Source organism: Vibrio sp. Isolate25 (assembly GCF_022398025.1).
In the GTDB taxonomy this organism is placed as follows: domain Bacteria; phylum Pseudomonadota; class Gammaproteobacteria; order Enterobacterales; family Vibrionaceae; genus Vibrio; species Vibrio coralliilyticus_A.
In genome coordinates this window covers 1-57,671 of sequence record NZ_JAKEUT010000015.1, presented here as the reverse complement: position 1 = coordinate 57,671, position 57,671 = coordinate 1, and the positions used below count along the sequence as shown (strand labels likewise).

Annotated in this window: 48 protein-coding genes, 9 tRNA genes, 1 pseudogene and 1 riboswitch (1 of these 59 running past the window's edge); of the genes and pseudogenes, 37 read left to right on the top strand and 21 right to left on the bottom strand. The window is 46.0% G+C overall.

The features are described 5' to 3' along the window. The 3 genes in view from L1D15_RS19000 to L1D15_RS18990 are tightly spaced (at most 31 nt apart) and all read left to right on the top strand, a layout consistent with a single transcriptional unit that may run on beyond the window. Positions 1 to 2,622 carry the 3' portion of a translocation/assembly module TamB domain-containing protein gene (locus L1D15_RS19000; RefSeq protein ID WP_239876700.1) on the top strand. It extends 1,140 nt beyond the left edge of the window, so 2,622 of the gene's 3,762 nt are visible here — the last part of the coding sequence; its start codon lies beyond the left edge, outside the window; its stop codon occupies positions 2,620 to 2,622. Positions 2,623 to 2,642: 20 nt separating this feature from the next. Then, positions 2,643 to 2,990: a gamma-glutamylcyclotransferase gene (locus tag L1D15_RS18995; RefSeq protein WP_239835093.1), complete on the top strand. Its 348-nt coding sequence runs from the start codon at positions 2,643 to 2,645 to the stop codon at positions 2,988 to 2,990. A gap of 31 nt (positions 2,991 to 3,021) precedes the next feature. Continuing rightward, positions 3,022 to 3,372: a DUF2799 domain-containing protein gene (locus tag L1D15_RS18990; protein WP_239876699.1), complete on the top strand. Its 351-nt coding sequence runs from the start codon at positions 3,022 to 3,024 to the stop codon at positions 3,370 to 3,372. A gap of 30 nt (positions 3,373 to 3,402) precedes the next feature. Here L1D15_RS18990 and ppa read toward each other — a convergent pair whose 3' ends face one another. Together ppa and fbp are read right to left on the bottom strand one after the other, a co-directional pair. Then, positions 3,403 to 3,930: an inorganic diphosphatase gene (gene ppa, locus L1D15_RS18985; RefSeq protein WP_038509400.1), complete on the bottom strand. Its 528-nt coding sequence runs from the start codon at positions 3,928 to 3,930 to the stop codon at positions 3,403 to 3,405. A gap of 156 nt (positions 3,931 to 4,086) precedes the next feature. Beyond that, positions 4,087 to 5,100, bottom strand: a complete 1,014-nt coding sequence (gene fbp, locus L1D15_RS18980) for a class 1 fructose-bisphosphatase (protein ID WP_239876698.1) — start codon at positions 5,098 to 5,100, stop codon at positions 4,087 to 4,089. 315 nt (positions 5,101 to 5,415) lie between these two features. Between fbp and mpl the strand changes: the two genes are divergently transcribed. From mpl to thiQ, 5 genes are all read left to right on the top strand, one after another. Next, a complete protein-coding gene (gene mpl / locus L1D15_RS18975) occupies positions 5,416 to 6,768 on the top strand; it encodes a UDP-N-acetylmuramate:L-alanyl-gamma-D-glutamyl-meso-diaminopimelate ligase (protein ID WP_239876697.1) in 1,353 nt (450 codons plus the stop codon). Positions 6,769 to 6,782: 14 nt separating this feature from the next. After that, the gene (locus tag L1D15_RS18970) at positions 6,783 to 7,409 is read left to right on the top strand and encodes a flavin prenyltransferase UbiX (RefSeq protein ID WP_239871373.1); all 627 of its coding nucleotides are present in this window, start codon (positions 6,783 to 6,785) and stop codon (positions 7,407 to 7,409) included. 36 nt (positions 7,410 to 7,445) lie between these two features. Next, a riboswitch (TPP riboswitch) is annotated at positions 7,446 to 7,559 on the top strand. Between the two features lie 53 nt (positions 7,560 to 7,612). Next, entirely contained in the window at positions 7,613 to 8,605 is a 993-nt protein-coding gene (thiB, locus tag L1D15_RS18965) for a thiamine ABC transporter substrate binding subunit (protein WP_239876696.1), read from the top strand. 9 nt (positions 8,606 to 8,614) lie between these two features. Beyond that, positions 8,615 to 10,219 (top strand): thiamine/thiamine pyrophosphate ABC transporter permease ThiP, encoded by a 1,605-nt coding sequence (gene thiP / locus L1D15_RS18960; RefSeq protein WP_239876695.1) that lies wholly within the window; start codon positions 8,615 to 8,617, stop codon positions 10,217 to 10,219. Beyond that, a complete protein-coding gene (gene thiQ, locus L1D15_RS18955) occupies positions 10,203 to 10,925 on the top strand; it encodes a thiamine ABC transporter ATP-binding protein (RefSeq protein WP_239876694.1) in 723 nt (240 codons plus the stop codon). The genes thiP and thiQ overlap by 17 nt, the downstream gene beginning before the upstream one ends. An 8-nt stretch (positions 10,926 to 10,933) precedes the next feature. Here thiQ and L1D15_RS18950 read toward each other — a convergent pair whose 3' ends face one another. The 4 genes from L1D15_RS18950 to L1D15_RS18935 all read right to left on the bottom strand — a co-directional run bounded on the left by L1D15_RS18950 (position 10,934) and on the right by L1D15_RS18935 (position 17,368). Beyond that, positions 10,934 to 12,706, bottom strand: coding sequence for a PglL family O-oligosaccharyltransferase (locus tag L1D15_RS18950; RefSeq protein WP_239876693.1), 1,773 nt, complete (start codon positions 12,704 to 12,706; stop codon positions 10,934 to 10,936). A 63-nt stretch (positions 12,707 to 12,769) separates the two neighbouring features. After that, a complete protein-coding gene (gene uvrA, locus L1D15_RS18945) occupies positions 12,770 to 15,592 on the bottom strand; it encodes an excinuclease ABC subunit UvrA (protein ID WP_239871357.1) in 2,823 nt (940 codons plus the stop codon). Positions 15,593 to 15,728: 136 nt separating this feature from the next. Then, positions 15,729 to 16,601 carry a UTP--glucose-1-phosphate uridylyltransferase GalU gene (galU, locus tag L1D15_RS18940; protein ID WP_239835103.1) on the bottom strand — a complete coding sequence of 291 codons (873 nt, stop codon included), beginning with the start codon at positions 16,599 to 16,601 and terminating at the stop codon, positions 15,729 to 15,731. A gap of 119 nt (positions 16,602 to 16,720) precedes the next feature. Continuing rightward, entirely contained in the window at positions 16,721 to 17,368 is a 648-nt protein-coding gene (locus tag L1D15_RS18935; protein ID WP_239871354.1) for a LuxR C-terminal-related transcriptional regulator, read from the bottom strand. 281 nt (positions 17,369 to 17,649) lie between these two features. Between L1D15_RS18935 and L1D15_RS18930 the strand changes: the two genes are divergently transcribed. The 26 genes from L1D15_RS18930 to tldD all read left to right on the top strand — a co-directional run bounded on the left by L1D15_RS18930 (position 17,650) and on the right by tldD (position 48,551). Next, positions 17,650 to 18,195 (top strand): single-stranded DNA-binding protein, encoded by a 546-nt coding sequence (locus L1D15_RS18930; RefSeq protein WP_239835105.1) that lies wholly within the window; start codon positions 17,650 to 17,652, stop codon positions 18,193 to 18,195. Between the two features lie 150 nt (positions 18,196 to 18,345). Then, positions 18,346 to 20,361 carry an RNase E specificity factor CsrD gene (csrD, locus tag L1D15_RS18925; protein ID WP_239876692.1) on the top strand — a complete coding sequence of 672 codons (2,016 nt, stop codon included), beginning with the start codon at positions 18,346 to 18,348 and terminating at the stop codon, positions 20,359 to 20,361. After that, positions 20,358 to 21,797: an MSHA biogenesis protein MshI gene (locus L1D15_RS18920; protein WP_239876691.1), complete on the top strand. Its 1,440-nt coding sequence runs from the start codon at positions 20,358 to 20,360 to the stop codon at positions 21,795 to 21,797. The genes csrD and L1D15_RS18920 overlap by 4 nt, the downstream gene beginning before the upstream one ends. Then, positions 21,797 to 22,447, top strand: a complete 651-nt coding sequence (gene gspM, locus L1D15_RS18915; RefSeq protein WP_239871344.1) for a type II secretion system protein GspM — start codon at positions 21,797 to 21,799, stop codon at positions 22,445 to 22,447. The genes L1D15_RS18920 and gspM overlap by 1 nt, the downstream gene beginning before the upstream one ends. Before the next feature lie 19 nt (positions 22,448 to 22,466). Continuing rightward, on the top strand, positions 22,467 to 22,763 hold the full coding sequence (locus L1D15_RS18910) for an MSHA biogenesis protein MshK (protein WP_239876690.1): 297 nt from the start codon (positions 22,467 to 22,469) through the stop codon (positions 22,761 to 22,763). A 15-nt stretch (positions 22,764 to 22,778) separates the two neighbouring features. Further along, positions 22,779 to 24,410, top strand: coding sequence for a pilus (MSHA type) biogenesis protein MshL (gene mshL / locus L1D15_RS18905; protein ID WP_239871341.1), 1,632 nt, complete (start codon positions 22,779 to 22,781; stop codon positions 24,408 to 24,410). 6 nt (positions 24,411 to 24,416) lie between these two features. Continuing rightward, entirely contained in the window at positions 24,417 to 25,262 is an 846-nt protein-coding gene (locus L1D15_RS18900) for an AAA family ATPase (protein WP_239876689.1), read from the top strand. Continuing rightward, on the top strand, positions 25,259 to 26,296 hold the full coding sequence (locus tag L1D15_RS18895; RefSeq protein ID WP_239876688.1) for a tetratricopeptide repeat protein: 1,038 nt from the start codon (positions 25,259 to 25,261) through the stop codon (positions 26,294 to 26,296). The genes L1D15_RS18900 and L1D15_RS18895 overlap by 4 nt, the downstream gene beginning before the upstream one ends. Continuing rightward, positions 26,286 to 28,010 carry a type II/IV secretion system protein gene (locus tag L1D15_RS18890; protein WP_239876687.1) on the top strand — a complete coding sequence of 575 codons (1,725 nt, stop codon included), beginning with the start codon at positions 26,286 to 26,288 and terminating at the stop codon, positions 28,008 to 28,010. The genes L1D15_RS18895 and L1D15_RS18890 overlap by 11 nt, the downstream gene beginning before the upstream one ends. Before the next feature lie 8 nt (positions 28,011 to 28,018). Further along, positions 28,019 to 29,239, top strand: coding sequence for a type II secretion system F family protein (locus L1D15_RS18885; protein WP_239836346.1), 1,221 nt, complete (start codon positions 28,019 to 28,021; stop codon positions 29,237 to 29,239). 1 nt (position 29,240) lies between these two features. Continuing rightward, entirely contained in the window at positions 29,241 to 29,702 is a 462-nt protein-coding gene (locus L1D15_RS18880) for an MSHA biogenesis protein MshF (RefSeq protein WP_239835114.1), read from the top strand. Positions 29,703 to 29,779: 77 nt separating this feature from the next. Continuing rightward, on the top strand, positions 29,780 to 30,355 hold the full coding sequence (locus L1D15_RS18875; protein WP_239871326.1) for a prepilin-type N-terminal cleavage/methylation domain-containing protein: 576 nt from the start codon (positions 29,780 to 29,782) through the stop codon (positions 30,353 to 30,355). 34 nt (positions 30,356 to 30,389) lie between these two features. Continuing rightward, on the top strand, positions 30,390 to 30,836 hold the full coding sequence (locus L1D15_RS22075; protein WP_275658439.1) for a type II secretion system protein: 447 nt from the start codon (positions 30,390 to 30,392) through the stop codon (positions 30,834 to 30,836). 159 nt (positions 30,837 to 30,995) lie between these two features. Beyond that, the gene (locus L1D15_RS18865) at positions 30,996 to 31,493 is read left to right on the top strand and encodes a type II secretion system protein (protein ID WP_239876686.1); all 498 of its coding nucleotides are present in this window, start codon (positions 30,996 to 30,998) and stop codon (positions 31,491 to 31,493) included. Next, positions 31,471 to 32,037, top strand: coding sequence for a prepilin-type N-terminal cleavage/methylation domain-containing protein (locus tag L1D15_RS18860; protein ID WP_239876685.1), 567 nt, complete (start codon positions 31,471 to 31,473; stop codon positions 32,035 to 32,037). Before L1D15_RS18865 ends, L1D15_RS18860 begins: the two co-directional genes overlap by 23 nt. After that, complete coding sequence (locus L1D15_RS18855) at positions 32,037 to 32,810, top strand: type II secretion system protein (protein WP_239876684.1); 774 nt, start codon at positions 32,037 to 32,039, stop codon at positions 32,808 to 32,810. Before L1D15_RS18860 ends, L1D15_RS18855 begins: the two co-directional genes overlap by 1 nt. After that, complete coding sequence (locus tag L1D15_RS18850) at positions 32,782 to 33,210, top strand: MSHA biogenesis protein MshP (protein WP_239876683.1); 429 nt, start codon at positions 32,782 to 32,784, stop codon at positions 33,208 to 33,210. The genes L1D15_RS18855 and L1D15_RS18850 overlap by 29 nt, the downstream gene beginning before the upstream one ends. Next, complete coding sequence (locus L1D15_RS18845) at positions 33,200 to 37,705, top strand: DUF6701 domain-containing protein (RefSeq protein WP_239876682.1); 4,506 nt, start codon at positions 33,200 to 33,202, stop codon at positions 37,703 to 37,705. The genes L1D15_RS18850 and L1D15_RS18845 overlap by 11 nt, the downstream gene beginning before the upstream one ends. 154 nt (positions 37,706 to 37,859) lie before the next feature. Next, a complete protein-coding gene (locus L1D15_RS18840; protein WP_004747218.1) occupies positions 37,860 to 38,903 on the top strand; it encodes a rod shape-determining protein in 1,044 nt (347 codons plus the stop codon). Positions 38,904 to 38,960: 57 nt separating this feature from the next. Continuing rightward, positions 38,961 to 39,848: a rod shape-determining protein MreC gene (mreC, locus tag L1D15_RS18835; RefSeq protein WP_239835122.1), complete on the top strand. Its 888-nt coding sequence runs from the start codon at positions 38,961 to 38,963 to the stop codon at positions 39,846 to 39,848. After that, on the top strand, positions 39,838 to 40,326 hold the full coding sequence (gene mreD, locus L1D15_RS18830; protein ID WP_239871306.1) for a rod shape-determining protein MreD: 489 nt from the start codon (positions 39,838 to 39,840) through the stop codon (positions 40,324 to 40,326). Before mreC ends, mreD begins: the two co-directional genes overlap by 11 nt. A gap of 3 nt (positions 40,327 to 40,329) precedes the next feature. Further along, positions 40,330 to 40,890 (top strand): Maf family protein, encoded by a 561-nt coding sequence (locus L1D15_RS18825; RefSeq protein ID WP_275658438.1) that lies wholly within the window; start codon positions 40,330 to 40,332, stop codon positions 40,888 to 40,890. 22 nt (positions 40,891 to 40,912) lie between these two features. Next, entirely contained in the window at positions 40,913 to 42,382 is a 1,470-nt protein-coding gene (gene rng / locus L1D15_RS18820) for a ribonuclease G (protein WP_239835124.1), read from the top strand. Between the two features lie 7 nt (positions 42,383 to 42,389). Next, a complete protein-coding gene (locus tag L1D15_RS18815; protein ID WP_345779269.1) occupies positions 42,390 to 46,268 on the top strand; it encodes a YhdP family protein in 3,879 nt (1,292 codons plus the stop codon). 9 nt (positions 46,269 to 46,277) lie between these two features. Beyond that, complete coding sequence (locus L1D15_RS18810; protein ID WP_239876681.1) at positions 46,278 to 47,096, top strand: carbon-nitrogen hydrolase family protein; 819 nt, start codon at positions 46,278 to 46,280, stop codon at positions 47,094 to 47,096. 9 nt (positions 47,097 to 47,105) lie between these two features. After that, complete coding sequence (tldD, locus tag L1D15_RS18805) at positions 47,106 to 48,551, top strand: metalloprotease TldD (RefSeq protein ID WP_239876680.1); 1,446 nt, start codon at positions 47,106 to 47,108, stop codon at positions 48,549 to 48,551. A gap of 314 nt (positions 48,552 to 48,865) precedes the next feature. On the opposite strand, the gene L1D15_RS18800 is transcribed toward tldD, so the two are convergent. The 12 genes from L1D15_RS18800 to mutY form a co-directional block, all read right to left on the bottom strand. Next, positions 48,866 to 48,941: transfer RNA gene (locus L1D15_RS18800), tRNA-Asn, on the bottom strand. A 4-nt stretch (positions 48,942 to 48,945) separates the two neighbouring features. After that, positions 48,946 to 49,021, bottom strand: a tRNA-Thr gene (locus L1D15_RS18795). 39 nt (positions 49,022 to 49,060) lie between these two features. Then, positions 49,061 to 49,136, bottom strand: a tRNA-Asn gene (locus L1D15_RS18790). Positions 49,137 to 49,154: 18 nt separating this feature from the next. Then, a tRNA-Thr gene (locus L1D15_RS18785) sits at positions 49,155 to 49,230 on the bottom strand. Positions 49,231 to 49,283: 53 nt separating this feature from the next. Continuing rightward, positions 49,284 to 49,359: transfer RNA gene (locus tag L1D15_RS18780), tRNA-Phe, on the bottom strand. A 377-nt stretch (positions 49,360 to 49,736) separates the two neighbouring features. Continuing rightward, a tRNA-Asn gene (locus L1D15_RS18775) sits at positions 49,737 to 49,812 on the bottom strand. Between the two features lie 37 nt (positions 49,813 to 49,849). Then, positions 49,850 to 49,925 (bottom strand) — tRNA-Phe (locus L1D15_RS18770). Positions 49,926 to 49,932: 7 nt separating this feature from the next. Then, positions 49,933 to 50,008 (bottom strand) — tRNA-Thr (locus tag L1D15_RS18765). Positions 50,009 to 50,062: 54 nt separating this feature from the next. After that, positions 50,063 to 50,138 (bottom strand) — tRNA-Phe (locus L1D15_RS18760). A gap of 103 nt (positions 50,139 to 50,241) precedes the next feature. Next, the gene (mltC, locus tag L1D15_RS18755) at positions 50,242 to 51,378 is read right to left on the bottom strand and encodes a membrane-bound lytic murein transglycosylase MltC (RefSeq protein ID WP_239835127.1); all 1,137 of its coding nucleotides are present in this window, start codon (positions 51,376 to 51,378) and stop codon (positions 50,242 to 50,244) included. Positions 51,379 to 51,452: 74 nt separating this feature from the next. Further along, positions 51,453 to 51,725 (bottom strand): oxidative damage protection protein, encoded by a 273-nt coding sequence (locus tag L1D15_RS18750; RefSeq protein ID WP_006958274.1) that lies wholly within the window; start codon positions 51,723 to 51,725, stop codon positions 51,453 to 51,455. 19 nt (positions 51,726 to 51,744) lie between these two features. Further along, complete coding sequence (mutY, locus tag L1D15_RS18745) at positions 51,745 to 52,800, bottom strand: A/G-specific adenine glycosylase (protein WP_239876679.1); 1,056 nt, start codon at positions 52,798 to 52,800, stop codon at positions 51,745 to 51,747. Positions 52,801 to 52,987: 187 nt separating this feature from the next. Here mutY and trmB point away from each other — a divergent pair, with 187 nt between their 5' ends. Then, complete coding sequence (trmB, locus tag L1D15_RS18740) at positions 52,988 to 53,707, top strand: tRNA (guanosine(46)-N7)-methyltransferase TrmB (protein WP_239876678.1); 720 nt, start codon at positions 52,988 to 52,990, stop codon at positions 53,705 to 53,707. A 100-nt stretch (positions 53,708 to 53,807) separates the two neighbouring features. Continuing rightward, positions 53,808 to 54,728, top strand: a complete 921-nt coding sequence (gene glsB, locus L1D15_RS18735) for a glutaminase B (protein WP_019277252.1) — start codon at positions 53,808 to 53,810, stop codon at positions 54,726 to 54,728. A 93-nt stretch (positions 54,729 to 54,821) separates the two neighbouring features. Here glsB and hemW read toward each other — a convergent pair whose 3' ends face one another. From hemW to L1D15_RS18720, 3 genes are read right to left on the bottom strand one after another with little or no spacing between them, the layout of a single operon-like run. Beyond that, on the bottom strand, positions 54,822 to 56,000 hold the full coding sequence (hemW, locus tag L1D15_RS18730; protein WP_239876677.1) for a radical SAM family heme chaperone HemW: 1,179 nt from the start codon (positions 55,998 to 56,000) through the stop codon (positions 54,822 to 54,824). Next, a complete protein-coding gene (locus L1D15_RS18725) occupies positions 56,000 to 56,602 on the bottom strand; it encodes an XTP/dITP diphosphatase (protein ID WP_239876676.1) in 603 nt (200 codons plus the stop codon). Before L1D15_RS18725 ends, hemW begins: the two co-directional genes overlap by 1 nt. Positions 56,603 to 56,641: 39 nt before the next feature. After that, complete coding sequence (locus L1D15_RS18720) at positions 56,642 to 57,073, bottom strand: DUF4426 domain-containing protein (RefSeq protein WP_239876675.1); 432 nt, start codon at positions 57,071 to 57,073, stop codon at positions 56,642 to 56,644. A gap of 117 nt (positions 57,074 to 57,190) precedes the next feature. Between L1D15_RS18720 and L1D15_RS18715 the strand changes: the two are divergent. After that, positions 57,191 to 57,382, top strand: a pseudogene (locus L1D15_RS18715) (hypothetical protein). Positions 57,383 to 57,671: the final 289 nt, after the last annotated feature.

The window sequence follows — 57,671 nt, the reverse complement described above, 5'->3', positions numbered from 1 at the left end:
TCGGCTCTGAAAGGTAAGCAATTGCCTGATGCTGACCTGACTTTGCGCGGCAACGGGGATTTAAACCAAATCGATCTTCAGTCCCTCTCTATACAAACTTTAGGTGGAGAGGTGAGTGGTACGGTGATGGCGAATTGGCAAGCTCCGATTAATTGGGCAGCGGACATATCATTGGTCGATATTCAGCCTGGCCTCCAGTGGCAGCAGGCGGAAGGGAAAATCAGCGGTCAGCTATCGACGTCAGGTTCATTAACTGAGCAAGGTGGCTGGCAGGTGGAACTACCTACTTTGGATATCGATGGTATCTTACGTGATTACCCACTTAACATTGAAGGTGCGTTGTCAGCATCAGATCGCGCTAGTAGTGGAGACATCAAACTCAGTACACCTCGCCTTGTTTTGTCCCATGGTCCTAATCACCTCATAGCTAAAGGGGATATAGACCGAGAGTTGAACATGCAGGTGGTGGTAGACTTTTTGGATATCGCTAAGTCTATCCCCGACTTGAAGGGCAGCGCACAAGGTAAGATCAAGCTGACCGGCCAATTAGAGCAGCCCCAAGTTGGCATTGACCTCAAGGCGAAAGCGATAAAATGGCAGCAGGAAGTGAGTGTGCAAAGCGTGGCGCTGAAAGGGCAGATCTCTCCGTTACCTTTGCCGTCAGGAGAACTCAAACTTCAAGTCGCTAATACTCAGTATCAAGACTATTTGATCGATACCATTGCGTTGAACTTTGATGGGGAGCAGAAGCAACATACGCTGAGATTGGATGTTGATTCAAATCTTGCTTCGACGAAACTTGCGATTCAAGGTGCGCTTCAAGATACGCCTGAGCTTGCATGGAAAGGGGCGTTAGAGAACATGTCACTGACTTCGGGACAGGGAACATGGACCTTGGCACAGCCGACACCAATAGAATTGTTGATGGATTCACAACAAGCTTTCGTTGCTGCCCATTGCTGGTTGCAATCCGGTTCTTCAGTCTGTCTCGATCAAGATTTAACGGCAGGCAAGAGTGGAGAAGCTCACTTCTCAATTAAACAATTCGATTTTGAACAGATCAAAACTTTTATCCCACAGGAAATTAATCTACAAGGCGCCGTTAACGCAGCAGCCATCGCGAAGTGGAATCCTGACACTGCACCTGAGGTGATGCTTGATGTGGAGATGCCAAAAGGCTCGTTGGCTCAGACTAACAAGCAACCTGTAAAGCTAGGTTGGGAGTCATTCAAGCTCAATGCTCACCTAGTAGACAATAAGCTACAGGCGGATTGGCTATTGGATGTAACGGACAATGGTGACATTTCAGGAGAAGTTAGGATCCCTGATGTGTTAGCAAAAGACAAACGGCTCGACGGTAAGCTGGGTTTAACGACGTTTAACGTGGATTTTCTTGCTCCACTGCTTGGGGGCTACAGCAAGATGAAATCCAATATTCAGACAGAATTAACCTTCTCAGGCCCAATGATGCAACCTCGCGTTAATGGCCAGTTTGTGGTCGATGATATTTTGCTTAAAGGTGAGATTACGCCGGTCGAAATTGATTCGGGTAAGCTGGTGGTTAATTTCTCTGGCTATGATGCGACCTTAGCCGCAGCGATTAATACCCCGGATGGCAAGTTGGAAATCGCGGGTGATGCTGACTGGCAAGATCTTGAAGATTGGCAGACCAATGTGCGTGTTTTTGCTGAAGAGCTATTGGTGGATGTGCCGCCGATGGTAAAAATCAAAGTTGTGCCGGATATGACGATTTCCGCTTCACCTCAACAAGCTCGTATCGATGGTGATATTTCTTTGCCTTGGGGGCGAATTGTGGTTGAAGAGTTACCACCAAGCGCGATCGGGGTGTCTAAAGATCAAGTGCTCTTGAATGAGCAGTTACAACCCGAAGATGAAACGACAAGTGTTCCATTCAGTATTCAAACCAATGTCAACATCAATATTGGTGATGATTTCAAGCTGTCCGCTTTTGGCTTGGAAGGCGGGTTATCGGGTAATCTCAATGTTGCACAACGCGATCAGGGACCATTTGTGACCGGTGAAGTGAACATTGTGGATGGTTCTTATCGATCTTTTGGTCAAGACTTGTTGATCAAACAAGGGAAGATTCTCATGAATGGTCCAGTAGATCAGCCTTATGTACAAATTACCGCCATACGTAACCCTGATAACACTCAGGATGAGGTGACGGCAGGAGTGCGAGTGACAGGCCCTGCTGACGAACCGACCGTTACTATCTTCTCTGAACCCGCTATGCCACAAGCTAATGCGCTATCTTATTTGTTACGTGGTCAGAATATAGACGGGGAGTCTGGAGGAAACTCTATGACGACGACTTTGATTGGGTTGAGTCTAGCGCAAAGTGGCCATGTGGTTGGAGAAATCGGAGAAGCCTTTGGTGTTCAGGATCTTCAGTTGGATACCGCAGGATCTGGTGATGATTCCCAAGTGACCGTGAGTGGCTATGTGCTACCGGGCTTACAAGTCAAATATGGCGTTGGTATTTTTGACTCTGTGGGTGAGTTTACGGTGCGCTATCGTCTGATGCAGGATTTGTACGTTGAGGCTGTGTCAGGTCTGGATAGTGCTGTCGATCTACTGTATCAGTTTGAGTTTAATTAATCGGAAAGTTAGGTGGCAGGATGCAGCATTTACTCTTTGTGTATGGAACCCTACGTCAAGGGGAGAGCAACCACGATTATCTGATCGGAACCCAATGCTTGGGGCATTTTGAAACACTTCCTAACTACGCGTTATACGATCTTGGACCGTATCCGGCAGTGATTGAAGGTCATGACTCAATACTGGGTGAAGTGTACCTGATTGATGATGAGACATTGGCCAAGGTAGATAAGCTGGAAGATGTGCCAGTCGAGTATCGCCGTGAGCAGATTGAGACTCCTTTTGGTGAAGCTTGGATATACTTGTATCAAGACAGCAGTAAGCTCGATACCATTATTTCATCAGGTGATTGGTGCCAGAGGGTATGAGTTCATGCAATGTGCAACCAGGAGAATGACAATGATTATTAGAGTTTTACTATTAGCAAGTTTTCTTGTTGGATGTGCCGTTCCGCTTCCTTCGTCCACTTCAGAAGGCGACTGGCTAAGTTATGGTGAACAACGGGCACTAAGTGGATACAAAGTTCAATCAAAACAAGAGCTTTCACAAAATCATGTTTTGTCTCAGGAACTTTATTCTGTCTATCTCAGAGGTTACGAAACAGGGAAAACCGCATATTGTGAGCAGAACCCTTATGCATTAGGGTCACGAAAGCAATCTTATTTTGGAATATGTGACGATGTGGATAAGTTCTTTCGAATGAAATTTGAGGCAGGTAGAAGCTTAGCAGACTCTCGTTCACGTAGTTAAAAAAGAGCCAGCATTGCTGGCTCTTTTTGATTATTTCTGTGCGCGCTCGTAAGACTCTAGAATCTCTTTGCGAGCTGACTCTACGTCTTCCCAACCGTCGACTTTTACCCACTTGCCAGACTCAAGCTCTTTGTAACGCTCAAAGAAATGCGTGATTTGCGCTTTTAGCAGCTCAGGCAGGTCGTTTACGTCTTGGATGTGATCGTATTCTTTAGACAGCTTAGTGTGTGGTACCGCCACTACTTTCGCATCTTCACCAGACTCATCGGTCATTTTTAGAACACCGACTGGACGGCAGCGGATCACTGAACCAGGCATCAGAGGATGTGGTGTTGGAACCAGAACGTCTACCGGATCACCGTCTAGAGACAGAGTGTGGTTTACGTAACCATAGTTACATGGGTAGAACATAGGTGCAGACATAAAGCGGTCGACGAACACAGCACCTGAATCTTTGTCTACTTCATATTTGATTGGATCCGCGTTAGCTGGGATTTCAATCACGACATAGAGGTCATCAGGAAGAGACTTGCCTGCTGGTACGTTGTTTAAACTCATTAAGAAAGTTCCTTTTTTAGTTTGTACCTCAATGAGGCACACGGGCTGAATATAAGACCGGAATACCTTACTGCTAAACTCGGTTTTATGTAAACCAACTAAGGCGAGATTTTGCTCAAGAAAATGTGAAAAAGGCGCTCGAAAGCGCCTTTATATTTAATCTTCGGGGTGTTGTTCTAAGAACTCTTCCACTTTCTTGACCATGTTTTTTGAGCCAACAAAGAAAGGCACACGCTGGTGCAGTTCGGTTGGTTTGAGGTCCATGATACGAGTTTTACCATCAGACGCTACACCGCCAGCTTGCTCAATGATGTAAGCCATTGGGTTACATTCGTATAGCAAACGCAGCTTACCGTTTGGATGGCTTTGCGTACTTGGGTAAAGGTAGATGCCGCCTTTAAGCAGGTTGCGATGGAAGTCCGCGACCAGTGAGCCAATATAGCGTGACGTGTAAGGACGATGCTCGCTCGGTTCATTTTCCTGACAGTATTTGATGTACTTCTTCACACCCATCGGGAAGCGGATGTAGTTACCTTCGTTGATTGAGTAAATCGTCCCATCTTCAGGAATCATCATGTTTTCATGAGACAAGCAGAATGTGCCCAGAGATGGATCGTAGGTAAAGCCATTCACGCCTTTACCAGTTGTGTACACCAACATCGTTGAAGAGCCGTAAATGACGTAACCTGCAGCGACCTGCTTGTGGCCTGGCTGAAGGAAGTCTTCTTCTGTCGGTGGTGTGCCGATAGGCGACACGCGACGGTAAATTGAGAAGATGGTGCCAACTGACACGTTAACATCGATGTTTGAAGACCCATCTAGCGGATCCATCAGAACCACGTATTTCGCGTTTTTGTTCAGCTCTTTATTGAACGCAACAGCTTCGTCTTCTTCTTCACTGGCAACACCACAAACCTGATCACGGGCTTCTAGCGCTGCTTTAAACTTTTCATTCGCGTAAACATCCAGCTTTTGCTGGTCTTCACCCTGTACGTTCTCAGTACCGACTGCACCGGTAATGTCACCAAGACCAGCTGCGTTGATTTCGCGGTTAACGATTTTTGCAGCAAGTCGGATAGAAGAAAGTAGGGATGATAGATCACCGCTAGCGTGGGGGAAGTCCGCTTGTTTCTCAACAATGAACTCGCCAAGGGTGCGCATTCCAGACATGATTTTTCCTTTAAGTCGCTTCAATATAGGGGGATTGGCGTTGATGACCTCTGACGGATCTTAGATTTCGCCTACGCTCTAGTCTAAGAGTTAGATCTTTTTATTGGTAATGAACTAACTGACTGAGATCTCGTTTTATTTGTCGACCTAATTAAGGTTTTCATCGCCCTATTTGATGCAATCCTATAACGAGAACGAGCATAACACGTAATCATTTGCGCTCGTGTGACGTAAAAACAGTGAGCAAAGTAGTTCGCTTTTCTGCGTATAATCGCCATAATGTCAGCTCAGTTTTCGCCTTGGAGAAGGTTGTTTATGCATATTCATATCTTGGGAATTTGTGGCACATTTATGGGAGGTGCTGCAATTTTAGCTCGTCAATTAGGTCACAAAGTGACGGGCAGTGACGCCAACGTTTATCCACCAATGAGTACATTGCTGGAGTCTCAAGGTATTGAAATCATTGAAGGCTTTAACCCTTCTCAGCTTGACCCAGCACCTGAACTGGTTGTGATCGGAAATGCGATGAGTCGAGGCAACCCCTGTGTCGAGCACGTACTCAACAGTAACCTGAGATACACCTCAGGCCCACAGTGGCTGCAGGAGTTTCTTCTCCATGACCGCTGGGTGTTGGCTGTCTCAGGAACCCATGGTAAAACCACAACTTCCAGCATGCTGGCGTGGATTTTGGAAGACTGTGGCTATCAACCTGGCTTCCTTGTTGGTGGGGTGCTGGGCAACTTTGGGGTTTCAGCACGTTTGGGCGAAAGTATGTTTTTTGTCGTTGAAGCCGACGAATACGACAGTGCTTTTTTCGATAAGCGTTCTAAGTTCGTGCATTACCATCCTCGCACGTTAGTCATGAACAATTTGGAGTTTGATCATGCGGATATCTTCGATGATCTGGAAGCGATCAAGCGCCAATTCCATCACTTAGTCAGAACCGTGCCGGGGAATGGTCGAATCCTTGCCCCGCAAGGCGATTCAGCAATTGCCGATGTATTACAGCGTGGCTGCTGGAGCGAAACGGAGTTCAGCGGCGAACAAGGTGACTGGCTAGCGGAGAAACAAGTCGCCGATGGTTCAATATTCACAGTTTTTTTCCAAGGTGAAGCCGTCGGTACTGTGAAGTGGGATCTGGTGGGCGATCATAACGTCGATAACGCCTTGATGGCCATCGCCGCGGCTCGTCACGTGGGTGTTACTCCGGATTTAGCTTGCCAGTCGCTGGCGAAATTCATCAATACCAAACGTCGACTTGAGCTAAAAGGTGAGGTGAATCAGGTTACGGTTTACGATGACTTCGCTCATCACCCTACGGCGATTGAACTTACTCTGGGTGGATTGCGTAATAAGGTTGGCCAACAACGTATTCTTGCAGTACTTGAACCTCGTAGTGCGACGATGAAACGTGGTGTGCACAAAGAAACATTGGCTGCGTCCCTTGCTCAGGCTGACGTGGTCTTCCTTTATCAACCAGATAATATTGAATGGTCTGTCGAGGACATTGCCCAGCAATGTCAGCAGTCGGCTTATGCGTCAGACAGTGTTGATGCGCTAGTGCAGATGATGGCAGAACAGGCTCAACCGGGCGATCAAATTCTGGTGATGAGCAATGGTGGGTTTGAAGGTATCCACGATAAAATTCTGGCGAAACTTGCCGAATAGATGAATGTAACGGTATGAAGCAAGAGAAACACAAAGCGATTACACTCGCTTTTACAGGGGCTTCCGGTGCGCCCTATGGACTAAGACTACTTGAGTGCCTGTTAGCTGCGGGCTATCAAGTGCACCTACTGATTTCTTCAGCAGCTCGGGTTGTGTTGGCGACCGAGCATAATTTGAAGCTACCTGCCAACCCTGATTTGGCTCAACAGGCGCTAGTGACGCATTTAAACTGTGATGCCGAAAAGCTGCTCGTGTACGGCAAAGACGACTGGTTCTCTCCAGTGGCTTCTGGGTCTGCGGCACCGAAACAGATGGTTGTGTGTCCTTGCTCTGCAGGCAGTGTCGCTGCCATCGCACATGGTATGTCTGATAATCTTATTGAGCGTGCGGCCGATGTGGTGATCAAAGAGCGAGGTCAGTTGCTGCTGGTCGTGCGTGAAACACCGTTCTCTACGTTGCATCTAGAGAATATGCATAAGTTGTCGCAGATGGGCGTCACCATTATGCCTGCGGCTCCGGGCTTCTACCATCAACCTAAGTCTATTGATGATCTGGTCGACTTTATGGTGGCGAGAATTCTCGATCATCTTAATGTTGAACAGGGGCTTGTCCCGCGTTGGGGATATGACCAGCGTGTATAACTCTGGCTAATTGACAACATTACGATTACAATCAGCCGATACTCATCGGGGAGCTACTCATCGCACAGATGAAGCTGAGATTGGGCAAAGCCCAGGACCCGTGTACCTGAACCAGATAATGCTGGCGTAGGAATTGAGTCTGAACATTTGCCCTGCCAATGTTTCCTCAAACCTGTGCCGCTCAACCAAGGAGAGAGCGAGCAATGAAAACCACTTTAAGTACCATCGCCGTTGCCACACTGACATCTTTTTCTGCATTGGCAGCAGATAACACCCTTACCGTTTATACCTACGATTCTTTTGCCGCGGATTGGGGCCCAGGCCCGAAAGTGGAAAAAGCGTTTGAAGCGCAATGTGGCTGTGATGTGAACTTTGTTGCTCTTGATGATGGCGTTTCTATTCTTAATCGCCTGCGCCTTGAAGGAGACAACAGCAAAGCGGATATCGTGTTAGGTTTGGACAATAACCTGATGGCAGAAGCGCAGAAAACGGGACTACTAGCCGAGCACAAGGTCGATACCAAATCGGTCAGTCTGCCTAACGGTTGGGAAGACAGTACTTTTGTGCCGTATGACTTCGGTTACTTTGCGTTTGTCTACAACAAAGAAAAGCTCACCAATCCACCAAAGAGCCTTAAAGAGCTGGTGGAATCTCGCGATGATCTGAAAGTGATTTATCAGGATCCCCGTACGTCAACGCCGGGCCAAGGCTTGATGCTATGGATGAAATCTGTCTATGGCGATGACGTCACCCCAGCATGGCAACAACTGGCGAAGAAAACCGTCACTGTCACCAAAGGTTGGTCTGAGGCTTACTCTATGTTCCTTGAAGGTGAGTCAGACATGGTGTTGTCTTACACTACCTCACCGGCGTATCACCTGATCGCAGAAAGCGACAGCAAATACGCCGCCGCTGATTTTGCCGAAGGCCATTACACTCAGGTTGAGGTGGCGGCTAAAGTAAAAGCATCGAAAAACGAAAAATTAGCCGATGAATTTATGACGTTTATCCTTAGCGACGACTTCCAGTCTTTGATGCCAACAGGCAACTGGATGTACCCAGTAACTAAAGTCGCACTGCCTGAAGGTTTTGAGACACTGACGGTACCTGAAAAAGCCTTGAGCTTTAGCGCAGAAGAAGTAGCGCAAAATCGAAAATCTTGGATACGTGAGTGGCAAAGCGCCTTAACCTTCTAAGGAGACGCTTTGCGTAGTATTCCAAAATTGGGACTCTGGGTCGCGATAGCTATCGCGGCCTTTGTTGTTTCTGCTCTCGGTGCTTTGTTAGTTGCTGCCCCATCCCTGAATATCGCTCAGGTTTGGGCAGACCCTTATTATCGGCATGTCACCAAGTTCAGCTTTTACCAGTCGTTCCTGTCGACTCTGCTCAGTGTTGGCTTAGCCGTCCCTGTTGCGCACGCACTATCTCGGCGTACCTTTCCTGGTAAATCTTTGCTGCTTAAGCTGTTTGCCACCACATTAGTACTGCCTGTACTGGTTGGGGTGTTTGGCTTACTGGCGATTTATGGCAATAGCGGTCTGTTGTCGTCAGCTTTTGCATGGTTTGATTCTAAGCTGCCATTTTCGATTTACGGTCTGAACGGTATTTTACTGGCGCATGTGTTCTTCAACCTGCCTTATGCGACGCGCCTGCTATTGCAATCATTGGAGTCTATTCCCGTTGAACAGCATAAACTGTGTGCGCATCTAGGCATGGGCCACTGGCACAAATTTAAGTGGGTCGAATGGCCTCGCTTGCGTCAACAACTGCCACATGTGTGTGGCTTGGTGTTTATGCTGTGCTTTACCAGTTTTGCGACGGTAATGGCGCTTGGTGGCGGGCCGAAATCGACCACGATAGAACTGGCGATTTATCAGGCGATCAAATTTGATTTTGATTTGCAGGCAGGGGCATTACTGGCGATATGGCAGATGCTATTGTGCGGTATTATGGCGTTGGCAGTGCAGCGTTTGACCAAGCCTGTGGCTGTGAGCTCAGGTACGCAAGGTCATAACCTTTATATGGCAAAGGATTCCATCTGGTCACGCATCTGGGATTGGAGTTGGATTGGCCTGAGTATGCTATTGGTGCTGCCACCTTTACTGATGGTGGTGCTCAGCGGCCTCAACTCAGAAGCCCTATCAGTGTTTACGGATCAACGATTTTGGCTGGCGTTATGGTCGTCACTTAAAGTGGCAGCATTGGCGAGCGGTATCGCGCTCTCGGCAGGGATTGCAATATTGCTGACTAGCCGTCGATTGCGTTTGAATGCAAAAAACCGTCATGCGGATCAGATTGAGTTACTGGGAACGATCATTCTTGTCACGCCCGGTTTGGTGATTTCCACAGGGTTATTCTTACTACTGCGGTCTTTTACCGATGTGTTTAGTCTGGCGTTTTTTATTGTGGTCGCGGTGAATGCGCTGATGGGTTTGCCTTACGTGATCAAAACCTTGTCACAGCCGATGCTGCATATCGAGCAGCAATACCAATACGTATGTGCAAGCTTAGGTATGAAAGGCTGGCAGCGCTTTCGCGTTGTTGAATGGCGAGCCCTGAAAAAGCCGATGGCACATGCTTTCGCGATCAGTTTTATGTTTGCGGTGGGAGATTTAAGTGCGATTGCCCTATTTGGTAGTCAGGAGTTCCGCACGTTGCCGTTGTATCTTTTGCAATTGCTGGGCAGCTATCAGATGGATGCAGCAGCTGTCGTGTCAGTCACTCTGTTACTGCTCAGTGTTGGCTGTTTTGCACTGATTGAAACCCTATTTAAGGCAAACTCTAAGGTGACTTATGTTGACCCTCAATGATGTACATTACTATTACCATCAGGATCTATTCCATTTTGATTTACATATTGAGCAGGGAAGTCTGGTCGCATTGATGGGGCCGAGTGGGGCGGGTAAATCAACGTTACTGGCTTTGGTCGCGGGCTTTATCGAACCTGAAAGCGGCAGTATCAAAGCTGGTGGATTAGAGGTTGTGGGCAAAGAGCCTTACCTACGTCCTTTTGCGATGCTATTTCAGGAGTATAACCTGTTTGCCCACCTCACAGTACGCGAAAACATTGGATTGGGTCTACACCCTGGGTTGAAGCTCAACTCTGAGCAAGCCAGTCAAGTGGAACAAGCAGCGATGCAGGTTGGTATTGCGGAATATTTGGATCGCTTACCTGAGCAATTGTCGGGCGGACAGCGTCAGCGTGTTGCATTAGCCCGTTGTTTTGTTCAGCCTCATCCTATTTGGTTGCTTGATGAACCTTTCTCGGCGCTTGATCCGGTATTGCGAGAAGAGATGCTCGGACTGGTCAAGCAATTAGCCGCAGAGCGCAATATTACCGTGGTGATGGTGACTCATCATATCAGTGACGCGAAAGCTATCGCTTCGCATTTTGCCTTTGTTGACCAAGGAAAGGTGGCGGTTGCGGATAAGATAGAACATTTGTCTCAGCAGAACGCCCATCCAGCTCTGAGCGGCTTTGTCAAAGCTGGTGAGTCATCGTTGGCTAACTTTTAGGGTTTAATTCAATCTAATTGCTTTTCGCTGTCGGCTTTTAGCGCATCAATATCTGGCGCAATATACTGTATGTGTGAGAAATCTCGTTCAGGAAATAGATATTGGGCTTCTCTGCGAATTTGCTCGGCACGTTCGCTGTCGCCTAAGCCTTGGTAAGCAAGAATTAAGTTGTTATAAAACGCCGGCCTTGGCTTGTCTTTAATAATCTGAAGTGACCAGTCAATGTAGGGCTGGATGAACTTTGCTTCCTGACGATAAAGGCCAATATTGAGATAGGTGCTATAAATGTCCCAATCGTATCTGTCTTTCCAAACGATTGGATTAGTCACTTCATTGAGCAAATCTGGGTCTTTAGGCGTTGATGTTTCAAACTTCGTCAACACATAGTTGGTATGTAGGGCTGTCAGCATATAGAAGCTGACTAGGATGGGTACGATTAAGCTCATCACTCGAAAGAGTGTTTTACTGACAATGCTAATGGATGCGAGACGGTATGAGCCAGCACGTTGATCTATCCAAAAGAGCAAAACCACAAAAGTAATCCAGTGGATGGCTGAATGGTAAAAAGGGTACTCCAATTGGCTATGCAGAACGATAGGGACAAATAAAGCAAACATAGCTAAGCGAGTACCTTTTTTCGCGTTGTATATCCGAAGTAACACCATCACGGCAGCAAGCATGATGGCTAAAACAGGCAATAACCCCCCTTCAACTCCCCAATAGAGCAGTTCATTATGTGGGTGATCCATCGCAGCCAAACCTGGATGATAGCTAGGGTTTAGCTGATGCTGGCGGGCCGTGTAGACAATATATTCAGGCTCAAATCGTCCGTAGCCATAACCTGTGAAGGGTTTCTCGACTAGCATATCCAGAGTTTGTGGGAAGGTGTACTGTCGGGGGCCTTCCAGATTCGCGCGCTGCGTGGCAAGAGAGTCTCCAGCCGACAGGAGATTAATACTGCTACCTATAGATAAACCTAGGCAGATGGCGGCTAGCCATCCCCAAAAGCGCTTTTTTGTGGCAAATCGGTATAAGTAAGGTAACAGCAACATGACAGCAAGCAAGGCGCCTAACCAGCCGGTGCGAGAAGCAATCAGTATCAAAAGTGGAACTGTCACAACTGGCATGACGTAGAGTAGTAGCACTTCACTGAGTTGGCGGTGATATTTTTTGGGGTGTCGAGTGAGTAGGTATCCGGAAAGAACTAGGCCTGTCGCGAGAAAACTCGCCATGACGTTCGGCTGTTGAAAAATACCATAGGGACGGTTTTGGGCGGTATCGTAGCCAAATAGATTATTAGGCTGAAGAACGAAGTATTGTACCCAACCAAATAGGGCTTGAATGAAAACCGCGATGGTAATAAACCACAGTAAACGCTGTTTTTGTTTGTTACTGAAACGAAACTGTTGCAGCACGAAAAAGAGGGTAAAACCTGCCCAAAGGCCGATAAGCTTGCCTTGAGATAAAGAAAAGTCTGATTTGGGGTAGAGCACAGGTATGGTTAGTAGTACACAACAAATGAAGAGCCCTATGGTCAGTTTGTTGTATCGCAGTACCCCTTGTGTCCCTGCTTGATATAATCCTAACGCGAGAGAAAGGCTGACAGCAATCCAAGTGGTCGCATTAAAAGACAATGCCAGCCCAGACCCTCCGGGGTTAGGCATAAAAATGTGCATTGCGAGCAGAAACACTATTGCAATAGAAACAAGAAATGGCCTGGTGAGTGGAAGTTTAGGCGCTTGAGGCTCTAAGCTTGTCCCTGCTAAATGGGTAGTTGCCATCGATGATTATGTCCTTAAAAGAAAACAGACCAAATTCTGGTCTGTTTAATTTACTACTTTTCGTTATTTTAACATAGGCTTGAGGAACCTTGCGGTATGAGAACCTGTGACCTTAGCGACCTCTTCAGGTGTGCCTTGGGCAATAATTTCACCGCCGCCTTGCCCGCCTTCTGGACCTAAATCCACAATCCAGTCTGAGGTTTTAATCACATCAAGGTTATGCTCAATAACTACCACAGTATTGCCGTGATCTCGTAGACGATGCAGTACAGTTAACAGTTGCTGAATATCATGGAAGTGTAAGCCCGTTGTGGGTTCATCTAAGATATAGAGTGTTTTGCCTGTGTCGCGCTTTGACAACTCTCGAGCTAGCTTAACACGTTGTGCTTCACCACCGGATAAGGTCGTTGCCGCCTGACCTAGTCGGATGTATGACAGACCGACATCCATCAGAGTTTGCAACTTACGGGCAATTACAGGCACAGGGTCGAAAAATTCGCGAGCATCTTCAACCGTCATTCCGAGTACTTCATCAATCGTCTTGCCTTTGTAATGAACTTCCAGCGTTTCGCGGTTATAGCGTTTTCCTTTACATACGTCACAAGGTACATAGACATCAGGCAGGAAGTGCATTTCTACTTTGATTACACCATCACCTTGACAGGCCTCACAGCGACCACCGCGTACGTTGAAGCTGAAGCGACCCGGTTTATAGCCTCGAGATCTTGCTTCCTGAGTGCCGGCAAATAATTCACGAATCGGGGTAAAGATCCCCGTATAAGTTGCAGGGTTGGAGCGTGGTGTGCGCCCAATCGGGCTTTGATCGATGTCGATGACCTTATCAAAATGCTCTAGCCCTTTTATTTTTTGGTAAGGTGATGGGGTCGCAGTTGTTGCACCGTTGAGTTGAGTGTGGGCAATTTTAAAGAAAGTATCGTTAATCAACGTCGACTTACCTGATCCCGAAACGCCAGTCACACAGGTAAACAAGCCAACTGGAATCGTTAATGTGACATCTTTAAGGTTGTTGCCTGTTGCACCGAACAACTCGACCACTTTTTTATTATTTATTGGAGTGCGTTGTTTAGGCACTTCAATTTTTTTCGCACCACTAAGGTACTGACCCGTTAGAGACTCTGGAGTGGCGACAATCTCTTCCATGGTGCCTTCTGCGACTACATTACCACCATGAACCCCGGCGCCGGGGCCAATATCGATCACATGATCCGCCATTCTAATTGCATCTTCATCGTGTTCAACGACCAAGACGGTATTGCCCAAATCACGTAGATGGGTCAGGGTATTCAAGAGTCGTTCGTTGTCGCGTTGGTGTAGCCCGATGGAGGGTTCATCCAGCACGTACATGACTCCGACTAACCCTGCACCAATCTGGCTGGCGAGTCGAATCCGTTGTGCTTCACCACCGGATAAAGTTTCGGCACTACGGGAAAGGTTGAGGTAGTTGAGGCCAACGTTTACTAGGAATTGGAGACGATCATTGATCTCCTTCATCACTTTCTCTGCGATTTGAGCCTTTTGGCCTTTTAGCTCTAGTGACGCAAAGAAACCGAGCGCATCGGCAATGCTTAACTCAACAATCTCGGGCAATGTTGTATCGCCAATAAACACATTACGGGCTTCAAGACGAAGACGGCTGCCTTCACAGCTAGAGCAGGTACGAGTCGAGATATATTTTGCCAAGTCCTCACGGACCGCATTTGACTCTGTATCTCGATAACGACGTTCTAAAGTGTTCAGTATCCCTTCAAATGGGTGACGTTTCACACGAATATCACCGCGATCATTGATGTATTTAAACTCAACCTCAGTTCGCCCCGAGCCATTCAGCACTACATCACGAATTTTCTTCGGTAAGGACTTAAAAGGAGCTTTAAGATCGAAATCAAAGTGCTCAGCTAAGGAAGAGAGCATTTGGAAGTAATAGTAGTTCTTTTGATCCCACCCCCTAATGGCTCCTTCTGCCAAGCTTAAGGAGTCATCAAGAATAACTCTCGCGGGATCAAAGTATTGTTGCACACCAAGGCCATCACAGGTGTGGCACGCCCCCGCTGGATTATTGAATGAGAAAAGCCTTGGCTCTAACTCTTGCATACTGTAACCACAGTGCGGACAAGCAAAGTTAGCAGAAAACACCACTTCTTCACCATTACCGTCCATAGGCGCAACCACGGCAATACCGCCAGAAAGTTCCAGTGTGGTTTCAAAGGACTCTGCCAGCCTCTGTTGTAGGTCATCGCGCACTTTAAAGCGATCTACGACCACTTCGATGGTGTGTTTCTTGTGCAGTTCTAAGGTCGGAGGATCCGATAAATCGCAGGTTTCACCATCGATACGAGCACGGATAAAACCTTGCGCTGCGAGGTTTTCTAGTGTTTTTACATGCTCCCCTTTACGCTCTTTAACGATGGGAGCCAGTAGCATCATTTTAGAGCCTGCTGGCAGTTCCAATACTTTATCGACCATCTGTGAGATGGTTTGGGCGGTGAGTGGAACCTTATGCTCTGGGCAGCGGGGCTCACCGACTCGTGCGTAGAGTAAACGTAAATAGTCGTAGACTTCAGTAATGGTACCGACGGTTGAGCGAGGATTGTGTGATGTCGATTTTTGTTCAATGGAGATGGCAGGGGATAGACCTTCGATATGGTCAACATCTGGCTTTTCCATTAAAGATAAAAATTGACGAGCGTAAGCGGATAGTGACTCAACATAGCGCCGCTGACCTTCCGCATATAAAGTATCAAAGGCAAGTGATGACTTACCTGAACCTGATAATCCAGTAATGACGATGAGTTTATCTCGGGGGATGGTCAGGTTGACATTTTTTAAGTTATGGGTGCGTGCGCCGCGAACTTCGATCTTATCCATTGCTCTCGCTCAATGTAAAAACAAGTGGGCTAAGTATTACATAGAGTGATAAATGTTCAAAGAAAATACTGTATGAAAAAACAGTAATAAAAAAGGCTGCTCACAGAGCAGCCTTTGAAAACAGAGAAATAAACCATCAGGCTTCTTTGGTTGTACTTTGTTTACCCAACTCAGATTTCTTGCTGTCTTTAAGGTAAAGGTTCTCAAAACAGTAGTTAGTGGCTTCGATGTAACCTTCAACGCTACCGCAGTCAAAACGTTGGCCTTTGAATTTGTAGGCCAGTACACAGCCTGCTTTAGCCTGTTTCAGAAGGGCATCTGTAATCTGAATTTCACCGCCTTTGCCTGGTTCGGTATTTTCGATCAGCTCGAAGATATCTGGAGTCAGGATATAGCGACCAATGATAGCGAGGTTACTTGGGGCGGTACCGGGTTCTGGCTTTTCAACCATGTCATCAACGCGATAGATATCGTCTTTGATCATTTCACCTGAAATCACACCGTACTTATGTGTTTCATCAGCAGGTACTTCTTGTACGGCAACAATTGAGCAGCGGAACTGTTTAAACAGTGCCACCATTTGCGCCAGCACACCTTCTTGTTCGTTGACGCAAAGGTCATCCGCCAGAACTACAGCGAAAGGTTCATCACCGATGAGTTCACGCCCAGTCAGAATTGCATGACCCAACCCTTTCATCTCACGTTGACGGATGTAGGTGAAGTTAGCACTTTCGATGATATCGCGGATATCGACTAAGAGCTCTTCTTTGTTCGTCCCACTGATTTGGTGTTCCAATTCGTAGTTTTTATCAAAGTGATCCATGATCGAGTGTTTACCACGACCTGTGACAATACACATACCATTCATTCCGGCTTGAATCGCTTCCTCTACACCGTATTCAATCAATGGCTTGTTAACGACAGGCATCATTTCTTTAGGCATGGATTTGGTCGCTGGGAGAAAGCGAGTTCCATAGCCTGCTGCCGGGAAAAGGCACTTTTTGATCATGTTAAAACCCTATATCTGTATTTCGTCTTTTATATAGCTGGCGCAACCATATCACTTTTTGCATGAATGAATAATGACTATAGAAGCGAAAACGTGAGTTTTTGCACATTGGATTATATTTAAGACATCATATGTTGATTGGCCCAAGCGATGGCTTGCACTCTATTCTTGACCGAGAGCTTTTTAAAGATTTGGTATAAATGAGACTTCACCGTGAACTCACTGATAAACAGGTCTTCGGCAATCTGCATATTTGATGCGCCAGTTTTTAAACAGCGAAGAATTTGGATCTCGCGGGCTGTTAAATCGACTGTCGCGGGTGCGGTCTGGCTTAATACTACATGGCGGTAATAGTGCAGTAGCTGAGCGGCGACCTTACGTGGCAGCCAGTTTTGGCTGTTGATGACTTCACCACATCCTTTGGCGACTGCTTCAATAGACTCTTCTTGGTAAAATAAGGCTTTGAGGTTGCCAAAACGTAATAGTTCTTCTGTAGTCAGTCTTTTCTCGACATTAAAAATGATCGTCTCAAACATTTTATTCGACAGAGGGAGGTCGCGAATCTGGTTGTTAAGTTTTTGATAATTGTTGTGATCTATCATTAGGATCTTATGTTTATGTTGTTGCATGGCAAGCATGAGTTCATTGGGCTCAATACGTGGAATGTCGATACTGAGTAGCTTTTCTACTTGATGGATAAGGTGATGGGGTTTCGATGTATCTTCACAAAGAAAGTAGATAGTTCGGGCGTAAATGTTTTTGGCCATAAGGTTCTTCATTCGGTTTAATTGAGGTGTTGGCAGAGTGAATGAGAAATTTGACCAGTGCGAATCAAGTTTACAGGATTGCGTTCAATTTCATATTGATAAGTAATCATTAAATCTATCAATCGAACAATAGATTGAATTTACTCGAAAATAGATGTGCCCTGAGTTGGGCTGATGACTTTGTGAGCTCATGGTGTGGATTGCAATTTGTTCGAAGGCTAAAGCGTGTTATCCTAGTGCGCTATTTTTAAGGTTAATAGAGAATTTAGACGGAGCGAATCATGGCGAGCCGTGGAGTAAATAAAGTTATCATTATGGGTAACCTAGGGCAGGATCCTGAAGTTAAGTACACTGCGAACGGTAGTGCCGTGGCGAACATTACCGTTGCAACTTCTGAATCTTGGCGAGACAAAAATACGGGCGAGCAGCGTGAAAAAACGGAATGGCACCGTATTGTGCTCTTTGGTAAGACCGCTGAAGTCGCGGGTGAGTACCTACGTAAAGGCTCGCAAGTCTACATTGAAGGCCAACTTCAAACGCGTAAATGGCAAGACCAAAATGGTCAAGACCGTTACACAACTGAAGTCGTTGTTCAGTGGCCAGCTGGTCAAATGCAATTGCTTGGTGGTCGTCCGCAGGGGGGAGCATCAGGTCAGCCAATGGGTCAACCTCAGCAGCAAGGTGGTTGGGGACAGCCTCAACAGCCAGCGATGCAGCAAAGCCAACCTGCTCAGCAGCAATACTCTCAGCCGCAACAGCAGCCGAGTCAAAGCCAGCCACAATACAATGAACCTCCAATGGATTTTGATGACGATATCCCATTCTAGATCATTGAATCCTGAAAAAAGCCGCGAATTTCGCGGCTTTTTTATATAGTTAGAAAAACAGACTCATCAGTTAGTGGTCTCTTTTATCACATAGTTAACTGACCGCCAGCGCTATCGCGACCTTATTTTGAGAAAAGGAATTCTTTATCTATGAGGTACACACCTACTTTAAAACTGAGCACTCGCCTAGTTGCGTTTGTCACCGTTATAGTGACCAGTGCGATGTTCATCCTATTTTTAGGTGGTACCTTATCTTTTAAGCGACTTGGGCAAGAGTATTTAGATCATTCTCTGCAAGGTATCGTTGAAGTATTGGATAAGGAAATGGAAGATCCTGACGCGGCTTATTCACTCCAGCGTTGGATGCCCAAAATGCTTCAAGCCTCTAATATTGTTGAAATGGAGCTCCTGTCAGATAAAGGTGTGATATACCGTTATAAAGATACTTCTTCGAAAGTCGATACCACTTTGCTGTATGACACTGAATATCAGCTGGAGCGCAATATTGGCTATCGCCTTCATTTTAAAGCTGTCCCCCCATACATAGGCTACGGTTATTCTCTTGAAGCTCTGTGGTCGATCACATTGGCCGTGGCCTTGATTATCTTTTGCTTAATGCGTGGGGTGAAGTGGTTGAAAGAACAGCTTGCAGGTTCTGAGTTATTGGAGGAGCGGGGCAGAATGATTCTTGCCGGACGTGTGGAAGAATACGCGAAAGGGGATATGAAAGAGTGGCCTTATACAGCCAGTGAAGCATTAGACTGCCTAATTGAAGAGCTACAAGATGCACGTCAAGAAAGAAGTCGCTTTGATACATTTATTCGTACCCAAACCTTCCTTGATCCATTAACTGGTGCGGCTAACCGTGTCCTGTTTGACAGTAAATTGGAAGCGGCTTTGTCTGAGCATGGTTCACATGGCGGTGTTTTGCTGCTGCGTATTGACGATTGGGAGCAATTGCAGGAAGAATCTGGCAAGCAGGTCGCTGATGAGTTTGTTGTCGATATTGGTGATAGCTTAAATAATATTATTCAACGTTACCCTGATGTGATTCTTTCTCGTTATTACGAGTCTGATTTTGCCATTTTTGCCCCTCATTTAAGCAGTAAAGAGGTGTCACAAATAGCGATAAATAGCTTAAAGCAATTGACTAAATTATCACCTCCCTCTCCTTTGGATAAAGAAAATTGGGTGCATATCGGTGTCAGTATGTACAGGGAAGGAGAGAGCCAAGGACGCATTTTAGATGAAGCTGAAACCGCTCTTAAAAGTGCCCAATTACAACGTGTAAATACTTGGAATAAGTTTAATAAATTGGTCACGCATGATGATGAGCGAGGCAGTGTGCGTTGGCGTACTCTATTCGATTTAGTGCTTAAGCCGGACCAGCTTTATATTTTCTATCAACCTTGTTATTTACTGGACTCACATAAAGACAGAATCTTTGAGCATTCAGAGCTATTTGTCCGTATCAATGATCCTGATAAGGGATTGATAAAAGCATCGCGATTTAATTCTGCAATAGAATCTGTGGGTTATGAGTCCGTTTTGGATCGCGCTGTTTTTTCGGCAGTCGCTCAGTTTTTGAAAGTGTCAAAGAAAAGAATATGTTACTCTGTCAATATTCACGTAGTACCTTTTGCTGATCGTGATTACTTGAAGTGGTTTCGATATGAGCTACTACAATTAACATCAGAACAACGCAAGTCGCTGATTTTTGAATTTGCGGAAGCGAGACTAGTCAAACATCTCGATTATATGCGTCCAGTGATCAAAATGATTTCTGGATTGGGTTGTCGAGTTACTGTTGGGCAGGCAGGTCGCTCTATAGTAAGTACTCATTATTTAAAAGATCTGCCCATTGATTTTTTGAAGCTGCATAGAAGTCTAGTGAAACAAATAGATCAGCGAGATGAAAACCAGTTATTTGTACGTAGCTTGCTAGGAGCTTGTGAAGGGCTTAAAACTCAAGTTATTGCCGTGGGTGTCGACAATAAACAAGAGTATAAAACAATGCTGGCTTTAGGAGTACAAGGGGTGCAAGGACGTTATTTTCAGTCTGAGCAACAGCTATTACCTAAAGTTGAAACTGAAAAGAAAGTCATGACGACCAGTAAAGTGCAAATTGGTCGTCGCAACCGGTGGCGAAAAGTTAGCAGTAAATGAATATCCAATCCTTGATCGGAAAGTTTAGTCACAATAAACGAGTTGGTTTAAACCTGACCGTTGTTGTCCAACCCGGCGAGTTGTATTTTTCAGCATTAGCTGAGGGAAAACTGCCATCTAAAGTGATGGTGGAAGGCAACTCTTGGCAAGAAACACTGCTTAAAACCTTGGTGCGGTCCAAGTTAACGGATCTTCATCTTGATATTGTTCTGAACTCTAAATTCTACCAAACCTATCAAATCGATAAACCCAACATTCCAGATGCAGAGTTAGTAAGCGCACTCCCGTTTTTACTTAAAGACCTGATCAGTGAAAAAGTAACGGACATCGTTGCTGATGCGGCGCACCTTCCAGTGGGTAATAAACTTCAAGTCTATGTTGCCCCTAAAAGTCTGATTGTCGGCCTGCAACAAAGCCTGTCTGCTCATCATATTCAGCTCAACCGAGTCTTGGTTGAAGATGAGGTATGGGGGATATCCGCGGGTGAGTTATCAAGCTTTTTACTTTTACAGCGCAGTAAGCAAAGTAGCTTTCGAGTCAGTGCTTTTGTTGACCATCACTGTGCTTTCCAAAGAACGATTCGTGGGGTAGCTTCTCCGTTGACTGGGGTGGCGACTAGCATTCTCCAGCTTGATGGAATCGCTTTGGAGTTACAGCGTTCGATTGATTACCTCTCTTCGCAATTGCGTGGAGCTTCTCTCCACAAAATGAAAGTCTGTTGTGATGAAGAAGACCAGCAAGAGTTGGTTGAAGCATTGAGTGAACGCTTGAGTGTCAAAGTTGCCGGGTTAAGTGAGGATGAGCGTGAATCAGGGGATATTCTGATTGAGTATGCTGATCAACTCAGTGAAAGTGCGGTGAATCTTTTCCCTGACTCTCTTAAGCCCAAAAAAGAAAACTTTACGCTCACCAATGTTGTTTTGGCTTGGGGGGCGGTAACGACAGTGTTACTCAGCGCTTTTGCTTATCTTTACGTCCAACAAATTCAGCTTGAGCAAGAGCTCGAAGACCACAGGGCACAGCAAGTGAAGCTTGAGCAACAACTTTCAGGCTTGAATCAGCGTCTTGCTAAACATAAGCCCTCAGCCGCTAAAATCGCCGCTGTTGCCCGGTTGAAGCTTGAGATTCAAGCGAAACGCGCGTCATTAAAAGCCGTCAATGAGTTTGATCAATCCCAGCAAATTGGATATTCAGGAGTCATGCGTGCATTGGCAGAGCTGGGAAGACAAGACATTTCACTGAGCCATATTTTTATCGATTCCAATACCATGGATTTACAAGGGCTTGCGCGTGAGGCTAAAGCCATTCCGAATTGGGTCAATCAATTTAAGTCCGAAGTGAACCTTGTCGGACGTACATTTGAAAAGCTTAAAATTGGTCGTAACGATGATGATATTGTGACGTTTGAACTCATCACTAAGCAGGAGCCCAAGTAATGCAGCAATTTTGGCTCCAACTCAATGATAAATTTAATACTTTAAGTCGACGAGAAAAGTGGTTACTAACCCTTTGTGGCATCGTGATTATTAGCCTGACTTTGTTGGTTTGGCTCGTTGAACCTATCTTGAAAGCCAACCAGTCCTTATCTGGGCAAGTCAGCTCATCTAAGCAGAATGTGCAGCGCTTAGAAGCGGATATTTTGCTGGTAACCGCTAAACTTAAGCGAGACCCTAATCAGAAGATTGATTTGGAATACAAGAAGTTGCTGACAGAGAGTCAGCAATTATCACAGCAGTTAGCAGAAATAATAGAAAACCTGATTTCTCCTAGTCAGATGGCTCGTTTATTAGAAGATGTGTTAACTGGTACACAAGGGCTAAAACTGGTGTCACTTGAATCAATGACCGCAGAACCCATTACAGGTGGCGTCGATAACCAAACACGGACTGGATATTATCTACATCCGGTCAAAATAGAACTAACTGGCAGCTATTTTTCGATTCTGACTTATCTCAACACACTAGAGTCTTTGCCCGTTAAGTACTATTGGAGAAGCTTCAGCTATACCGTAGAGGAATACCCGACAGCACGTTTAATACTTGAAGTGTATACACTGGGTACCAGACAGGAGTTTATCGGTGGTTAGATGCATTATGGTAATTTTGATGGCTTACTCATCGATACTCCTCGCTTCGCAGGACCCGACAGCCCCATTGGGTTGGCAAAAGCCACAAGAGGCTAAGCCTGCCTCTAAGATAACTGACCAACCCGTTCCGATGCTGCAAAGTATCGTTTGCCAAGAGATTGCACAATGTCAGGCCGTTCTGAACAATCAAGTGGCATTAGTAGGAGAAACGGTTAATGGTTACACCGTGAGTTACATTGGGCCGGAGCTTGTTACGCTAGTCAAAGCGGGCAAGCAGTGGAAGTTAGAGCTATTTACTCTGGATATAAAACAGTAAGGTGATTGGAATCGTATGCGTAAACTCGTTGTAGCAATTACTGTTGCGTCATTAGTCGGTTGTTCTATGGGCCATCGTGAGCCAGTGGAAGCTAAAGATGCGCTCAATGAAGCGATTAATCAATCAGGCAGCCGCAGTTTAGATGAACTACCACCTTCTGTTGAAGCAGACCTAATGCCTGACCTAGAGGGGGCAGCAAGCACCACCTTTGAAACAGTAAAGCGCTTTAGAATCCAAGCCAATGATGTTGATGCTAAAGCTTTTTTTGCTAGTTTGGTTAGAGGAACGGAATTTAGTGTTGCTTTGCACCCAGAAGTATCAGGCAGTATCACAGTCAATTTAACGGATGTGACATTGGACGAAGTGTTGTCTGTGGTGCAAGACCTTTATGGCTATCAAATTGAAACAACAGGGAAAGTTATCCAGATATACCCAGCAGGGCTAAGAACAGTGACTATCCCGGTTGATTACTTACAATTTAAACGTAGCGGTCGCTCGCTGACCTCCATCACCACAGGCACCATCACTAACAGTAGCTCTTCCAGTTCGTCATCTTCCAGTTCGGATTCGGATACTTCCAGCTCGGGCAGCTCGAGTACCACTTCCTCAAAAGGAGGGACGGAAATTGAAACCACCAGTGAAAGTGACTTTTGGCCTCAGTTAGAACAAGCGGTGAGTCAGCTGATTGGTTCTGGTCAAGGGCAAAGTGTGGTGACTACCCCACAGGCTGGTGTGATCACGATTCGAGCTTTCCCTGATGAAATCCGGGAAGTGAAAAGCTTTATTGGGGTTTCACAGCAAAGACTACATCGACAAGTGATCCTAGAAGCGAAAATCTTGGAAGTGACGTTGAGTGATGGCTACCAGCAAGGGATCGATTGGTCGAAGGCATTTACTTCGAATGGGACTAACTACACGATTGGTCAAGGAAACCCTGGGACAGCAGCTACATTACCTGGTTTGGATGCGATAGGGACTTTGCTAGGAGGTCAGTCCAACTTAGTCATCTCTAGCGGCAGTTTTGATGCCGTTATTAGCTTTATGTCGACTCAAGGTGACTTGAATGTACTTTCTAGCCCTCGAGTGACGGCTTCGAATAACCAAAAAGCGGTGATCAAAGTCGGTACGGACAGTTACTTTGTGACGGACTTTTCGACGAACGTCGATTCCGGCAGTACAACATCGACAACCAGCACGGATATTGAATTAACGCCGTTCTTCTCAGGGATCTCTCTTGATGTGACCCCCCAGATTGACAATGATGGCAGTGTGCTTTTGCATGTTCATCCCGCGGTTATTGATGTGACAGAAGAAGAAAAAAACATTACCAATGGCTCGGATACGGTTTCTTTACCGCTGGCGACCAGCTCTATTCGCGAGTCGGACTCTGTGATTCGTGCTCAAGATGGGGATGTGGTTGTCATCGGAGGTTTGATGAAGTCAAATACTCTAGAGCGAACTTCCAAAGTGCCATTCCTTGGTGATGTGCCGGCATTGGGTCACTTGTTCCGCAATACCACGCAGTACACTGAGAAAACTGAATTAGTGATCTTACTTAAACCTACCGTTGTGGGGGTAAATACGTGGCAAAAAGAGCTCGAAAGATCTAGAGATTTACTTCAGGAATGGTTCCCTGATGAGCAATAATCGCCTATGTATTTGGAGCATTTTGGATTAACTCAGTTTCCATTTCACTTAACCCCGAACACTGAATTGTTCTTAGGGTTGGAGCCTCATTATGAGGCGATTCAGACGGTTCAATCCGCGATAGAAATGGGAGAAGGTCTGATCAAGATCACCGGAGAGGTAGGAACCGGAAAAACCATGGTGTGCCGGATCTTGGTGAACCAACTGAGTCAGGCCGTTCAGCTTGTTTACCTACCTAACCCTGCTCTGAGCGGTGATGAACTCAGGCGAGCCATTGCGACTGAGCTCGAAGTTAGCATCACTGCAGACACAACGCTGGTCGAGGATATTCAAGCTAAACTTATAGAGTTTGCGCGAAATGGCTCTCAGGTGGTGGTATTTGTGGATGAAGCGCAAGCCTTAAGCGATGAAGCGCTGGAAGTATTACGTTTATTTGGCAACTTAGAGACGGAATACCATAAGCTGATACAAATTGTCTTGCTGGGTCAGCCTGAGTTGGATGAGCGATTAGAGCAGCATCACCTGCGCCAACTTAGGCAGCGTATTACTTTTAGTGCACGGCTAAGAACGCTGACGGTTTCTGAAGTGGTGGCGTACATCGACAATCGATTAGAAAAGTCCGGTGGGGAAGTAGATATCTTCACGGTTAATCAGAAAAAAGCCATTTGGAAAGCGAGCCGAGGTATTCCGAGGTTGATCAATCAAATCTGCCATAAGTGTTTGGTTCTGGCGTGTAGTCAAGATGAACTGACTGTCAGCAACCAACAGTTGTTTAATGCTATCCATGATACGTATGACAGCTGCAAACCAAAATTTAGAATCCCGTTAATTTGGGGCTGGAGTTTATCATGAGTGCTATTAACAATGCGCTTTCTGAACTAGCCGATAATCAGTCAACTAAGCCAGAGCAAGTGGTTAAAGCGAACGTAAAACCTGTGAAACAACTTAAGGTTTTGCCTTGGGTGGTAGGCAGCTTTGGCTTAAGTTTAGCGGTCGGGGGATGGGCTCTTTCAAGTCAGACTCCAGTTATTGATCCTCAACCTTTGCCCGCCGTCGGAGTTGAGAAAGCGAATGAACCTATTTCCTCACCGACATCGAAATCATCGGTAAGTAGCGACACTATTTATCTTTCACAGCCTCGTCTGGTCAGTCAATTGAATCCTCTCACCCATGAAGTAGAGGCAGCAAAAGCAAGCGTTGAGCCTGAACCGACAACAATAAAAGAGGCTAGCATTGCTGCTCCTTCAGTGAAAGTGGCTCAGGGGCAAGTTGTCATTCAACAAGTGGAGTTGTCTCCTGCTCAGTTAGCAAAGAAAGCGCAAAGTCGAGCGAAAAAAGCACTGGATAACAATAACCTGACTGAAGCACTTAAGCATTACCAAGAAGCGCTGCGTTATGCGCCTGATAACGTTAAATATCGTAAAAAGCTATCTGCACTTTATTACGGTAAAGGAGAGGTCCGTAAGGCGGTCGATATTTTACGTAAAGGCATTCAAATTGATAAAGAAGAGAGTGCTCTGCGGATGTCGTTAGCTAAACTGCTCATCAAAGAGCAGCAAAATGAAGCGGCTTTAACGGCTTTGGTGCATGTGCCTCAAGAGGCACCGGTAGAGTATTTATCTCTTCGAGCAGCGTTAGCTCAGAAATCGAAACAAGATGACATTGCACTCAGTAGCTATCAGAGTTTAGTGACGCTGGAACCTGATAGTGGGCGATGGTGGCTTGGTTTAGGTATTCAACAAGAACGGGCTTTGAACTTAGCCAAAGCCGAAGAAGCCTACCAGCAAGCTTTAACTAAGCTGGGGTTATCCAGTCAGTCGCAGCAGTTTATTCGTGACCGTTTATCCCTTATCAGCCGTTTAAAGGAGCAGCCAGATGCAAATTAAACTTAGGAAGCGTCTTGGTGATTTGCTCGTCGAAGAAGGGATTATTACTGAGTCTCAAGTCGAAGAGGCGCTAGCGGCACAGAAAAGCACGGGCAGAAAACTGGGAGCAACTCTGATTGAGCTCGGCTTCTTAACGGAACATCAAATGCTGACTTTCCTTTCTCAGCAGCTTGACGTCCCTCTCATTGACCTGAGCCGTGCAAATGTTGATGCCGACGCGGTACAGCTACTGCCCGAAGTACATGCCCGTCGTTTGAGGACTTTGGTTATTGGGCGCCAAGGGGATACGCTAAGAGTCGCTATGAGTGATCCGGCGGATCTTTTTGCCCAAGAAGCGTTACTGGGTCAGTTACCTAACTACAGTATCGAATTTGTTATTGCGCCAGAAAAACAACTGGTGGATGGCTTTGACCGTTATTACCGACGAACCAAAGAAATTGCTTCTTTTGCTGAGCAACTTCAGGCTGAGCATCAGGTCAATGAAGCGTTTGACTTCAGTATTGAGGATGAAGACAGTGACGAAGTTACAGTTGTAAAACTGATTAACTCGTTATTTGAAGATGCCATTCAAGTTGGTGCTTCAGATATTCATATTGAGCCTGATGCCAATGTGCTGCGTTTGCGTCAGCGTATTGATGGTGTGTTACACGAGACCTTACTGAATGAAGTTAATGTTGCTCCGGCTTTGGTACTGCGCCTCAAGCTAATGGCTAACTTGGACATTTCCGAAAAACGCTTACCACAAGATGGACGCTTCAATATACGTGCTAAAGGTCAGTCGGTCGATATTCGTATGTCAACCATGCCTGTCCAGCATGGTGAATCAGTGGTGATGCGTCTTCTCAACCAGTCTACAGGGGTGAGAAAGCTTGAAGAGTCAGGTATTCCGGACCATTTATTGGTTCGTCTAAGACGGCAGCTTCGCCGCCCGCACGGCATGATATTGGTGACGGGGCCAACAGGCTCAGGTAAAACCACCACGTTATATGGTGCCTTGAGTGAACTGAACGAACCTGGTAAGAAAATTATTACCGCAGAAGACCCGGTAGAATACCGCTTACCGCGTGTTAACCAAGTGCAGGTGAACCCTAAAATTGACCTCGATTTCTCCACCATCCTGAGAACCTTCCTTCGTCAGGATCCAGATATCATTCTAGTTGGGGAGATGCGTGATCAAGAAACGGTTGAAATTGGCTTACGTGCGGCGCTGACGGGCCACTTGGTATTGAGTACTTTGCATACTAATGATGCGGTGGATAGTGCGCTTCGGATGATGGATATGGGAGCTCCGGGTTACTTGGTAGCCAGTGCCGTTCGAGCAGTGGTTGCCCAGCGTCTAGTTCGTAAGGTTTGCCCTGACTGTAAAACGGATGATGATGTGGAAGACGCACGTAGACAGTGGCTAGCGCAACGTTTCCCAAACCAAGAACAAGCGACTTTTGTTAAAGGGCGTGGATGCCAAAACTGTAACCTGACTGGTTATCAGGGTCGTATCGGTGTCTTTGAAATGCTGGAACTTGAACAGGATATGATGGATAAGCTACGAGCTAATGATGCTGTGGGTTTCTCCATCGTTGCTCGTCAGTCGGCAAGTTATAAACCTCTGCTTGCCTCTGCTATGGAGCTTGCTTTACAGGGGATCGTTAGCTTAGACGAAGTGATGAATCTTGGAGAAGGCGATGCTTCTGGCTCTGTTGAAGCTATCTACTTATAGGGAGAATGATGCCAGTATTTAGCTATCAGGGACGTAATCTGGATGGTTCAGCTGCGGCTGGGCAGGTTGAAGCGCCCAATGAAGAGGCGGCGGCTGAATCGCTTATCAATAAAGGTGTCATTCCTACCGCTATTACACAGGGTTCAGGCGGCAGCTCTTTTGATATTGATCTCCGCTCGATATTTAAACCCTCGATCCCTTTGGAAGTGCTGGTGATTTTCTGTCGTCAGTTATACAGCTTGACCAAAGCCGGTGTTCCTTTGCTGCGTTCAATGAAAGGCTTGACGCAAAATAGCGCTAATAAGCAGTTAAAAGAGGCACTAGAAGAAGTAACACAAGAGTTGACTAATGGACGAAGCTTGTCGGCATCCATGCAGATGCATTCTAAGGTCTTTAGCCCTTTATTTGTTTCTATGATCAATGTGGGGGAAAACACTGGTCGATTGGATCAGGCTTTGATGCAACTGGCTAACTACTATGAGCAGGAAGTGGAGACGCGAAAGCGGATTAAAACGGCAATGCGATACCCCACTTTTGTGATCAGTTTCATTGTCGTGGCGTTGTTTATCCTTAATGTAAAGGTTATCCCACAGTTCGCTAGCATGTTTTCTCGTTTTGGCGTCGATTTGCCCTTACCTACTCGAATTATCATTGCGACATCCGATTTCTTTGTGAACTATTGGGCATTTATGTTGGCTGGAATCGTGAGTCTGATCTTTGCATTCAAAGCTTGGGTCAAGACAGCCAAAGGCCAAGAACGTTGGGACAAGTTTCGCTTGCGTATGCCGATCATTGGTGATCTGGTAAATCGTGCCCAGCTGGCGCGCTTTTCCCGTACGTTTGCTCTGATGTTGAAGGCAGGTGTTCCACTTAACCAATCACTCGCTCTGTCCGCAGAAGCGCTTGAAAATAGATATCTAGAAAATCGTCTGTTGGAGATGAAATCTTCGATTGAAGCAGGTGGAACGATCTCATCGACAGCGAGCAACAGTCAGGTATTTACCCCTTTGGTTCTGCAGATGTTGTCGGTGGGAGAAGAAACCGGTCGGATTGACGAGCTTTTGCTTGAAGCCGCTGATTTTTATGATCGTGAAGTCGATTATGATTTGAAAACACTGACGGCACGAATTGAGCCTATATTATTAGTAGTGGTTGCGGGCATGGTATTAATACTTGCATTGGGTATATTCCTGCCAATGTGGGGCATGTTAGACGCAATTCAAGGTTAATATGTCGAGTAATATTGAACGCTCTAGATTCGTTGTTTGGTTGTTGGTCATCATTATTCTAATACTGAGCTTTGTTCTGATAATCGAGAAATTAGAAGAAGATGTTGATGATGCTGCATTTTTACTGGCGAGTAAAAGAATGATAGAAAGAGCGAGCTTCTATAAGCAGCAATGGATGTTGAATGGCCAACGAGAGCACTTAGTGGTAGATACTGAAAACCTTTTGTTTTCAAAGCATGGTTGGGTTATCCCAAACCGTGAACAGAGTAGAACAGCATGTGAGAGTTGGTTTTCGTTATTATATCCAGAACAAAGAGTGTTAGGGGTAGCACCGTCTAAAGTTGTGGAGCGTTCTGAATTAAATAATTATCGATGTGAGTATATTTTTAATTATGGAAAGTCGATTCATATACAGCTCGTGGATAATAATTTTACCGTGAGTGTCGGCTTCTCGGCCAAGTGATTATATTGACGTATTTGCGATAGCTATATTGCGGATATTTCGTATAATATGTTGTAGTAAATAGCGAGTTTATCATTATGCATAATAAGCAGTTCGGTTTTTCGTTAGTTGAGCTTGTTGTTGTCATTGTTGTGGTTGGTCTATTAGCGGTTGCTGCTTTGCCGCGCTTTTTAGATGTTACTGATGAAGCGAAAAAGGCTAGCGTGGAAGGTGTGGCTGGTGGCTTTGCTACTGGCGTGTTATCCGCTCGTGCGCAATGGGAAGCAGAGGCTCGTCCCTCGGTGACAGTCAACACTGAAACGTATAATCGAGTTGATTATGATGGTGTGGATTTTTGGCTGACTCGCGCGCAAAACGGCAGTAATGCGGATACTGGCTTTCGAGACGGATACCCCTATGGTTTAAACACCGATAATGTGAGTTTTCCAACCAGCTTAACTGACCAGATGTGTATTGACTTGATGAATAACTTATTACAAAACCCACCAAGTGTTGATACAGTATCGAATGCAAACACCAATGGAAATATAAAATATTCAGCACAGGCTGATGACTCAAATGACACTTGTACCTATATTCAACAAGAAGGTGGTACGGATCATCAGTTTGTTTATGAGATTAAAACAGGTCGTGTGACCGTAACCTTGCAGTAGTACTGCGGACATTTAACACAGAGAGATTGAGACTATGAAAAAACAAGGCGGTTTCACCCTAATCGAATTGGTCGTGGTGATTGTTATTCTAGGTATTCTGGCAGTGACTGCAGCACCTCGTTTTCTTAACCTGCAAGATGATGCTCGTTCAGCAGCTGCTCAGGGGTTGCGAGGAGCGATGAATGGTGCTAATGGAATTGTATATGGTAAGGCGTCGATTGACGGTGTTGAAACGGAAGCTGATTCCTCAGTTACAGTTAATGGCACAACAGTAGCTACTGTATACGGTTACCCAGCGGCAACATCGACTGCTTTGCATGCAGTAATCAGTGGCTTAGAAGATGATTGGACTATTGTGAGTGGAGCTTCTGCTGGTATTGGCTTTGGTTTCAGTGACAGCAATTCTGCTTGTTATGTTCAATACCAAGCAGCTGCTTCCAGTGTAGCCCAGCCAACGATTACTTTGCAGAACTGTAACTAAGTCTGTTCATTTTGAAGGCCAGCATTGCTGGCCTTTTTCTTTAAGCCACTCTACTTCTATTCCATTTCTAAATACCTTCTCAAAACTCACACAAATTCCCTCATCAATAGCCTTTCTAATTTATAATCAAATAAGAAAAATTAACTACTTAGGTATGCTATGAAAGTTAAGCGTGATCGAGGATTTACACTCATTGAACTGATCATGGTTATTGTTCTGCTGGCGGTTGTCTCTGTTTATGCGGCCAGCCGATATTTCGGCAAAAGTAGCTTCGATGCCCAATTAATGGAAGAGGCAGTATTATCTTCGCTGCGCTTAACTCAGCTAAGAGCAATGAATCGTAGTAATTTGTGTGGTAGATGGATTCTGAGTGGAAACCAAGCCATTGATATGGCAGCTTCAATAACTTCTGGAGCCTGCAATACTGTTTTCCCAGGTGACACCAGTGACAGCAGCTTTGTCGATGCTGAGGTCGAGGATGTGTCCATAACACTCGATTCCAGCTCCCAAGGGTTTATTGATTTTGACAGTCTAGGTCGTCCTTCGCAGTGTTCAACTAATGCTTGTACTGTGACTATTCAGGGCCAATCTGGCACCAGCCGATTTATTTGTATCAATTCAGAAGGTGGTATTTTTGCAAATCCGACAAGTTGCTAAAAAAAAAGGTTTTTCACTGTTAGAAATGGTGGTGGTGATCGTGATTATTGGCATCGCAATCGGTGGTGTCTCGATAGCCCTTTTTCCTAAAGGTAAGCAAAGTGCCGACCAGGTTGCGTCAGTTAAAGCTGCTGAGCTTGGGCGTGCAGTATTGGACGAAGTATTAGGGCGCCATTTTGATCAGAATTCTGGGCCGAATGGAGGAGTACCTGAATGCGTCATTGTTGCTCAGGCTGATCGAGTGTTATGTACTTCGGCGGCGAACCTTGGATCGGATTCCGGAGAGTCGGATAAAACGCTCTACAATGATGTCGATGACTTTGATGGGCTGAATGGAGCGGCTCAAGATGTGTTGGGTAATAGCATCGATGATGGCTACCAAGGCTATAATATTGCGATTACGGTTTTTTATGAGCAGGAAGTCGGCGGAACAATGCAAGGCGTAGAATCGATCGCAATGACAAACTACAAGAGAATCAACGTCACTATTACCGATCGGCAGGGAAATACCTATCCCTTCGCGGCGACCAAAGGGAATTTTTGATGCGTGGTTTTACTCTGATTGAGATGGTGGTGTCTATTACTTTACTCGGTATAGTCGGCTTGTTTGTGGGGGAAGTGGTGCGTCAGTCATTAGTGCTTTATTCCGACTCTGCAAATAGAGAAGCGCTAATTCAACAAGGGCGGTTTGCCACAGAAAGGCTACGTCGAGAAATTCGTGAAGCGATCCCTAACAGCGTCGTGGTTGAAAATAACTGCATTGAAATTCTGCCGATTACCAACAGTGCTATTTATATGGATCTTCCTACCCCTTCCTCCGCCTCTGCGTCGATCAGAGTATTACCTGTGGTCAAAAGTATTACCGCGGGTGAGCGTGTTGTTGTTTACCCAACGGATGCCTCTGAGCTAAGAAAAACGATTGATGGCACCGGCCAAATTGCTGAAGTGAGAAGTGATGTTGATTTTACGGCCAGTGGCGCTACGTCTTCTATGGTAGATGTTGATCTGACAGTAAGCACAGGTTTTACGACCTTCAGCCCTGCTGAACGCCTGTATTTCTATCAAGAGCCAGTCGCATTTTGCTTGGTTGGCAATGAGCTAATGCGTTATTCGGGCTATGATCTAGGTAGGGCTTCTCTAACACCAGCGTTGTTGGGTAGTGGTGTTCGAGTTGCTGGAAATCTTAACCAAGTGAATTTTTTGGTCTCAGAACCTCAATTGCAACGAAATGGCTTGGTAAAAATGGAGTTAACATTCTCTGATAATGGAGAGCAGATAAGGTTTGATCATGATGCGCTTATCTACAACACGCCGTAGACAACAGGGCAGTGGATTGTTACTGGTTATCTTCATCATTGTGGTGGTGGTGGGGTTTATGGCGGCTATTGCCAATAGAAACCAAGAGCGTAGCAGTGATCAGCTTATTGCCGCAGTGATAGGCACAAGAGCGGAAATGGCGGCACGCTCAGCCGCTCAGATAGAAATCAGTCGCTTTTACCAACCCGTAACGGATGGCAGTTGTCAGCTTGGGGTTCAACAAACAATTAATTTTAATGGCGGCGGCCTATCTCAGTGCTCAGCAACGGTCACATGCTCGTCTTTAGGAAAATTGGATAATAATGTAGAAGTCTTTCAGCTTGTTTCTACCGGGCAGTGTCAGGTTGGGACTTGGCAGTTACAAAGAGTGATAGAAGTGGGAGTACGTAATGATGCCTAGACTGATTTTCATCTTGGTGGCCTTGTTATCTACTCCTACTGTGGCTCAGGAGTATGTGTTATCGCAAACCCCTGCTCAGCGCAGTTTACCCCCCTGTTCCTCGGGTAATTGGTCTTTATCATTTAACTCAGGAACGGATACCTACCTTTGTCAAAATGGTAAGGTGGATCTTTCTTCTAATGACACTATCCGTGCTACTGATAATTCAATATTAAGTGCAGATGATGGTTTTAGCTTCGATGGTGGCAATACTGTCGGGAATGCTACTTATACCATTGATCTCGAAGCAAACTATGGTTCATTTGATTGGTCGGAAAGTAACAATACGCTTTATGGGCGTTTTGACGCAGATAGTACGACTGTATCGCTCGAAGATGTTGAGATGACCGGTGGGATAATCACTGGTGGCGATATCGTTCTTGAAGATAGCGATATTGGTGGAGCTGTACGGTCTGATAATAACAAAGTTGAACTTAAAGGCACCGAAGTTACCGGCAGTGTTTATGCTAATGGTGATATCACTATTGAAGAGTCCTCTAAGGTGACGGGCAGTGTTACTACGCCAAATAACAAAGTGACAGTAAAAGAGTCTGAAGTCGTGGGTGATATTGAATCCAATGGCGACCTTACTATAGAAGATTCTAATATCACGGGTGATTTAACGTCTTCAAACAATAAAGTCACAGTCAAGGACTCAGATGTATACGGTGAGGTGAATGCTAATGGAGAAATTACGATAGAAGGTTCAGTCGTAATTGGAGACATCACCAGTACCAATAACCATATAAAACTAGAAGATGGCTCAGAAGTTATCGGTGATGTTACCGCAGGGCAGCCTAACTGGGGAACCGTTTATGTTAATGATGGCAGTACCGTTGATGGGACATGCTTATACCAGCAATCTCCAGCAAACTCTTGTGGGGTCACCCCTTTACCTGATCCAATTGCTAAATATCATCTTGAAGAATCTACTTGGAATGGTACGGCTAACGAAGTGCAAGATGAGTCTGGTAATAACTTACATGGACGAGCAGTTAATGGTGCTTTAACAGCGACCTCTACTCCCGCATTGCCAGCAATTGATAATATGGGAACGTGTGGGTATGGCTATTTTGAGCATGATAGTAACCAATATGTAGAAGTGGCGGACAATAATCTACTCGATCTTAATAAGACCTTAACGGTATCTGCGTGGATTTATCCGACTAGTAAGCCAAACTCGGGGTTATTTAGTATCTTTTCGAAGGATACGAACTTTGAACTTCATCTTGATTCTAATCGAAGGATATATTGGTGGTGGCAGGAAAAAAATAGCTCTACCCGTAACTTAACCAGTAGCTCAACTGTTCCCCTTAATGATTGGACCTTTGTAACCATTCGATATGATTCTAAAAAATCAAAAGCGAGTTTGTTCATTAATGGCGAGCTGAGAGCGAGTCGAAGTTCAAACCAAAATAAGCAATTGCAAACTAACAGTAATCCTTTTCAGATTGGACAAGATCAGAATTATTCGGGGCGAGCATTCGACGGTGCGATTGATGAAGTGCAGATCTTTGATGAGGCACTCACCGAGCAGCAGATTCGTCAGCTTTACCGCCAGCGTCATACATGTGACAACACCCCTACACTGCAGTGTTTCAGCGATGATTTTAGTTCGGGGCCACTCTCTAGCCTTTGGGTCACTTCTACCAGTAGTGGTTCATTCCAGCCAGGTATTGTGAGTAGCCGATTACGCTTTACCCAAGCAGTTCAAAACCAGGCCACTTCATCGACCTATCAACGCTTATTCCCAGCTAAAGATAACTTGGTTGAAATTGAATTTGACCATTTTGCCTACAATGGGTCAGGTGCGGATGGGATTGCAGTTGTACTGTCTGATGCATTAGTAACGCCAAGAGCGGGGGCATTTGGTGGTCCTCTAGGTTATGGATTTAAGACAAATGAACCGGGGTTCGCTGGTGGTTGGCTTGGTGTGGGGCTTGATGAGTATGGTAACTTTTCGAATGAAGGTGGGCAGGGCAGTGACCCAGGACGCCGGCGTCAGTCGGTTGCATTGCGAGGTTCTGGCGTGGATGAAACGGGTTATCGTTATTTAGCGGGGGCTTGTAATAACGGTCAAACCAACCAGAATGGTGATTGCTTATCTCCAACTGTCGATGATAATAACTCTGGAGCAGTACATCGTTATAAGATTGTGGTTGATTCGAGAGTGACGAATGAATCCCAAGTAGAGATCTCACGTAAGATTGGTAATGGTAGCTGGCAATCAATTGTTGGTCCCATTAATGTGTTGGACAGTCAATACAACCAAGCTGCAGTTCCCGACGATTTCTTGCTATCCATTACTGGTTCAACTGGTAGTGTGACTAATATCCATGAAATCGACAACTTCCAAGTTTGTGCGCTGAATTCCCGCCCAATAGAAGATCAAATTGACCATTTCCGTATAACGCATACAGGGCAAGGTGTAACTTGTAACGAATCAGAAGTTACCATCCGAGCATGTAAAGACTCAAGTTGTACAGAAGAATACACAGATACTGTCACGGCAACTCTGTCTCCTGCAACCGTTCCTGGAGGTGGAGGATGGGTTGGTGGCAATGTGAAAACCTTCTCTGGAGGCTCTGGTACTTTTTATATTCGCAAGAATCAGCCAGGCACACTGACATTGGATGTGACAGGTTCTACGCCACCAGCTAAGCCTTTCTCTAGCAATCTGTGTGATGATGGCAGTGGCTTGAGTGAGAATAACTGTGACATGGTTTTTTCTGATAGTGGCTTTGTGATCGATGTGCCTGATAAGTATGGTGCAGAGACTGTGACTGCTACGATTAAAGCGGTTAAGCAAGGTGATAGTGCGACTCAGTGTGTACCTAGTTTTGCTAATGTCACTAAGAGTGTTGACCTATGGAGCCAGTACTTAGACCCTGTTGAAGGGGCTGACTTAATAGGTCAGCCCAAAGTATCGGTAGAAAGCACAGAAATTGGTATTAACGAATCCGATGCCACCAACTTCAACCTAGCCTTTAATAGCTCGGGGCAAGCATCGGTTAGCCTTAACTATGATGATGCAGGGCACATGCAGCTCAATGCTAAATTTAATGGTACTGGTGATGAACAAGGGTTAGAGCTAACAGGGAGTGGCAATTTTATTAGTGCGCCTAAATACCTAACTGTCAGCGCAGAGAATACCTCTGGAGGTACAGGTGTTTGTAGCAGTGCGGATACAAGTTGTAGCGTTTTTGCGAAGGCAGGAGAAAACTTTACTCTTAAAGTCACTGCTTATAATCAAGATGATGAAGTGACGCCCAACTATAAACATAGTGGCATTACCATCACCCATAGTTTGGTTGAGCCCTCAACAGGCAGCACAGGAAGTATCAGCACCACTTCTTACAACCACGTTCCGATTTTGAATGGTACCAATAGTGTTACACAGTCGGTCTCTGAGGTTGGGGTGTTTAATTTTACGGTTGATCCACCAAGCTCATTTTATGGAAAGACGACTAAACCTATCGCCTCAAGCTCTACAGGTAATATCGGGCGCTTTACTCCGGCATATTTTGAGCTTCCGGCGGCGTCTACTGGTATTTTGAATACGCCAGTGCTGCTGGGGGCTTGTTCTCAATTCCCGCAGTTTAGCTATATTGGCCAATCATTTGGTTATTCGACTAACCCTGCATTAATACTAAATCCTAAAGCCGTTGATGGCTCAGATATTGGTAATTATGTTATCGGTAATTGGTGGCGTTACAGTAATAGCTGGGGAAATCGTAACTATATTGCTGATAATGGTTTAACTATTGCTTTAGACCCCACGGCTTCTCCTAGTGTGACGAGAACTCCCTCTGATGAGAACATCATGGTGTTAAATGATGAGATGATTTTCTACACCAAGGAAACGACACCAATTAATCCTTTTACTGCTAGCTTCCAACTGGTATTAACTGCAAGTGATGTGACTGATTCCGATGGCGTTTGCTTGAAGTCCAACGACTCAGGAGCTTGCCAAGGTATTACCTTTGAGAATGTAGATGACACTATGCAGCTTCGTTGGGGGCGTTTGCTTATCAACGACACCTATGGCTCTGAGATAGCAACGGTGAGGCAGCGACTGGAATTACAACACTATCAAAATGATCGCTTTGAAACTAATACCGATGACTCATGCACCAGCTTCGGGGCGATTGGAAACTTTGTATTTACATCAGGGGAATACACGGTTGTGGACAGCGGTAGCCCTACTCAGCCGGAGGTTAATGCTTCACTCGTTTCTGCGACAGCTAGTGATGGTGAGTCTTGGATAGAATTCACCCCACCGGGTTCTGGCAGTTATGGAACGATTACAACTTCTCTCAACGTGAATTCGTTGTTTCCTTGGCTAAGGGATGATGAAGACGGTGATGGCAATTTTGAAAGTACCGCCTCAGGACTGACACAATTTGGTCTCTATCGCGGGAGCGATCGGGTCATTTGGTGGAACGAACAGAATTAGAGACAAGGCGTTTTTTTCGACTTTCGTTAGGAATCTGTTAGAAATTGCGGGTTTCAGCCCATGTTTATAGTTCAATGCCTTGCTGATACGGCAAGGCATTGGTACATTTAGTGCAATTTTCTATCTTCTAATTCTTTCAGGACGAGCGAAGAATATGTTCAAAAAACTTCGTGGCATATTTTCTAATGACCTATCAATCGATTTAGGTACTGCCAACACTCTTATCTACGTCAAGGGACAGGGTATTGTTCTAGACGAGCCTTCAGTAGTCGCTATCCGTCAGGACCGTAACAGAGCAGGCAAAAGCGTCGCTGCTGTCGGTCATGCGGCAAAGCAAATGTTAGGTCGTACTCCAGGTAATATTTCGGCAATTCGTCCTATGAAAGACGGCGTGATTGCGGATTTCTACGTAACAGAAAAAATGCTTCAGCACTTTATTAAACAAGTGCATGACAACAGTGTTCTGAAACCAAGCCCACGTGTTCTTGTATGTGTGCCTTGTGGTTCTACGCAAGTTGAGCGTCGAGCGATTCGTGAGTCAGCGCTTGGTGCCGGTGCTCGTGAAGTGTATTTGATTGATGAGCCAATGGCGGCCGCAATCGGTGCTGGTTTACGTGTTTCTGAGCCGACAGGCTCAATGGTTGTTGATATCGGTGGTGGTACAACAGAAGTCGCAGTCATCTCCCTAAATGGTGTGGTTTACTCGTCTTCCGTTCGTATCGGTGGTGATCGCTTTGACGAAGCCATCATCAACTATGTCCGTCGTAACTACGGTAGTTTGATTGGTGAAGCAACGGCTGAAAAGATCAAACATGAAATCGGTTCCGCTTATCCTGGCGATGAAGTAGAAGAAATCGAAGTTCGCGGCCGCAACCTTGCTGAAGGTGTGCCACGTAGCTTCAGCCTAAACTCCAATGAAATCCTTGAAGCGCTACAAGAGCCGCTGACAGGTATCGTTTCAGCTGTGATGGTTGCGCTGGAGCAGTGTCCACCAGAGCTGGCATCGGATATTTCTGAAAATGGTATGGTTCTTACAGGTGGTGGTGCACTGCTGAAAGATCTTGATCGTCTTCTAACTGAAGAAACGGGTATCCCAGTGGTGATTGCTGAGGATCCACTGACTTGTGTGGCTCGTGGTGGCGGTAAAGCTCTAGAAATGATCGACATGCACGGTGGCGATCTATTCAGTGAAGAATAATTGGGTTGGCCTAGTGATTCGCTAGGCTGCTTCGATCGATTAAGGAACTCATACTCAATGAAGCCTATTTTTGGCCGAGGACCTTCACTTCAATTACGCCTGTTTTTTGCAGTCATTATATCAGCCAGCCTTATGCTGGCTGATAGTCGTTTAGGCGCATTTGCCCAAGTACGTTATTTACTTAATAGTATGGTCGCGCCGATTCAGTATCTCGCAGACGTTCCTCGCACCATGTTCGATGACGCTTATGAGCGCTTCAATATTCGTAAAGACTTTATGGAGAGTAATTATCAGCTCAAACGTGAAATTTTGCGTCTCAAAAACGACATGCTGTTATTGGATCAGTATCGTGAAGAAAACCAGCGATTGCGCAAGCTGCTAGGTTCTTCCTTTGTTCGTGATGAGCGCAAGGTCGTTACAGAAGTCATGGCGGTAGACACATCTCCATATCGACAGCAGGTTGTTATCGACAAAGGCCAGATCGATGGGGTGTATGTTGGTCAGCCTGTGGCGAATGAAAAAGGGATTGTGGGTCAGGTGACATTTGTGTCAGCGCATAATAGCCGCGTGTTGTTGCTTACCGACAGCCAGAGCGCGATTCCAGTGCAGGTAATACGTAACGATATTCGAGTCATTGCATCAGGTAACAGTAAAATTGATCGGATTAACCTAGACCATATCCCGATCAGTTTAGATATCCAGGAAGGTGATTTACTGGTGACTTCTGGGCTGGGAGGTGTATACCCCGAAGGCTACCCTGTCGCGCATGTAGTGGATGTGCTTCGTGATACGGCACGTGAATTTGCGGCTATTGAAGCGGAGCCCGTTGTGGACTTTGAACGTCTACGCTATCTGCTGTTGATTTGGCCTAATGACTCTCGGCAAGATAAAATTCAGCAGGCCTTACCAGATAACAGTCAAGAGGTAGTGGGTAATGGCGAATAGTGTATTTAAAGGCAAAATGGTCATTGCCTTTTCATTTTTAATTGCTTTAACACTGCAGACGATTCCTTGGCCTGGTGTATTGGATGTGCTGAGGCCTTCTTGGTTATTTTTGGTGATTTGCTATTGGGTTCTTGCATTGCCACATCGAGTCAATGTCGGTACTGCGCTAGTGCTTGGACTACTCTGGGATCTCTTGCTCGGCTCGACACTGGGGATCCGCGGCATGATGATGTCCATTGTGGTGTACCTTGTGGCTCTTAATTTCCTTGTACTACGTAATATGGCGTTGTGGCAGCAGGCAATGCTGATCGGTTTGCTTTCCGTCTTGCTTGATGTGTTGATCTTCTCGGGCGAGTACCTGATTCAAGACATTTCGTTTAATTTGCTGTCACTGTGGAGTGGCCTGATAAACTGCATTCTCTGGCCTTGGCTGTTCCTATTAATGCGCAGAGTCAGACGCCATTGGCATATAAGATAATTGATGATGAAAAAATTGGTGCTAGCGTCAGGTTCGCCGAGACGCAAAGAATTACTGTCACAACTCGGGTATTCGTTTAGCGTTATTCGCACTGATGTTGAAGAAAGCCAAGCAGCCCAAGAAACGCCTTTTCAGTATGTATCTCGTCTTTCTTTCGATAAAGCCATGGCTGGCGTAGCTATTGATAACGATGCTGTCGTACTGGGTTCAGACACTATTGTTGTTTGCGATGGTACGGTTCTGGAAAAGCCGGAAGATCTGGAACATGCTAAAAGGATGCTAATGCTACTGTCGGGGCGTGCACACCAGGTAATGACTGCGGTGACAGTGGCGACAAACGAACATCAAGAAACTGTAGTGGTCACTACAGACGTTTGGTTTAAGTCTTTGTCAGAAAAAGAGATAGAACAATATTGGCAGACAGGTGAACCATGCGATAAGGCTGGTAGTTACGGAATCCAAGGTATTGGAGGACGTTTCGTGACGCGTATTGAAGGCAGTTATCACGCTGTGGTAGGCCTGCCATTATTCGAAACAGACCAGCTCTTGCACAAATTCTTATAATTTAAAATTTTGAGGTGCGCCGATGAGTGCAGAGTTGCTAATCAATGTGACCCCGAGTGAAACTCGTGTGGCCATGATTGAAGGGGGAACCCTACAAGAGATCCATGTTGAACGTGAGGCGAAGCGTGGAATAGTCGGCAATATATACAAAGGCAAAGTGAGTCGTGTCCTACCGGGCATGCAAGCAGCTTTTGTTGATATTGGCCTCGACAAGGCGGCGTTTCTCCATGCCTCTGACATTGTTCCGCATACTGAATGTGTGGCTGAGAATGAAAAGCAGCAGTTTCAGGTGAGGGATATTTCTGAACTGGTTCGTCAAGGGCAGGATATTGTCGTCCAAGTAGTTAAAGACCCGCTGGGGACCAAAGGTGCTCGCCTGACCACAGACATCACTTTACCTTCCCGTTATCTCGTATTTATGCCAGGCGCAAGTCATGTGGGGGTTTCACAGCGTATCGAGAGCGAAGAGGAGCGTAACCGTCTCAAAAAAGTCGTTGGTCATTACTGCGATGAAGATGGTGGCTTTATTATCCGAACTGCTGCGGAAGGGGCACATGATTCTGAACTTGCTCAGGACGCGGCATTCCTCAAACGACTTTGGTCTAAAGTGAATGAGCGTCGTTCGAAGTACAAAACCCGTTCCACTCTGTATGGTGAACTTGGCTTGTCCCAACGTATTCTGCGTGACTTTGTGGGGACAGAATTGACCAAGATATTGGTTGATTCCCGTTTGGAATTTGAAAACCTCAAAGAATTTACCTCTGAGTATGTGCCTGAGTTGACAGAAAAGCTTGAATTGTATGACGGTGATAAGCCTATTTTCGATATGTACGACACTGAGAATGAGATTCAGCGTTCTCTGGAGCGTAAAGTGGAACTCAAATCTGGTGGCTATCTGATCATTGATCAGACAGAGGCGATGACAACGGTTGACATTAATACAGGTGCTTTTGTTGGCCGTCGCAACCTCGAAGAAACGATTTTTAATACCAATGTTGAGGCGACTCAGGCGATTGCCCGCCAACTTCGCTTACGTAACCTTGGTGGTATTATTATCATTGATTTCATAGATATGTTGTCAGAAGAACACCGTAAGCGTGTACTTACTTCACTGGAAGCTGCCCTTGATAAAGATCGAGTCAAAACCAACATTAATGGCTTTACGCAATTAGGCTTGGTCGAGATGACACGTAAGCGCACACGCGAAAGTATTGAACATATTCTCTGTTCGACTTGTCCAACTTGTGAGGGGCGCGGAAGTGTGAAAACGGTCGAAACGGTTTGTTATGAAATTCTTCGTGAAATCACTCGAGTGAATCGGGCATATGATGCAGACAAGTTTGTGGTTTACGCTTCTCCTTCCGTTGCGGATGCACTACAAGGTGATGAATCGCACGCGCTGGCAGAGCTGGAAGTCTTTATTGGCAAGCAGGTGAAAGTTCAAACTGAGCCCCTTTATATTCAAGAGCAATTTGACGTTGTCATGATGTAGGCTTTTTGTGAACACCATAGCTAGACGCTTAATTCAGGTATTAATGTGGCTCTTGGTGACGGTATTGGTCACCATGGCTGTTGCCATCACCACGTTGCGCATTACTTTGCCACAGCTTAATCACTTCCAAAGTGAGATTCAGGGCTGGGTCAACCAAGGCTCAGAGCTGGACTTCGACATTGATAACATCAGTGGATTCTGGCGCAATACGCACCCTTCGGTCTCTCTACAAAATGTACGCGCGAAGACGCCTGAAAGTAGTGGTATTCACTTTTCGGCACAAACGGTTGAAGTCGAATTTGATCTCATTCAGTCTCTAATTGATAGGCGCCCAGTGATTGCTGACCTCAGTATCCATAGCCTCAAGTTGGATATCAGCTCCATCGAATGGGTCAAATCGGGTGAGAAAGCGGCCATGCAACCGCAAGGAGAGCAGAAGAGTGTTGTTCAGCAATTAGATCAGCTTCTCTTGCGTCAGCTAGATAGCTTCTCTCTGGTGGATTCTGAAATATTCCTGCAGGGAATTGATGGTTCAAAGCGTGAACTGGAAATAGTGAAGTTATTCTGGCAAAACAAAGGCAGACGCCACATCGCAGACGGTGAGATTAGCATTGCTCACAGCAACCTAAACTCTGCTCAGGTTAAAGCTAACTTTGTCGATCATGGTTCACTAGCGGAAGTGAGCGGTGAATTCTACTTGGCCGTGGATAATGTTTTAGTGACGCCTTGGCTAACCAAGTACCTCAAGACTGAAACAGGGATAGAGAAAGGTCAGGTTAGTTTAAATAGCTGGATTACGTTACAGAACAATAAACCGACTAATGCCTATGTTGCGCTCGAACCTTCAGAACTGACGTGGAAAGAAGGAAAAGAACACGAGCTGTTAATAGAGTCGGGCATTTTACAACTGGAGCCTAAAGGGGAAGGTTGGCAAGTTAATGCTCACTCACTTCAGTTACAAACGGATGGTGAACCATGGCCTGAGTTAGATATGGCTTATCAGTGGCAGCCAGAACACTGGCTGCTCAACATCTCTCAACTTGATCTTAGTGCTATCCTGCCTTTGGTTAAACTGGCGCCAGAATCCAAAAAAACGACTCAGCTCTTGGAGACTTTAGCCCTTGGAGGCTTAGTAGAAGATATTCGGGTTTCGATGAGCGGTGAAGCTTTGGATTCACTCAAATACTCAGCAGAGCTTACTGATGGCTCTATGAAGCAATGGGAGTTGCTGCCGGGTATTCATCAGCTTGCGGCGAAAATATCAGGTGATGTTCATCAAGCTCAAGCCAGTGTGACCTTAATTGATGATGTATTGCCTTATGGAGAGGTCTTTCAGGCTCCGTTGAACATCAAGCAAGGCCAAGTGGATATGGTTTGGCAGAACAACAAAGATGGCTGGAGTTTGTGGGCGGATAAGGTAACGGCGGCTACACCCGATCTTCAGGTGCTCGGTGCGTTTAGACTCGATTTTCCCAATGATAAAAGCCCGCTTCTGTCATTTTACGCCGAAGCCGATGTATATAACGCAGGGGAAACTTGGCGTTACTTGCCGACTTTGGCCCTTGGGCGAGACTTAACCGATTACCTTTCGACGGCGATTCAAGGCGGAAAAGTGAATACGGCCAAGTTACTCTGGTACGGTGAGCTAGCGGACTTTCCCTACCATAATAATGATGGCATTTTTCAGGCTTGGGCTGGGTTGAAGCAAGCCCAGTTCAGCTTTGATACAGCTTGGCCCACCATCACAGATTTACAACTAGATCTACTCTTCCAAAACGATGCTATGTACCTCGACTCACGTAGTGCAACTTTAATGGATGTAGAGGCCACTAGAATTACTGGCCGTATACCTGAGCTTGCTCCCGGTGGTCATATCGAAATAGAAGCGAGTGCAGTCGCACAAGGTAATGCCGTTCGAGATTATATGACGGCGACGCCATTGGTTGATTCTGTAGGGGCTGCTTTAACAGCGGTACAGGTGGATGGCAAAGTGACATCCAGCTTTAAGCTCAATATACCGTTTAGCTCTGATGAGGAAGTACGAGCTTGGGGCTTCGCTGACTTGGATGAAAATCAGGTTACAATTGAGACGCCTCCAGTAGCACTAGAAACGGTTTCAGGCCGAGTCGAATTTGATAATGACGTCGTCAGTGCGGCAGGTTTGTCAGCGCACTTGTTGAAACAACCTGTAGCGATAGACTTTGCTGGTGAAAATGCAGGTCAAGGCTACAGCGTAAATATTGATGCGGTCGGTGATTGGGATTTGAAACCTCTGACACCTTATCTCGGCGGGCGTTGGACTAAGCCTCTCGATGGCCATGCACCGTGGCGAATGGGAGTTGATATCCAGCTTAATGACGTCGGCTTTACTTACCAACTGGATACTCGTGCTGACCTGAAGCTGGTGAGCAGTCACTATCCTTATCCACTCAATAAAGAATTACATCAAGCTGGTGAAGCCAGTATGCAAGCCTCGGGGAATCAGGAAAGTATTACGGCTCGTCTTCAGTTGCCGAATTTGAAGTATCAGGCTGAAATTGACATTCGCCCAGAGACTCCGGTGTTAAAAGCAACGAACCTGATTTTAGGTAAAGGCAGTTTTAAAATGAGCCCGGTAGCGGGTCATCAAGTTCAGATCCGCACGGATAAGTTAGATATTGAGCAGTGGGCTGAACGTCTTTCCCCCCCTACATCAGGTACCCATAAAGCGGTTTTGAACACTATGAATACGCCCGAAATTCCGATGCCAAATCGATTGGAGTTGGATGTTGGGGAACTGACTTTGGCTGGGATAGAATGGAATGATGTTGATTTCACCGCTAAGCGCAAAAATCTGGGTTGGCATATGAGCCTTGAAAGCCAAGAGGTCGCAGGTGAGGCAAGCTATATTGAACCTTATGATCTCTCCATCGCGCTCGATAGGTTACATGTCTATATCCCAGCGTTAGATACAGAGTATAAAGATACATCGTTGTTTGAAGCAGGCAAAGATCAGAAAGAGTTGATCAGTGATTTTGAGCGAACCTTCCATGAGCAGATACCCAATATCACGCTTACTATCGATGATTTCTGGCTACAAGGCTATAAAGTGGGGAAAACTCACTTAGATCTTCAGCGTCAAGGAGACCGCCTTGAGTGGAAAAAACTCTCCTTCCAAAGCGGCGCGAATAAGGTGGATATGAATGGTTCGTGGCGACTGACAAAAGAAACCAGTCACACCAATTTTAATATCGCGATGTCCGGTGAAAACAACAGCGATGTGATGGAGCGCTTCGGCATAACGTCTGGCATTCAGCAAGCGCCGTTTGAGATTGACTCAAAAATTGAGTGGGATGGTTCTCCATGGTCGATGAGGGTCGATACTCTCCAAGGGCATGTATCGACTCAGCTAGGTAAAGGTCAAATTTCAGATGTGAGTGGTGCAGCGCGGCTACTCGGCCTCTTTAGCTTAGATTCCATTATTCGAAAAATGCAGCTCGATTTTAGTGATGTATTCGACAACGGCATGGCGTTCAACTCCATTACCGGCAGCGGTGAGATTAAAAATGGTATCTTTCTGACTAATGATATTAAGATGGATGCTGTTGCAGGTGAGATGACCATTAAGGGGTTGGCCAACTTAAACTCACGTACTGTGGATGCGGAGGTAAACTTTGTTCCTGATATTACATCGGGTATCCCTGTACTGACAGCGTTTGCTGTCACACCGCAAACCGCTTTGTATGTTTTGGCTATTACCACGGTGATTTCACCTGTAGTCGAGGTCTTTACTCAGGTTAACTACGAAGTCAAAGGCCCGCTGGATGCGCCAGTGGTTAAAGAGCTGTCGCGAAGCAAAGGTGAGTTTAAGTTGCCGGAAAATTTACGCGAAGCAACGAAAGAGTAAGGAGCGCTCATGGAACGAGTGGGACTAATTCAAATGACCTCAGGGCCAGATCCTCTACAAAATCTGGCCTATATCCAACAGCAAGTCGCTGATTTAGCTAAATCGGGAGCAAAGCTGGTGGTCACCCCAGAAAACTGCCTAGTGTTTGGTAATCGAACGGATTACCACACGATGGCCGAGCCATTGAATCAGGGAGCGATTCAATCAAAGCTAGCGCAGATAGCTAAGCGCCACTCTGTTTTTTTAGTCATCGGGAGCATGCCGATTCGGTGTGGTAATGATGTGACTACGACTTCGTTAGTCTTCAGCCCTCAAGGTGAGCTCATCGCACACTATGATAAGCTGCATATGTTTGATGTCGATGTTGCCGATTCACATCAGCGTTATCGCGAATCCGAAACCTTTAAGCCGGGAGAACAAATTGTATCGGTCGATACGCCTATCGCTCATTTAGGCTTAACAATCTGCTATGATGTTCGTTTTCCACAGCTATACAATGAGCTGGTGCGACGAGGTGCCAATGTATTACTGGTGCCTGCTGCATTTACGGCTGTGACAGGTGAAGCGCATTGGGAGCCTTTACTCAGAGCACGCGCGATAGAAACTCAGAGTTGGGTGATTGCAGTCAATCAAACTGGGGTTCATCCTTGTGGGCGAGAAACTTGGGGGCATTCCATGGCAATTTCTCCTTGGGGAGAGGTGGTTGCTCGTCTCGACACTCAACCGCAAAATTTGTTAGTGGATATTGATTTAGAGAGAGTAGATGACATCCGTAAGGCGATGCCGACTCTCAGCCACACCCGGTTTCAAAACCATTTACATGTTTAAGAGCGAAGTATGACAATAAACCAAGTAGAAGATGCATTGCTAAACTCGGCTGGTCTGACCGAGCAAGACATTGCAGAGACCTTAGCGAGCATTGCCAGTCGTCAGATTGACTACGCAGATATCTATTTTCAGTCGAGCTGGCATGAATCATTGGTTCTGGAAGACAGTATCATCAAGGATGGCTCGTTTAACATCGACTGTGGTCTCGGTGTGCGAGCGGTTGCTGGTGAGAAAACAGGTTTCGCCTACTCAGACCAAATTCAGCTTGAAGGCTTAAAGCAAAGTGCGATTGCGGCTCGTGGCATTGCTCAGCAGGGGCAGAATGCTCAGGTTCAGGCATTTAAGCGCAGTGACAATCAACAAGTTTACGCTGCAGTAAACCCACTTGAGAGCTGGGAGAAAGAACAAAAAACACAGCTGCTGAAAGAACTGGATGCGTATATCCGTACCAAAGAGCCTTTGATTAAAGAAGTGTCGGTAAGCTTAAGCGGTGTGCATGAGCAGATGCTTGTTGCCGCAACAGACGGCACTTATGCCGGAGATATTCGCCCACTGGTACGCTTGTCTATCAGTGTACTGGCTCAGCGAGGCGAACGTCGTGAGCGAGGCAGTGCTGGTGGTGGCGGTCGATTTGGTTATGACTTCTTTTTGACTGAAGAGCAGGGTATCAAAGTAGCCTACCAATATGCAGATGAAGCGATTCGTATGGCGCTAGTTAACCTTGAAGCGGAAGCTGCACCAGCGGGTGCGATGCCGGTTGTATTAGGCTCAGGCTGGCCTGGTGTCCTGCTTCATGAGGCGGTAGGGCACGGGTTGGAAGGCGACTTTAACCGTAAGGAATCTTCTGTGTTTAGTGGAAAGGTTGGAGAAAAAGTGACGTCTGATCTTTGTACCATTGTTGATGATGGCACTCTAAAAGATCTACGTGGTTCTCTCAATATTGATGATGAAGGGGTTGCGGGACAATACAACACCTTGATTGAAAATGGTGTACTTAAAGGTTACATGCAGGATAAGCACAACGCACGTTTAATGGGCGTTGCGCCGACGGGTAATGGCCGACGTGAGTCTTATGCGCACCTTCCAATGCCACGTATGACCAACACCTACATGCTTCCGGGGCAGCACACGCCAGAAGAGATTATTTCAACAGTGAAGAAGGGACTGTATGCACCAAACTTTGGTGGTGGTCAGGTGGATATCACTTCCGGTAAATTCGTCTTCTCTGCTTCAGAAGCCTACTTGATTGAAGACGGTAAGATTACTCGCCCTGTAAAAGGTGCGACACTGATCGGTTCAGGTATTGAAGCGATGCAGCAAGTCTCTATGGTCGGTAATGACCTTAGTATTGACCGAGGTGTGGGTGTTTGCGGTAAAGCGGGTCAGAGCGTGCCTGTGGGAGTAGGACAACCGACATTGAAGCTGGATTCTTTGACGGTGGGCGGCACTGAGTAATAGCCTCAAGAAATATAGCTATTTATAAAGGGTTGGCGCCTACGTGCCAGCCCTTTTTTAGTTTCGTAGTTCTTATTTTAGGTTTGCTATTTTCAATGTGTGAAGAGAGATGACGTGCAGAATGGAGACATTTACTTGAAACAAGTAAGTCGTAGTTAAAAACGAAAAAAGCCAAGTCTTTCGACTTGGCTTCTTGAAAATGGCTCCCCCTGCGGGACTCAACGTGGCCGGCTAGGTCTGAGACATTGCTTTGGAACAAAGCAGGAGCGTTAGATACGAAAAAGCCTCATCGTGTGATGAGGCTTTTTCTAATATGGCTCCCCCTGCGGGACTCGAACCTGCGACATACGGATTAACAGTCCGCCGTTCTACCAACTGAACTAAGGGGGAATAATGGTGCCGACTACCGGAATCGAACTGGTGACCTACTGATTACAAGTCAGTTGCTCTACCTACTGAGCTAAGTCGGCGCCTTTTTAATCAACAAGCATTTGCTCATTGATTGAATATGGCTCCCCCTGCGGGACTCGAACCTGCGACATACGGATTAACAGTCCGCCGTTCTACCAACTGAACTAAGGGGGAATTATTCGTTTAAAGAAATGGTGCCGACTACCGGAATCGAACTGGTGACCTACTGATTACAAGTCAGTTGCTCTACCTACTGAGCTAAGTCGGCACACTGTATTCTTTAACTATTGTTCGTGCAAAGCACCAACAATTAATAAATTGTGGTGCCCGGAGGCGGAATCGAACCACCGACACGAGGATTTTCAATCCTCTGCTCTACCGACTGAGCTATCCGGGCGACGAGGTGTATTAAAAGGCTTTTCGTCTTAGAGGTCAACATTAAATTGCAAAAAAAATATCGTTTGTTGTTTTTCTATACTTAATGGGCTGTTTTTGCTCATTTCGAATAAGAAGTGTATAGCTAGCAACAGAAGTTATACTTGAGAGAGTAGGGAATAGTAGTTTTAAAGAGACAAAAAAGTATGCTCTAAAGCGTGCTTTTCACTTGTTTGACTACAGAATCTGCGCCTAAAGGAAAAGTGACCTGAGCTATTTCTAATATGGCCCTATGTTGGGACTCAACACGGGTGGCCAGCTCTGAGATATTTACTTGGAACAAGTAAGTCGCAGTTAAAAACGAAAGAAGCCAAGTCTTTCGACTTGGCTTTTTGAAAGTGGCTCCCCCTGCGGGACTCGAACCTGCGACATACGGATTAACAGTCCGCCGTTCTACCAACTGAACTAAGGGGGAATTATTTGTGTCATCTCTTCAGATAAACACCAAATAATGGTGCCTCGAGGCGGAATCGAACCACCGACACGAGGATTTTCAATCCTCTGCTCTACCGACTGAGCTATCGAGGCAAAAGAATGGTGCCGACTACCGGAATCGAACTGGTGACCTACTGATTACAAGTCAGTTGCTCTACCTACTGAGCTAAGTCGGCACACTGTATTCTTTTACTAACTGTTCGTGCTAAGCACCAACAATAACAAAATTGTGGTGCCCGGAGGCGGAATCGAACCACCGACACGAGGATTTTCAATCCTCTGCTCTACCGACTGAGCTATCCGGGCAACGGAGCGCTATTAAACGGATTTTCGGTCTTGCCGTCAACTTGTTTTTAGAAAAAAATTCAAAAAAGTGGTTGAGTGCCGATAATTTAGGCGTTTTTAGTGCTTATGATTTACCAGCGTTAAAATCCTTTTTGAATTTTGTGACTTTTTCTAAGTAACGACGAGCTTCTGCATTGGGGTGCTTTTTGGTCAGTGCCCAGTAAACCTGATTTGGTTGTAGTGAATTGAGGTCGCGCATTGCTCGTTTTCTGTCACTACGATTAAAGGTATTGAGTACTCCGCCAGTGCCACCGTTGTAAGCGGAGATCATGCTGTACTCTAGAGAAGTAGGATGACGGACATCTTTTAGGTAACGGCTTTTGAGAATGTAGAAATACGCAGTACCGGTATCGATATTATTTTCTGGGTTGAATAAGTATTCTGGAGAGGGCTGTCCGGATTTCTTTTTTACCAACTTAAATACATCGCGCCCTGCGGTTTTAGGCACCACCTGCATCAGACCGTAGGCGTTGGCCCAGCTTACTGCATACGGGTTAAAGCTACTTTCTGTTTTGATAATCGCATAAATCAGATCTTCAGGTATACCGTAACGGCGTGAAGCGCGTTGGACAATATCCGCATATTTATAGCTGCGAATTTCAAATTGTTCCTCAACCATAGGAATTTCAACGTAATAGGCTTTTTTGAAGTCGACATCTTTGACTTTGAGCTTGTTGGCGATCAGGTAATCGGCAAAACGGTTCGCTCGCCATGACCATTGAATAGGTTTGTTATCTTGATCGACGACCTGACGGTATAGGAACGGCTGACCTTCTAGCTTGATATCTTTGGAAGAGAATAAATCGACGTTTGCAGGATCATCTGGGGTTAGTAGAGTGGTAACAATCGCATTTTTAAGGTGGCCTTTTGGGTCAGTAGGCGAAACGGTTTCGATAATAATGGTGCCTTTGTCGAAATTGACTTCCGAACGACTAAGGTAATTGTCGATGTACTTTACATAGTTACTTTTACCAGCAAACTTAATTTCTCCGCGCCCCCAGCGTTTTGCAATGTTACCGGAGAAGCTGCTGATTAAGGCGTCAAGGGCTTCTGTATCCTTTTGAAATTGGCCGGGTAGCTCGGCTAGGTTCTTGGCAAAACGATTGGTGGGTTCATAGTTTACATCATAGATGTTTTCAATAAACTCACGGCTACAACCAGTGAGTATCATTGCCAGAAAAAAGTAAGCTAACTTCTTCATATTTATCCTAAAAAAATGACATCAAAGCAACGCGTTGATGTCATTCTCTCTATCCTTAACCTAAAGGGAAAACCTTATTCGCTTGGTGGCGTGTAGCCTTCGATATGGACATCTTTACCTTCAAACAGGAAGTTGACCATCTCTGTTTCAATCAATTTACGGTGCTCAGGATCCATCATGTTGAGCTTTTTCTCGTTGATCAGCATGGTTTGCTTGTGTTGCCACTCTGCCCAAGCTTGCTTAGAAATGTTGTCAAAAATACGCTTACCGAGTTCACCTGGGTACAGTTGAAAATCCAGACCTTCTGCGTCTTTTTGTAGTCGAGCACAAAATACAGTGCGGCTCATAACGACTCCTTAGAGTTAATCAATATTGAAGTTCGAAAGGCAGGCTTTCCAGTAGCTGTTTTACCGGAGCGGCCAAACCTATCTCTTCAGGTTGCGATAAGTTATACCAAAGACCTTTGCTTGCTTCCATCACCACATCGGGTTGCTTTGATAGGTCTACCAAAATTGGTGTGATATCGAGATGGTAATGACTAAAGGTGTGGCGAAAAGCAATCAACTGATCGCGACGTTGAATGTCCTTATCAAGGACACCACGTATTGTCAGTTGATGATCGAGTTGGGCTTCAGAGTGTTCTGGAAAGCAGAATAGTCCGCCCCAAATCCCCGACTGTGGGCGTTGCTCCAGCCATACATGCCCTTGGTGATGGAGCATAATGAACCAGGTTTCTTTGACTGGCTTTTCTTTTTTCGGTTTTTTGCCCGGGTAGTCGAGAGGATTGCCTTGTTTGTATGCGGCGCAAAAAGAAGACACTGGGCACAGTGTACATTTGGGCTTACTGCGAGTGCACACCATGGCCCCCATATCCATCATTGCCTGATTGTACTTATCGACATCGGTGTCGGGAGTGTGTTCTTCAGCATGCTGCCAAAGCTGATTCTCGACTTTCTTTTGCCCCGGCCAGCCCTCAACAGCAAAGCTGCGCGCCAGTGTACGTTTCACATTACCGTCTAAAATGGCGTGTGGCTGTTTATAGACAGATGACAATACAGCCGCCGCAGTAGAGCGGCCTATACCCGGTAGGGCGTTCATCTGCTCGATATCGAGAGGGAATTCGCCCTGATATTGCTCTGCCACAATCTTGGCAGCTTTATGTAAGTTACGCGCTCGTGCGTAATAGCCGAGCCCTGTCCATAGGTGAAGCACTTCATCTTGCTCTGCATTGGCGAGGTCAACAACGGTCGGAAAGCGTTCGAGAAAACGCTGGTAATAAGGAATCACGGTAGTGACCTGAGTCTGCTGAAGCATGATTTCAGACAGCCAGACGCTATACGCGGTTTTATCTTGTTGCCACGGAAGGTTTTTTCTTCCGTAGTCTTCGTACCATTCTAGGATGGCGTTAGCAAAAGGAGTCACGACTTGCTCGGTAATTTTATATTTATTGGGTTAGCTAAAATTGCACCACAGATACAGGCTAAAGTACAACTGATAAAGAGTAAGGGTTTATTCTGCGTGAAATGACCTAAAATACTTGCACCAGTGTCGATTCTTTGGATAATCACAATCCCTTTAAGTCGAGAGCAATTTTTAGACAGGCAGAATCATGAGTGAAGTGACCACTAACGAATACAATGAAGACGGTAAACTGATACGCAAAGTGCGCAGCTTTGTGCGTCGTGAAGGCCGTTTGACCAAAGGTCAGGAAAGCGCAATGAATGAATGCTGGCCGACAATGGGTATTGATTACCAAGAAAAGCTTCTTGATTGGAAAGAAGTGTTTGGTAACGATAACCCTGTGGTACTGGAAATTGGTTTCGGTATGGGTGCATCTCTGGTTGAAATGGCGAAAAATGCGCCTGAGAAAAACTTCCTTGGTATTGAAGTTCACAGCCCAGGTGTGGGCGCGTGTCTTGCTGATGCACGTGAAGCTGGCCTGACCAACTTACGAGTGATGTGTCACGATGCTGTGGAAGTGTTTGCTAAAATGATCCCAGACAGCAGCCTAGCAACACTGCAATTATTCTTCCCAGACCCATGGCACAAGAAGCGCCACCACAAGCGCCGTATTGTACAGCTCGATTTTGCTGAAATGGTGCGCCAAAAACTCTCAGTTGGTGAAGGCATCTTCCACATGGCGACAGACTGGGAAAATTACGCAGAACATATGATTGAGGTGATGAATCAAGCGCCTGGATATGAGAACATCGCCGAGGATGGTGACTTTGTTCCACGTCCGGAAGATCGTCCTCTGACCAAGTTTGAAGCACGTGGTCACCGTTTAGGTCACGGAGTGTGGGACATTAAGTTTAAGCGTGTTAGCTAAGTCACCCGCGAAATAAAAGCGAATGAGAAAGCCAACATTTTGATGTTGGCTTTTTTGACCCTACAAGAAAAATAATAAGCCTTTGAAATATAGGTAAGTAATGAAACCGACAAAAGAAATTTTAGCCGACATCCTGCAAGAGGTCAGGCCGCTTATCGGTCAGGGAAAAGTTGCCGATTATATTCCTGCGCTGGCAAAAGTTCCGGCTAACAAACTGGCAATTGCTGTCTTCACCAATAAGGGAGAAGTGATTAAAGCTGGTGACGCCGATGAACCTTTTTCCATTCAGTCCATTTCTAAAGCGTTAAGTTTAACGTTGGCAATGGGGTTGTATACCCCTGATGAGATTTGGGCTCGGGTAGGCAAGGAGCCTTCTGGTCAGGCGTTTAACTCTCTGATTCAGCTTGAAATGGAGCAGGGAATTCCACGTAACCCTTTCATTAATGCAGGAGCAATAGTCGTTGCCGATTTGCTGCAAAGCCGTCTGTCTGCACCGAGACAACGCTTGCTGGAATTTGTCCGTCAACTATCGGGCGATACTCATATCTGTTATGACAAGATAGTTGCAGCATCAGAGATGATGCACAGCGATCGGAATGCGGCGATTGCTTATCTGATGCGCTCTTTTGGCAACTTTGACAATGATGTGATCCCAGTACTGAATAACTACTTCCATGCGTGTGCCTTGAAGATGAGCTGTGTCGATTTAGCGAAAACATTCAGCTATCTGGCTAATAAAGGCACTTCAGTGCAAACAGGCAAGCCTGTGGTGACGCCTACCCAAACCAAGCAGCTTAACGCTTTGCTGGCAACATGTGGCCTGTATGATGGTGCTGGGGAGTTTGCCTACCGAGTCGGTATGCCAGGGAAATCTGGTGTTGGTGGCGGGATCATCGCTATCGTACCGGGGGAAATGACGATTGCGGTTTGGTCTCCAGAGCTGGACCCTTCAGGTAACTCTCTCGCGGGGACCAGAGCACTAGAGCTACTCGCTGAGCGAATTGGCCGCTCGATATTCTAAACTTCGCTCCGAGACAGTGGAGACAAGTTTGGAACGATGAAAAACAAAAAGGGTTGAACATGTCGTCAACCCTTTAAAATTTGTTCCAGCCTTTTATTCCTCTTCCGCCATAAACGCTTCGAGCAAATCGTTAAGGAACAGCTTTCCTTTTTCTGTGATTTGCCAATGCGTATCAGACTCGCTGAGGTATTGCATCTCTTTCGCCCAGTCGATGGTTTCTTGAATCGATTCAAAACCCAAGCCGGTGGTATCCAAGAAGTCTTGCTTTGGGCAGGCTTCCATCAAACGGAAGCGGTTCATAAAGAATTCGAAAGGGCGATCTTCGCTAGCGACATCGGCTTCATTGTCTAGGTAGGGTTTTACCATATTCTGATACGCTGCCAGATAGCCTCTCGGGTGCTTGACCTTAGTCGTACGGATGATACGTCCATCAGCGAAACTGAGTTTGCCATGCGAGCCACAGCCAATGCCGAGATAGTCGCCAAAACGCCAATAGTTGAGATTATGTTGGCATTGATATTCTGGCTTACTGTAGCCGGAGATTTCGTACTGGACGTAACCCGCTTCAGCCAGCTTTTGGTGGCCGAGTTCAAAAATGTCCCACAAGTCATCATCGTCGGGCAGAACAGGTGGCTTGTAGTGGAACATGGTATTGGGTTCAATAGTGAGCTGATACCACGAAAGATGTGGCGGGTTAAGCTCAATCGCCTTGTCCAGATCCGCGAGGGCTTGCTCTACGGTTTGATCTGGCAGACCGTGCATTAAGTCAAGATTAAAGCTGTTTAAACCAATCTTGTGAGCCAGTTTCGCGGCATTGACGGCTTCATCCTGACCATGGATACGCCCTAGACGTTCGAGTTTCTGCTGTTCGAAGCTCTGCACACCAATCGAAATTCTCGTCACACCCGCTTTGCGATACCCAGCGAAGCGCTCCGCTTCAATTGTGCCCGGATTCGCTTCCATAGTGATTTCAATCCCGTCTTTAAACGCGATTCTTTTTTCTATGCCAGCAAGTAAATCAGCGATTCCTTGCGCTGAGATGAGACTTGGCGTCCCTCCACCGATAAATATGGAGTGGAGTGTCCGTGGGTTGGTTTTAAGCTGATAACGCTCGATATCAGTATCAAGGTCCTCCAGCAGAGCAGCGATGTACTCCTGCTCTGGGATGTCGGCTTTTAACGCGTGCGAGTTAAAGTCGCAATACGGACATTTTTGTACACACCAAGGGATGTGGACATAAAGACTCAGCGCTGGTGGAATCAATTGACTCATTATTGCTGCTCAGAAAGTGTCGCAAACAACTGCTTAAGCGCTTTACCACGGTGAGAAAGTTGCTTTTTACGTGTTGGTTGAAGCTCTGCCGATGCGCAGTTATCTTCTGGAACGAAGAAAACCGGATCATAACCAAAACCATTGTCGCCCTGAGCCTCAGTCAGAATACGGCCTTCCCACTTACCGTGGCAGACTATTGGGGTTGGATCTAATTCGTGACGCATCAGCACTAACACACAATGGAAGCGTGCGGTACGTTGCTCCTGCGGCACGCCCTGCATTGCATCGAGCAGCTTTTCCAGATTTTGCTGGTCACTTGCGCCTTCTCCGGCATAACGTGCAGAGTAGATGCCCGGAGCTCCTTTTAGGAAGTCGACTTCAAGGCCTGAATCGTCGGCAATGGCAGCTAATCCAGTTTCTTTCGCTGCATGACGAGCCTTGATGATGGCGTTTTCAATAAATGTTGTGCCAGTTTCAGCAACTTCTGAGACATTAAATTCGCTTTGTGCCACAACATCGAAACCGAAATCTGCCAGCAGATCGGCCATCTCACGAACTTTGCCCTGATTACCTGTCGCTAGGACAATTTTTTGTGCATTCATAATCTTGTTTGTGCCTATATTGGTAAGGCTATTTAGCCGTTACTCTTCCACGTAAAATTTCTGGGTGAACTTTAATCTGCCCGTGCCTTTATTACCAGCATTAACGTCAATGTCGAATGTCAGATTTTCCTCTTCCGAAATAGGGAATTCAGCGAGGTAATAAATCGCAGAGCCTTCTTTAATTTCGCGGAACTCAAGTGTCTTAGTTTGGCCGATTAAGTTTTTCGCGCTGCCACTAACTTTCGCGGTTATAGCCGGTTTACCAGCCTGGTAATTGTCTAACACACTGATATTAATGATCGCTGAGTAGCCGTTTCGTTTCAGCTCATAGCTGTGCGCGACTTGCGGAGTTAGGAATGTGGAGTTAAATGCGGAGTAGTGAACTTCGACATCTTTGATCGTTTTAAACTGACCCGCCCATGTGGGTAGGGCTAAAAGACTGGCCAGCGCTAATGTGATCCATTTTTTCATTGTGCTTCCTTAAGGATTGACTACAGAGGAAAAGCAGCGCGAATCATCTTGCTTCGTGCTGGTTGTTTTACACCTGATCATACGTTTGGATCTTCATGCTGTGAAGGTTTTTAGGTGATGAATAGCGACTTAGACCAACCGTCCACGCAAAAAGGGAACGCCCTGCTGGGGCAGGTGTGGCCTTAGCGACTCCCTGAACTGATTACCGCGAGTATCACGGCAGAAGGTGTGCAATACGGCGGCATCATCGGCACGGCTATTCCGGTAGCAATGGGGTTATGGGAAACCTTCCGCAATGAGTTCATCTAGATATGGTAGAGCTGCTGCAATACCTCAATTCAATGGGACTTTCACCGTCGATGCTGCTTATTGTCGCTATATTTTGGAGGCACAATGAACGCATCATACGACTGGAAACAAAAGTGTTTTAAAGAAAAAGCCCGCTTCAAGAGCGCAACGTAGTTCACTTAAGAGGAGCTGCGTAGCGATTAACAGGGTATCGGGTCTTTGATATTTTTACCGCCCTAGGCCGATTTGGCTTAGGGCGTTTGTCTATAAAGAGGATAGATAAATCTCCTCGAAGGCTCTTTAAGCGTTT

Bases quoted from the DNA above. Each gene is read 5' to 3' on its own strand.
- L1D15_RS18995 (WP_239835093.1), top strand. From the start codon at position 2,643: ATGCAGCATTTACTCTTTGTGTATGGAACCCTACGTCAAGGGGAGAGC.
- L1D15_RS18990 (WP_239876699.1), top strand. From the start codon at position 3,022: ATGATTATTAGAGTTTTACTATTAGCAAGTTTTCTTGTTGGATGTGCC.
- ppa (WP_038509400.1), bottom strand. From the start codon at position 3,930: ATGAGTTTAAACAACGTACCAGCAGGCAAGTCTCTTCCTGATGACCTC.
- fbp (WP_239876698.1), bottom strand. From the start codon at position 5,100: ATGTCTGGAATGCGCACCCTTGGCGAGTTCATTGTTGAGAAACAAGCG.
- mpl (WP_239876697.1), top strand. From the start codon at position 5,416: ATGCATATTCATATCTTGGGAATTTGTGGCACATTTATGGGAGGTGCT.
- L1D15_RS18970 (WP_239871373.1), top strand. From the start codon at position 6,783: ATGAAGCAAGAGAAACACAAAGCGATTACACTCGCTTTTACAGGGGCT.
- thiB (WP_239876696.1), top strand. From the start codon at position 7,613: ATGAAAACCACTTTAAGTACCATCGCCGTTGCCACACTGACATCTTTT.
- thiQ (WP_239876694.1), top strand. From the start codon at position 10,203: ATGTTGACCCTCAATGATGTACATTACTATTACCATCAGGATCTATTC.
- L1D15_RS18950 (WP_239876693.1), bottom strand. From the start codon at position 12,706: ATGGCAACTACCCATTTAGCAGGGACAAGCTTAGAGCCTCAAGCGCCT.
- uvrA (WP_239871357.1), bottom strand. From the start codon at position 15,592: ATGGATAAGATCGAAGTTCGCGGCGCACGCACCCATAACTTAAAAAAT.
- galU (WP_239835103.1), bottom strand. From the start codon at position 16,601: ATGATCAAAAAGTGCCTTTTCCCGGCAGCAGGCTATGGAACTCGCTTT.
- L1D15_RS18935 (WP_239871354.1), bottom strand. From the start codon at position 17,368: ATGGCCAAAAACATTTACGCCCGAACTATCTACTTTCTTTGTGAAGAT.
- L1D15_RS18930 (WP_239835105.1), top strand. From the start codon at position 17,650: ATGGCGAGCCGTGGAGTAAATAAAGTTATCATTATGGGTAACCTAGGG.
- csrD (WP_239876692.1), top strand. From the start codon at position 18,346: ATGAGGTACACACCTACTTTAAAACTGAGCACTCGCCTAGTTGCGTTT.
- L1D15_RS18920 (WP_239876691.1), top strand. From the start codon at position 20,358: ATGAATATCCAATCCTTGATCGGAAAGTTTAGTCACAATAAACGAGTT.
- gspM (WP_239871344.1), top strand. From the start codon at position 21,797: ATGCAGCAATTTTGGCTCCAACTCAATGATAAATTTAATACTTTAAGT.
- L1D15_RS18910 (WP_239876690.1), top strand. From the start codon at position 22,467: ATGGCTTACTCATCGATACTCCTCGCTTCGCAGGACCCGACAGCCCCA.
- mshL (WP_239871341.1), top strand. From the start codon at position 22,779: ATGCGTAAACTCGTTGTAGCAATTACTGTTGCGTCATTAGTCGGTTGT.
- L1D15_RS18900 (WP_239876689.1), top strand. From the start codon at position 24,417: ATGTATTTGGAGCATTTTGGATTAACTCAGTTTCCATTTCACTTAACC.
- L1D15_RS18895 (WP_239876688.1), top strand. From the start codon at position 25,259: ATGAGTGCTATTAACAATGCGCTTTCTGAACTAGCCGATAATCAGTCA.
- L1D15_RS18890 (WP_239876687.1), top strand. From the start codon at position 26,286: ATGCAAATTAAACTTAGGAAGCGTCTTGGTGATTTGCTCGTCGAAGAA.
- L1D15_RS18885 (WP_239836346.1), top strand. From the start codon at position 28,019: ATGCCAGTATTTAGCTATCAGGGACGTAATCTGGATGGTTCAGCTGCG.
- L1D15_RS18880 (WP_239835114.1), top strand. From the start codon at position 29,241: ATGTCGAGTAATATTGAACGCTCTAGATTCGTTGTTTGGTTGTTGGTC.
- L1D15_RS18875 (WP_239871326.1), top strand. From the start codon at position 29,780: ATGCATAATAAGCAGTTCGGTTTTTCGTTAGTTGAGCTTGTTGTTGTC.
- L1D15_RS22075 (WP_275658439.1), top strand. From the start codon at position 30,390: ATGAAAAAACAAGGCGGTTTCACCCTAATCGAATTGGTCGTGGTGATT.
- L1D15_RS18865 (WP_239876686.1), top strand. From the start codon at position 30,996: ATGAAAGTTAAGCGTGATCGAGGATTTACACTCATTGAACTGATCATG.
- L1D15_RS18855 (WP_239876684.1), top strand. From the start codon at position 32,037: ATGCGTGGTTTTACTCTGATTGAGATGGTGGTGTCTATTACTTTACTC.
- L1D15_RS18850 (WP_239876683.1), top strand. From the start codon at position 32,782: ATGATGCGCTTATCTACAACACGCCGTAGACAACAGGGCAGTGGATTG.
- L1D15_RS18845 (WP_239876682.1), top strand. From the start codon at position 33,200: ATGATGCCTAGACTGATTTTCATCTTGGTGGCCTTGTTATCTACTCCT.
- L1D15_RS18840 (WP_004747218.1), top strand. From the start codon at position 37,860: ATGTTCAAAAAACTTCGTGGCATATTTTCTAATGACCTATCAATCGAT.
- mreC (WP_239835122.1), top strand. From the start codon at position 38,961: ATGAAGCCTATTTTTGGCCGAGGACCTTCACTTCAATTACGCCTGTTT.
- mreD (WP_239871306.1), top strand. From the start codon at position 39,838: ATGGCGAATAGTGTATTTAAAGGCAAAATGGTCATTGCCTTTTCATTT.
- L1D15_RS18825 (WP_275658438.1), top strand. From the start codon at position 40,330: ATGATGAAAAAATTGGTGCTAGCGTCAGGTTCGCCGAGACGCAAAGAA.
- rng (WP_239835124.1), top strand. From the start codon at position 40,913: ATGAGTGCAGAGTTGCTAATCAATGTGACCCCGAGTGAAACTCGTGTG.
- L1D15_RS18810 (WP_239876681.1), top strand. From the start codon at position 46,278: ATGGAACGAGTGGGACTAATTCAAATGACCTCAGGGCCAGATCCTCTA.
- tldD (WP_239876680.1), top strand. From the start codon at position 47,106: ATGACAATAAACCAAGTAGAAGATGCATTGCTAAACTCGGCTGGTCTG.
- mltC (WP_239835127.1), bottom strand. From the start codon at position 51,378: ATGAAGAAGTTAGCTTACTTTTTTCTGGCAATGATACTCACTGGTTGT.
- L1D15_RS18750 (WP_006958274.1), bottom strand. From the start codon at position 51,725: ATGAGCCGCACTGTATTTTGTGCTCGACTACAAAAAGACGCAGAAGGT.
- trmB (WP_239876678.1), top strand. From the start codon at position 52,988: ATGAGTGAAGTGACCACTAACGAATACAATGAAGACGGTAAACTGATA.
- glsB (WP_019277252.1), top strand. From the start codon at position 53,808: ATGAAACCGACAAAAGAAATTTTAGCCGACATCCTGCAAGAGGTCAGG.
- hemW (WP_239876677.1), bottom strand. From the start codon at position 56,000: ATGAGTCAATTGATTCCACCAGCGCTGAGTCTTTATGTCCACATCCCT.
- L1D15_RS18725 (WP_239876676.1), bottom strand. From the start codon at position 56,602: ATGAATGCACAAAAAATTGTCCTAGCGACAGGTAATCAGGGCAAAGTT.
- L1D15_RS18720 (WP_239876675.1), bottom strand. From the start codon at position 57,073: ATGAAAAAATGGATCACATTAGCGCTGGCCAGTCTTTTAGCCCTACCC.